General features: G+C 46.1%; 53 protein-coding genes. 34 read left to right on the plus strand and 19 right to left on the minus strand.

The features are described 5' to 3' along the window. Positions 1–216: 216 nt before the first annotated feature. The 3 genes from QUB44_RS16575 to QUB44_RS16585 all read left to right on the plus strand — a co-directional run bounded on the left by QUB44_RS16575 (position 217) and on the right by QUB44_RS16585 (position 2,504). A complete protein-coding gene (locus tag QUB44_RS16575) occupies positions 217–1,002 on the plus strand; it encodes a hypothetical protein (RefSeq protein WP_333369370.1) in 786 nt (261 codons plus the stop codon). Position 1,003: 1 nt separating this feature from the next. After that, complete coding sequence (locus QUB44_RS16580) at positions 1,004–1,486, plus strand: hypothetical protein (RefSeq protein ID WP_333369372.1); 483 nt, start codon at positions 1,004–1,006, stop codon at positions 1,484–1,486. Between the two features lie 262 nt (positions 1,487–1,748). Continuing rightward, entirely contained in the window at positions 1,749–2,504 is a 756-nt protein-coding gene (locus QUB44_RS16585) for a GerMN domain-containing protein (protein WP_333369373.1), read from the plus strand. 115 nt (positions 2,505–2,619) lie between these two features. Here the strand turns inward: QUB44_RS16585 and QUB44_RS16590 are convergent, their stop codons facing one another. The 3 genes from QUB44_RS16590 to efp form a co-directional block, all read right to left on the minus strand. Then, positions 2,620–3,012, minus strand: coding sequence for an ArsR/SmtB family transcription factor (locus QUB44_RS16590; RefSeq protein ID WP_006631662.1), 393 nt, complete (start codon positions 3,010–3,012; stop codon positions 2,620–2,622). Between the two features lie 30 nt (positions 3,013–3,042). Next, positions 3,043–3,600, minus strand: coding sequence for an acetyl-CoA carboxylase biotin carboxyl carrier protein (gene accB, locus QUB44_RS16595; protein ID WP_333369375.1), 558 nt, complete (start codon positions 3,598–3,600; stop codon positions 3,043–3,045). Between the two features lie 200 nt (positions 3,601–3,800). Next, positions 3,801–4,358 (minus strand): elongation factor P, encoded by a 558-nt coding sequence (efp, locus tag QUB44_RS16600; RefSeq protein ID WP_041622404.1) that lies wholly within the window; start codon positions 4,356–4,358, stop codon positions 3,801–3,803. Positions 4,359–4,924: 566 nt separating this feature from the next. Here efp and QUB44_RS16605 point away from each other — a divergent pair. The 3 genes from QUB44_RS16605 to thiL all read left to right on the plus strand — a co-directional run bounded on the left by QUB44_RS16605 (position 4,925) and on the right by thiL (position 7,630). After that, a complete protein-coding gene (locus QUB44_RS16605; protein ID WP_333369377.1) occupies positions 4,925–6,049 on the plus strand; it encodes a peptidylprolyl isomerase in 1,125 nt (374 codons plus the stop codon). Positions 6,050–6,287: 238 nt separating this feature from the next. Beyond that, a complete protein-coding gene (locus tag QUB44_RS16610) occupies positions 6,288–6,602 on the plus strand; it encodes a hypothetical protein (protein WP_333369379.1) in 315 nt (104 codons plus the stop codon). A gap of 32 nt (positions 6,603–6,634) precedes the next feature. Then, a complete protein-coding gene (gene thiL, locus QUB44_RS16615) occupies positions 6,635–7,630 on the plus strand; it encodes a thiamine-phosphate kinase (RefSeq protein WP_333369381.1) in 996 nt (331 codons plus the stop codon). A gap of 386 nt (positions 7,631–8,016) precedes the next feature. On the opposite strand, the gene QUB44_RS16620 is transcribed toward thiL, so the two are convergent. Then, positions 8,017–8,658, minus strand: a complete 642-nt coding sequence (locus QUB44_RS16620; protein WP_333369383.1) for a hypothetical protein — start codon at positions 8,656–8,658, stop codon at positions 8,017–8,019. A gap of 67 nt (positions 8,659–8,725) precedes the next feature. Here QUB44_RS16620 and QUB44_RS16625 point away from each other — a divergent pair, with 67 nt between their 5' ends. Beyond that, on the plus strand, positions 8,726–8,878 hold the full coding sequence (locus tag QUB44_RS16625) for a hypothetical protein (RefSeq protein ID WP_333369385.1): 153 nt from the start codon (positions 8,726–8,728) through the stop codon (positions 8,876–8,878). A 72-nt stretch (positions 8,879–8,950) separates the two neighbouring features. Here the strand turns inward: QUB44_RS16625 and QUB44_RS16630 are convergent, their stop codons facing one another. Continuing rightward, positions 8,951–10,141: a cysteine desulfurase family protein gene (locus QUB44_RS16630; RefSeq protein ID WP_333369387.1), complete on the minus strand. Its 1,191-nt coding sequence runs from the start codon at positions 10,139–10,141 to the stop codon at positions 8,951–8,953. A 113-nt stretch (positions 10,142–10,254) separates the two neighbouring features. Continuing rightward, on the minus strand, positions 10,255–10,656 hold the full coding sequence (locus QUB44_RS16635; protein WP_333369389.1) for a DUF7682 family zinc-binding protein: 402 nt from the start codon (positions 10,654–10,656) through the stop codon (positions 10,255–10,257). Positions 10,657–10,847: 191 nt separating this feature from the next. On the opposite strand from QUB44_RS16635, the gene QUB44_RS16640 reads away from it, so the two are divergent. Both QUB44_RS16640 and QUB44_RS16645 read left to right on the plus strand, forming a co-directional pair. After that, complete coding sequence (locus QUB44_RS16640) at positions 10,848–12,512, plus strand: DUF655 domain-containing protein (protein WP_333369391.1); 1,665 nt, start codon at positions 10,848–10,850, stop codon at positions 12,510–12,512. A 163-nt stretch (positions 12,513–12,675) separates the two neighbouring features. Further along, positions 12,676–13,320, plus strand: a complete 645-nt coding sequence (locus QUB44_RS16645) for a hypothetical protein (RefSeq protein WP_333369394.1) — start codon at positions 12,676–12,678, stop codon at positions 13,318–13,320. A 132-nt stretch (positions 13,321–13,452) separates the two neighbouring features. Here QUB44_RS16645 and cax read toward each other — a convergent pair whose 3' ends face one another. Continuing rightward, positions 13,453–14,553 (minus strand): calcium/proton exchanger, encoded by a 1,101-nt coding sequence (gene cax, locus QUB44_RS16650; RefSeq protein ID WP_333041818.1) that lies wholly within the window; start codon positions 14,551–14,553, stop codon positions 13,453–13,455. A gap of 194 nt (positions 14,554–14,747) precedes the next feature. Here cax and QUB44_RS16655 point away from each other — a divergent pair, with 194 nt between their 5' ends. Beyond that, positions 14,748–15,497 (plus strand): Uma2 family endonuclease, encoded by a 750-nt coding sequence (locus QUB44_RS16655; protein WP_333163457.1) that lies wholly within the window; start codon positions 14,748–14,750, stop codon positions 15,495–15,497. A gap of 225 nt (positions 15,498–15,722) precedes the next feature. Here the strand turns inward: QUB44_RS16655 and QUB44_RS16660 are convergent, their stop codons facing one another. The 4 genes from QUB44_RS16660 to QUB44_RS16675 all read right to left on the minus strand — a co-directional run bounded on the left by QUB44_RS16660 (position 15,723) and on the right by QUB44_RS16675 (position 19,709). Further along, positions 15,723–16,343 carry a DUF6391 domain-containing protein gene (locus tag QUB44_RS16660; RefSeq protein ID WP_333369396.1) on the minus strand — a complete coding sequence of 207 codons (621 nt, stop codon included), beginning with the start codon at positions 16,341–16,343 and terminating at the stop codon, positions 15,723–15,725. Between the two features lie 177 nt (positions 16,344–16,520). Next, on the minus strand, positions 16,521–17,234 hold the full coding sequence (locus tag QUB44_RS16665; RefSeq protein ID WP_333369398.1) for an MORN motif-containing protein: 714 nt from the start codon (positions 17,232–17,234) through the stop codon (positions 16,521–16,523). A gap of 102 nt (positions 17,235–17,336) precedes the next feature. After that, a complete protein-coding gene (locus QUB44_RS16670) occupies positions 17,337–18,089 on the minus strand; it encodes an MORN motif-containing protein (protein WP_333163452.1) in 753 nt (250 codons plus the stop codon). 183 nt (positions 18,090–18,272) lie between these two features. Next, positions 18,273–19,709: a hypothetical protein gene (locus QUB44_RS16675; RefSeq protein WP_333369400.1), complete on the minus strand. Its 1,437-nt coding sequence runs from the start codon at positions 19,707–19,709 to the stop codon at positions 18,273–18,275. A gap of 154 nt (positions 19,710–19,863) precedes the next feature. On the opposite strand from QUB44_RS16675, the gene QUB44_RS16680 reads away from it, so the two are divergent. The 5 genes from QUB44_RS16680 to QUB44_RS16700 all read left to right on the plus strand — a co-directional run bounded on the left by QUB44_RS16680 (position 19,864) and on the right by QUB44_RS16700 (position 24,475). Next, positions 19,864–20,559, plus strand: coding sequence for a retropepsin-like aspartic protease (locus QUB44_RS16680; protein WP_333369402.1), 696 nt, complete (start codon positions 19,864–19,866; stop codon positions 20,557–20,559). A 427-nt stretch (positions 20,560–20,986) separates the two neighbouring features. Further along, positions 20,987–22,585: a 2,3-bisphosphoglycerate-independent phosphoglycerate mutase gene (gpmI, locus tag QUB44_RS16685; RefSeq protein ID WP_333369404.1), complete on the plus strand. Its 1,599-nt coding sequence runs from the start codon at positions 20,987–20,989 to the stop codon at positions 22,583–22,585. A 329-nt stretch (positions 22,586–22,914) separates the two neighbouring features. Beyond that, complete coding sequence (secG, locus tag QUB44_RS16690) at positions 22,915–23,154, plus strand: preprotein translocase subunit SecG (protein WP_333030803.1); 240 nt, start codon at positions 22,915–22,917, stop codon at positions 23,152–23,154. Between the two features lie 90 nt (positions 23,155–23,244). Next, positions 23,245–23,970: a peptidase gene (locus tag QUB44_RS16695; RefSeq protein ID WP_333369406.1), complete on the plus strand. Its 726-nt coding sequence runs from the start codon at positions 23,245–23,247 to the stop codon at positions 23,968–23,970. A 37-nt stretch (positions 23,971–24,007) separates the two neighbouring features. Beyond that, positions 24,008–24,475: an NUDIX domain-containing protein gene (locus QUB44_RS16700; RefSeq protein ID WP_333369408.1), complete on the plus strand. Its 468-nt coding sequence runs from the start codon at positions 24,008–24,010 to the stop codon at positions 24,473–24,475. A 258-nt stretch (positions 24,476–24,733) separates the two neighbouring features. Here the strand turns inward: QUB44_RS16700 and QUB44_RS16705 are convergent, their stop codons facing one another. After that, positions 24,734–25,246 (minus strand): rhodanese-like domain-containing protein, encoded by a 513-nt coding sequence (locus QUB44_RS16705; RefSeq protein WP_333369410.1) that lies wholly within the window; start codon positions 25,244–25,246, stop codon positions 24,734–24,736. A gap of 380 nt (positions 25,247–25,626) precedes the next feature. Here QUB44_RS16705 and QUB44_RS16710 point away from each other — a divergent pair, with 380 nt between their 5' ends. Beyond that, a complete protein-coding gene (locus QUB44_RS16710; protein WP_333369412.1) occupies positions 25,627–26,076 on the plus strand; it encodes a hypothetical protein in 450 nt (149 codons plus the stop codon). Between the two features lie 107 nt (positions 26,077–26,183). Further along, positions 26,184–29,360 (plus strand): SNF2-related protein, encoded by a 3,177-nt coding sequence (locus QUB44_RS16715; protein ID WP_333369414.1) that lies wholly within the window; start codon positions 26,184–26,186, stop codon positions 29,358–29,360. A 159-nt stretch (positions 29,361–29,519) separates the two neighbouring features. On the opposite strand, the gene QUB44_RS16720 is transcribed toward QUB44_RS16715, so the two are convergent. The 3 genes from QUB44_RS16720 to QUB44_RS16730 form a co-directional block, all read right to left on the minus strand. Beyond that, a complete protein-coding gene (locus tag QUB44_RS16720) occupies positions 29,520–30,236 on the minus strand; it encodes a Uma2 family endonuclease (protein ID WP_333369416.1) in 717 nt (238 codons plus the stop codon). A 133-nt stretch (positions 30,237–30,369) separates the two neighbouring features. Then, complete coding sequence (locus QUB44_RS16725; RefSeq protein ID WP_333369418.1) at positions 30,370–33,381, minus strand: EAL domain-containing protein; 3,012 nt, start codon at positions 33,379–33,381, stop codon at positions 30,370–30,372. A gap of 277 nt (positions 33,382–33,658) precedes the next feature. Further along, positions 33,659–34,492 (minus strand): prohibitin family protein, encoded by an 834-nt coding sequence (locus QUB44_RS16730; RefSeq protein ID WP_333369420.1) that lies wholly within the window; start codon positions 34,490–34,492, stop codon positions 33,659–33,661. 653 nt (positions 34,493–35,145) lie between these two features. Between QUB44_RS16730 and nfi the strand changes: the two genes are divergently transcribed. The 11 genes from nfi (at position 35,146) to QUB44_RS16785 (ending at position 48,819) form a co-directional block, all read left to right on the plus strand. After that, entirely contained in the window at positions 35,146–35,793 is a 648-nt protein-coding gene (gene nfi, locus QUB44_RS16735) for a deoxyribonuclease V (protein ID WP_333369422.1), read from the plus strand. A 458-nt stretch (positions 35,794–36,251) separates the two neighbouring features. Further along, the gene (locus QUB44_RS16740; RefSeq protein WP_006631632.1) at positions 36,252–36,482 is read left to right on the plus strand and encodes a KGG domain-containing protein; all 231 of its coding nucleotides are present in this window, start codon (positions 36,252–36,254) and stop codon (positions 36,480–36,482) included. Positions 36,483–36,958: 476 nt separating this feature from the next. Further along, positions 36,959–37,489: an FHA domain-containing protein gene (locus QUB44_RS16745; RefSeq protein ID WP_333369425.1), complete on the plus strand. Its 531-nt coding sequence runs from the start codon at positions 36,959–36,961 to the stop codon at positions 37,487–37,489. A gap of 233 nt (positions 37,490–37,722) precedes the next feature. Next, entirely contained in the window at positions 37,723–39,726 is a 2,004-nt protein-coding gene (locus QUB44_RS16750) for an FHA domain-containing protein (RefSeq protein WP_333369427.1), read from the plus strand. Between the two features lie 59 nt (positions 39,727–39,785). Beyond that, complete coding sequence (locus tag QUB44_RS16755; RefSeq protein WP_333369428.1) at positions 39,786–40,214, plus strand: hypothetical protein; 429 nt, start codon at positions 39,786–39,788, stop codon at positions 40,212–40,214. A 111-nt stretch (positions 40,215–40,325) separates the two neighbouring features. Further along, positions 40,326–41,501 (plus strand): DNA cytosine methyltransferase, encoded by a 1,176-nt coding sequence (locus tag QUB44_RS16760; RefSeq protein ID WP_333369430.1) that lies wholly within the window; start codon positions 40,326–40,328, stop codon positions 41,499–41,501. Between the two features lie 256 nt (positions 41,502–41,757). Continuing rightward, positions 41,758–43,098: a tRNA (N6-isopentenyl adenosine(37)-C2)-methylthiotransferase MiaB gene (gene miaB, locus QUB44_RS16765; protein WP_333369432.1), complete on the plus strand. Its 1,341-nt coding sequence runs from the start codon at positions 41,758–41,760 to the stop codon at positions 43,096–43,098. Positions 43,099–43,296: 198 nt separating this feature from the next. Next, positions 43,297–44,367 (plus strand): D-alanine--D-alanine ligase family protein, encoded by a 1,071-nt coding sequence (locus tag QUB44_RS16770; RefSeq protein WP_333163411.1) that lies wholly within the window; start codon positions 43,297–43,299, stop codon positions 44,365–44,367. A 260-nt stretch (positions 44,368–44,627) separates the two neighbouring features. Continuing rightward, positions 44,628–45,710: an AI-2E family transporter gene (locus QUB44_RS16775; RefSeq protein WP_333369434.1), complete on the plus strand. Its 1,083-nt coding sequence runs from the start codon at positions 44,628–44,630 to the stop codon at positions 45,708–45,710. Between the two features lie 753 nt (positions 45,711–46,463). After that, positions 46,464–47,699 (plus strand): HhoA/HhoB/HtrA family serine endopeptidase, encoded by a 1,236-nt coding sequence (locus QUB44_RS16780; protein WP_333369436.1) that lies wholly within the window; start codon positions 46,464–46,466, stop codon positions 47,697–47,699. Between the two features lie 247 nt (positions 47,700–47,946). Next, a complete protein-coding gene (locus tag QUB44_RS16785) occupies positions 47,947–48,819 on the plus strand; it encodes an MBL fold metallo-hydrolase (protein WP_333369438.1) in 873 nt (290 codons plus the stop codon). A 419-nt stretch (positions 48,820–49,238) separates the two neighbouring features. Here QUB44_RS16785 and gcvP read toward each other — a convergent pair whose 3' ends face one another. Continuing rightward, positions 49,239–52,211 (minus strand): aminomethyl-transferring glycine dehydrogenase, encoded by a 2,973-nt coding sequence (gene gcvP, locus QUB44_RS16790; protein WP_333369440.1) that lies wholly within the window; start codon positions 52,209–52,211, stop codon positions 49,239–49,241. Between the two features lie 307 nt (positions 52,212–52,518). Beyond that, positions 52,519–52,908 (minus strand): glycine cleavage system protein GcvH, encoded by a 390-nt coding sequence (gcvH, locus tag QUB44_RS16795; RefSeq protein ID WP_333285105.1) that lies wholly within the window; start codon positions 52,906–52,908, stop codon positions 52,519–52,521. Positions 52,909–52,967: 59 nt separating this feature from the next. On the opposite strand from gcvH, the gene QUB44_RS16800 reads away from it, so the two are divergent. After that, positions 52,968–53,810, plus strand: coding sequence for an alpha/beta hydrolase (locus QUB44_RS16800; protein ID WP_333369443.1), 843 nt, complete (start codon positions 52,968–52,970; stop codon positions 53,808–53,810). 102 nt (positions 53,811–53,912) lie between these two features. Here QUB44_RS16800 and gcvT read toward each other — a convergent pair whose 3' ends face one another. Next, positions 53,913–55,064: a glycine cleavage system aminomethyltransferase GcvT gene (gcvT, locus tag QUB44_RS16805; protein WP_333369445.1), complete on the minus strand. Its 1,152-nt coding sequence runs from the start codon at positions 55,062–55,064 to the stop codon at positions 53,913–53,915. Here gcvT and QUB44_RS16810 point away from each other — a divergent pair. Further along, entirely contained in the window at positions 54,989–55,177 is a 189-nt protein-coding gene (locus QUB44_RS16810) for a hypothetical protein (RefSeq protein ID WP_333369464.1), read from the plus strand. The genes gcvT and QUB44_RS16810 overlap by 76 nt on opposite strands. 190 nt (positions 55,178–55,367) lie before the next feature. Here the strand turns inward: QUB44_RS16810 and QUB44_RS16815 are convergent, their stop codons facing one another. After that, on the minus strand, positions 55,368–55,628 hold the full coding sequence (locus QUB44_RS16815) for a hypothetical protein (protein WP_333369446.1): 261 nt from the start codon (positions 55,626–55,628) through the stop codon (positions 55,368–55,370). Positions 55,629–55,798: 170 nt separating this feature from the next. Between QUB44_RS16815 and QUB44_RS16820 the strand changes: the two genes are divergently transcribed. From QUB44_RS16820 to QUB44_RS16835, 4 genes are all read left to right on the plus strand, one after another. Further along, positions 55,799–56,059 carry a hypothetical protein gene (locus QUB44_RS16820; RefSeq protein WP_333369448.1) on the plus strand — a complete coding sequence of 87 codons (261 nt, stop codon included), beginning with the start codon at positions 55,799–55,801 and terminating at the stop codon, positions 56,057–56,059. Positions 56,060–56,125: 66 nt separating this feature from the next. Continuing rightward, positions 56,126–56,479 (plus strand): hypothetical protein, encoded by a 354-nt coding sequence (locus QUB44_RS16825; RefSeq protein ID WP_333369450.1) that lies wholly within the window; start codon positions 56,126–56,128, stop codon positions 56,477–56,479. Continuing rightward, complete coding sequence (locus tag QUB44_RS16830) at positions 56,463–57,032, plus strand: hypothetical protein (protein ID WP_333369452.1); 570 nt, start codon at positions 56,463–56,465, stop codon at positions 57,030–57,032. Before QUB44_RS16825 ends, QUB44_RS16830 begins: the two co-directional genes overlap by 17 nt. A gap of 173 nt (positions 57,033–57,205) precedes the next feature. Then, on the plus strand, positions 57,206–57,538 hold the full coding sequence (locus tag QUB44_RS16835) for a hypothetical protein (RefSeq protein ID WP_333369454.1): 333 nt from the start codon (positions 57,206–57,208) through the stop codon (positions 57,536–57,538). Positions 57,539–57,671: the final 133 nt, after the last annotated feature.

Genomic DNA, 57,671 nt, shown 5'->3' on the forward strand with positions numbered 1-57,671 from the left:
AGACAACTCCTGTAGCTTTGGTTGCTCCTTCTATCAATGGCTAAGTTTTAGTCTTTGATTGACAAAAAGCGCTCCTATTAATAGGGGCGCTTTTTGTTTGGGGAAAAAATTATAGTCTCAACGAGATTGTCATGTATCATAATAGAAGGAATACGCTGCTTGTAGTTCTTTTGCTCCCATAGAGCATAAAAGCCTTCTTTATGGAGTTGCATTCTTATGACAGTCACTACAGAAAATTCAATTAGAGCATTGCTGTCAAACACTGAGGAGGTGATGTGGGGTGAGCTGAGTTTAATCAAACATTCCTTAGAAAAGCTGTTTGAATCTGATGAAGCGCGGATTTCTAAAGAAGAATCATTTAACGATCTGTTGAAAATTGTTGAATTGTTAGAACGGATTAGAGAAGCAAAACATCTAGGTCAAAAAATTGAGATTTATTATTCTGAATACAGACCGCTTTTAAACGTAATTAAAGCAAAATATAGTGAGTTTTTAGCACGTGATACCTTCAAAGAAATTGAAGCTCATGAAAAATTCCTGGATGGCTTGAGGGAATTAATCATAGCTCAGAGTGTTATGCTGAGTGGATTTGAAGAAAAAATAGATCTAGAACGCCGATATGGATGGCTCTACACGGGTATGGTGGAACTATCAGAGCGTTTAGAAGAATATCTTCTCTACTTCCCACAAGACTTAATAGAGTACGTTAAGAATATAGCATTGGCATTTTTGAATGATTCTAGCCTAAAACCGGATAAAGCCAATCATAACAAATCTGTTTTTTCATCTTTAGTTGGATTAAAAAACACTGCTAGAGCAGTATTATGGCAAATCGAAGAAAACCGAACAAGAAGTGAAAAACAACCTTCGATAGACTCTCATTCAAATCAAATCTTTACTCGTGAATTACAAATTCAGAAGAACCAAGCTGCAATCGATTGGGCAAATTCACGACTTGAACAAATAGAAACTATTAGCGCAGCAAAAGGATGGAAATTGTAGAGTGATTGTAATTCTCGACTCTAATATTCTTACTTTGTTGGTTACACCTCTTGATGAAAAATTGTCGGAAGATGAGAAGCTAGCCAAGGAGATTCATCAATGCACACAATGGTTTGAACGCCTATTATCGAAAGGTGCGTCTATAATTTTTTCTGATATCTGTGATTATGAAGTTAGACGCGAATTCATTCGTATTAAAAGCAAAAGTGTTCAAGAGTTAGACAACCTGAGAGACTTAATTGAATTTAAACCAGTAACTTTTGCTGTGCTAGAAAAGGCTGCCGAACTATGGGCTGAAGCAAGATATATTAGTCAATCTAATAAAATCAAGGAGAACATTGATGTAGACTGCATTCTGGTTGCTCAATGGTGTCTACTCAAAGAGCAATATCCTGGTCGTGAAGTCATTATTGCAACTAAAAATATTAAAGATTTTCAACGTGTTACCGATTGTGATGTTTGGCAAAACATTACTTATTTATAGTAATTTACGAGTTAGATAAAATGTCAGGTAAACTTCAGATATGCCAGAGCATAAGTGCCTTCCACATTTTACCTTCAGACTTTTAGCTGATTTCTCAGCGGGAGAGTGTCAAAATTAAAGATAGCTCCTAAGCTGTTAAAGATGCCAGGATTGTTTCAGTTTAGCTGTTCCCAGTTCCTGAATCTCAGCAAAAACAAATGTAGCCGATCGGGAGTAGCTCCTCACCGTGTCAAGCGCTCTATCTCTAAAGAGGATTTGTATTATGAAAGATGGACAAGAAGTACGCCGCGCCTCCACAGCCGTCATTGCCGGTGTTTGCGGGTTGGCTTTACTGACGGGAGGGGGCATTGCCTGGTGGACCGCGAACCGTTCGCCAACCCCCGCAGATACGCCGTCTTCTGCTCAGACTACCGCTCCGCCGCTGTCCCCAAGTCCTGCGGAATCTCCTGCTGTAGTTATCCCCGTGCCCCCTCCAAATCCTGTACAAGTGCCACAGGTTCAGACGCCTACAGCTCAGACGCCGCAGGTTCAGACGCCTAACGCTCTAGTGCCAAAGTCGTCGCAGCCAAAACCTTTGCCGCAGACTGATGTCCAGACGGTGCAAGTCTACTGGGTTAAAGATGCGAGCGGCAAATTTGAGGGAGTTCCTACGAAAGTAGCTGTCAAACAAGCTGACAAGCCTGATGCAGCTTTACAAGCTGCTTTTAACAGTTTGTTGGCTGGGCCGAAGGATGGAACTGTTTCTAGCGAAATTCCTAATGGGACAAAACTCAGAGGTTTGAGTGTTAAGAATGACGGAGTTTATGTCGATTTGTCGGCAGAATTTACTTCGGGGGGAGGGAGCAATTCGATGACTGGCCGGTTAGGGCAAGTTATCTATACGGCTACGAGTTTACAACCGAATACCAAGGTTTGGATTTCTGTCGAAGGGAAACCTTTAGAACTTTTAGGGGGCGAAGGTTTGGAGGTGGCTCAGCCGAGTACCCGCCAAAGTTTTGACAAAAATTTTCCCCTTTAGTAATAATGAGTCATTAGTTACAAGTGATTAGTCATCGGTCTGAAGGCCGAGAATAGGAATTGATAACTGATGACTCATGACTGAGGATTGAGAATTGAGGACTGGCAACTAATTTTCAGTGCTTCGTAGTTAGGCTAAATGCCCGAAAGTGTAGGGCTTGCTGTTCGATCCGGCTGGCAAGCCGATCGCACACCATATTACACAGCTCAAAAATCAACTCGTCTTGCACCTTATAATAAGCTGAAGTTCCTTCACTCCGGCGAGTGAGGATACCAGCTTGGAGCATGAGTTTTAGGTGCTTAGAAACATTGGCTTGACTCGTTTGAGTAGCTTCCACCAATTCTTGCACGCATTTTTCGCCGTCGCGAAGCAAGTTCAAAATTCGTAAACGCATGGGTTCGCTCAAAATACTGAAATACTCAGCAACTTGTTGCACGACCTCTTGCGGGACAGGCTGGGATGACTTCATCAAACTCACCGGAGAGAAGTGATCGGGAAATATTAGCATTTATTCTGTCCATAACAATAAAGTAATCCTTTAATCCGGATTAATTCGCATCAACACTTGACCGTATTCGACAGGTTCGCCATTTTGAACTAAAATTTCCATCACTTGACCGGAGACTTCATCAGCATCGATCTCGTTCATCAGCTTCATCGCTTCGATAATACAGACTGTCTGGCCGACCTTGATGCGATCGCCCACATTGACAAAAGGTGGCTCGTCGGGAGCAGCAGCGCGATAAAAGGTTCCTACCATCGGCGAGATAATTGACACCCATTTGGTATCGACAGGGACAGACAGGGCAGTAGGCACGGCTGCAGGGGCGACCGGTACAGGGGCAGCCAGATCCGCTGCTAAATTTTGGTCAACAGCAGGAGGTGACGCTAAGGTGGGGCTAGTAACAGCGCCCAACGCGATCGGAGCGACAGTCGCCACGGCAGCAGGGAGCGCAGCAGAGGTGCCTGGTGAACTTGCCAGAATGCCTTTGCGTACTGTCAGTTCAATATCCCCACTTTTTAAGGTCAGTTCCGAAATGCCAGTTTTGTCTAATACAGTTAGCAGTTCGCAAAGCTGGTTTAAGTCTAGTTGCACAGCAGATTCAAGGGTAATTGAGAATTGAAAATTGAAAATTGAAAATTGAAAATTCAGAATCAGGCGAAGCTAGGAGAATTCACCGAGTTTGGAGGCAAAAGGGATAGTTTTTAAGCTGTGAGCGATGAGTATTGAATTTTAACTTCTTTAACTCATAACTCAGAACTAAAAACTAAAAACTCCCTTTTCCTCCCTCGTTTCTACTCTCGGCCGAGGTACTTGTCTTCACGAGTATCAATCCGAATCCGTTCTCCAATGGAAATAAATAGAGGCACCATAACCTGAGCTCCGGTGGAGACGATCGCGGGTTTGCTGCCACCAGTGGCAGTATCTCCTTTGACTCCGGGATCGGTTTGCAGCACTTCCAAGACAACAGAGTTGGGCAGTTCCACTTCCATGATTTGGTCGTTCCAGCGCAGGATGCTGACTTCCATCCCTTCACTGAGGTACTTGACACGATCGCCTATTTGCTTAGCATTGAGGCGACTTTCCTCGTAAGTTTCCATATCCATAAAGACGAAATCGTCGCCCTCTTTATAGGTATGCTGCATCACACTCTTTTCCAGGTTGGCTTGAGGCATAGTCTCGCCTGCCCGGAAGGTTTGTTCTACTACGTTTCCGGTTTGGACGTTTTTTAATTTTGTCCGCACGAAAGCCGAGCCTTTTCCTGGCTTGACGTGGAGGAATTCGATAACCCGCCACACGCCGTTATTCCATTCAATTGAAACACCTGGTCGAAAGTCGTTACTGGAGATCATATAAATTTTTGCGGGCAATCCCGTCGCCTTGGGGCACGGGGGAACTACAGTCAGTCGATTTTAGATTTTAGATTTTAGACTTTAGATTTACTCCACAGATGAATTTGGGAGATTGAACCTTGGTCTAAAATTTTGATCTCTCCACGACAGGAGTCTGGGGATTGTATCCGTTTTTGAGCGGGTCAGGTTAAAGCCGCAGTCTAGCTGACTGCATCAAAAAGCAATTGGCATTTTATTTTACCGTTCAAAGGGAGCAAGTGCTGTACTGAAATGTTAATGGCAGTGGGCAGTGGGCTGTTGTCAGTTGACAATCAAGCATCCAGGATACAAGCCCCCGGATTCATCCGTCCAGAAATAAAAAACCTGTATCCGATCAACAAGCCCCCGAATTTATCCGTGGGGTCGCCTCTAAAATCTAAAATCTAAAATCTAAAATCTAAAATCGATTGACTGTTGTTAGTGGGCAACTCCCTCCTCAGCCAAACCAACAGACACTTTAGATGGGTAGCAGCTTAGAGGGCGGGCAGCGCTGTGGGAAGATAAGAGAGGCAATAAAAGTTAAAGTTATGTTGCATTGGCCTAATTTCTCGATCGATACGTGCAAGCGCTGGGTCAAAACCGTCGCTTTAGCGCTCTTGCTGTTCACTCTGTCCCTGAGTTTCAGTGCAGTCTCCCATGCCAAACGCCCCAGCAGCAGTATGCCTGCAGGGAATGCGATTACGGACGGCCGGGCGCTGCTGCGCTTCGCTTTACCTATTGACAATCAGACTGTACGGGAGTTGCAAGTCAGTCTCGAAGACATTGGCAACCACATACGGTCTAAACGTTGGGGGCCTATTAGCAGCGATGTCAGTAAAGCTTCCAGGATTCTCAACCTTCGGGAATCTGACCTTTTAGAGAGTATTCCCGACGCCAAAAAGCTGGAAGCTGAGGCGTTAGTTGCAGGAGTCAAGGAGAAAGTTGCTCAACTGGAAAAGGCTGTTGAGGCTAAAGACAGGGACAAAGTGATTGATTTGAAAGCCACCATCCTAGGTTCGGTAGGCGAAATCGAAGAGTTGATGGTGACAAAGTTTCCGTTTGAAGTGCCGGCAAAGTATGCTAATCTGCCTCAACTGAAAGGGCGCGCTACTGTGGCTGTACAAACTGAAAAAGGGGAAATTACTGTTGTGCTTGACGGCTACAGCGCCCCGGTTACGGCTGGTAATTTTGTGGATTTAGTCGATCGAGGTTTTTATGACGGTTTGCCGTTTATTCGATCGGAAGAATCGTACGTTTTGCAAACGGGAGACCCCGAAGGCAAGGAAGAGGGTTTTATTGACCCAGCTACTGGCCAATACCGGAATATACCGCTAGAAGTGCTCGTCAGGGAGGAAAAAGAACCTATTTACGGGATTACTCTAGAAGATGCGGGGCGTTATCGTGACGAACCTGTTTTGCCTTTTTCTGCTTTCGGTACTGTGGCCATGGCCCGTACAGAAACTGACCCTGATAGCGCTTCTTCTCAGTTTTTCTTTTTCTTGTTTGAACCTGAACTCACGCCCGCCGGTCTGAATCTGTTGGACGGCCGCTATGCTGTTTTTGGTTACATGATTGAAGGAAAAGAAGTTTTGGAGCAACTGAAGCAGGGAGACAAGATTGTATCTGCTAAGGTAGTTAAAGGAATCGAAAATTTGGTGCGACCTCAAGTTTAATTAATGACGGCGATTGAAATCGCTTTTACACCAAAGTGACGGCGACTGAAATCGCTTTTACAGAAACAAAGCCCGCCTGCGCGGGCTGAAAAAATCAATAGTGACAGGCATTGAAATCGTTTCTAGATGGTGAAGGAGGTTGAAATCGCTTCTGCACAGATAAATCCCGCATCAGCGGGCTGGAAGAAGAGATAATTTTTATAGTTTCGTTATTTAAATTAGGAATTAAATCGAGAATATGGCTATTTTACAATTTTTATTGGTAATGGGTTTGGGCGGATTCGCAGGCTTGTTGATTGTAAAAAATGTGAATGAAAGCAAGCAAAAGCAGCGATTAGATGAGGCTTTTTATCAGTTGTTGGAAACTCAAAACAGTCAAATTTCGTTGATTCAACTGGCGGCTAATGCTAGGGTTGAGGCTGAAGTTGCTCAGCAGTATTTAACTCGGCAAGTTAAGATTTTTTCGGCGATTTTAGAGGTAGATGATGAAGGGGATACTTTTTATAGGTTTCCTAGGTTGCGCTTGCCACCGAGTTCGGGTAAGGAATGGTGAATTGAGAAAGTGCGATCGACTAATTCAAATTTATGCAAGTTAAAGATATCGGTGAACAAGGTCTTTTAAGAATATTACAAAAATTCTGCCCCGCAGAGATAGTTGGTGATGATTGCGCTGTCATGCCTACAACTCCCAACCAATCTCTTGCTATCACTACAGATATGTTGGTGGATGGAGTGCATTTTAGCGATCGCACTACGGGGCCTTATTACGCAGGATGGCGCGCCGCAGCGGCAAATTTGTCGGATCTGGCTGCGATGGGAGCAAAGCCTCTGGCGGTGACTGTAGCCCTCGCTGTGGCTGCGGATACGGCTGTGGAGTGGGTTGAAGAGTTTTATCGGGGGATGACGGCTTGCTTGCAAGAATATGATACGCCGATCGTCGGTGGGGATGTTGTGCGATCGCCCGTGGTGACGGTGGCGATTACGGCTTTTGGGGAGGTTGAGTGCGATCATACCATTAGTCGGTCAAATGCGCGATCGAATTGGGCGATTGTCGCTACCGGTGTTCACGGAGCCTCCCGCGCGGGATTAGAATTGCTGTTAAATCCAGAATTCGGGCAAAATCTGGAAAAGGTCGATCGGGCTTCCTTAATTCTCGCTCACCAGTGCCCTAAACCGAGGCTGGATGTTTTGCCGGTTGTTTGGGAGATTTTAGATTCTGCGGGTGAGTTTTCCATCGCCGGAATGGACAGCAGCGACGGTTTAGCTGATGCGATTATTCAAATTTGTCGGGCTAGCGGTGTTGGCGCAAAAGTCGATCGTACAAAAATACCCATTCCCCATGTTTTCAGCGAAATTGTATCAACCGAAAAAGCTTTAGATTGGGCATTATACGGCGGCGAAGACTTCGAGTTAGTGCTGTTTTTGCCAATAACAAGCGCTCAGTTATTGGTAGAAAAAATAGGAAACCGAGCCGCAATTGTGGGAACCGCTACTGAGAGCACCGATATCTGGTTGACTGATAGCAGCGGTATTTATTCTGATGCTATATTAAAGCTCGATCAAGGATTTCAACACTTCTGAATTATCTCCCTTGTTCACTGGGAGTGGATGAAAGTTTGTGTAGACGCGGTTTCAAGCGCCTAGTTTTTGCCCGTTATATCATTTCCGGTTACACTCATACATGATGTTGACTGTTGACGGTTGACTGTTGACGCCGTGAACCGTCAACAGTCAACGCCGTGAACAGTGAACTCGAATTTACTATTCCGATGTTAACGGATTTGATATTACAGATTTTCCGCCAGCGAACCGTTGACCGAAAGCATCCAGGATACAAGCCCCCGGATTCATTCCGAAAGCAGACTCAGGACCCAGAAATAAAAAACCTGTATCCGATAAAGGAACCCCCGAATTTATCCGTGAGGTCAATGCTTCAATTCTAAAATCTAAAATCTAAAATCTAAAATCTAAAATTGATTGATTCTGTTATTGTAGGCAATAGCCAAATTATTTTGAGTTTGCGTCCATTTTTCGCTTCCTGGTTCCCGATTATTTAAAACTATTTGATAACCTGTAATGGCAATTTCAATATTGTTAGCTCTATTACCGCTGGGAAAGTCACTAATATGAACACTCAAATTTTCAATCAGGCTGATAATTGAGCTAATTGTTTCTGAGTTTTCGCCGTCAATTAACTTCTGGGTTACTTCCTGTAAAATCTCGGCAAAACGGGCATTGAGGAGATGTTGCCGTTGTTCGAGCATGGGGTAAACTACTGCAATATCGCTATTAATATCTTGTTCTGCTCGCAATAATTCTAAGAAAAAGTTTGCATACTCTTGGAAATTTTCACTTTCAGAGTTATTGCTATCTTCGTCATCGTTCATATCGATGAATTGCCATAGCTGACTGGCCAGATTTCTGAGGAAATTAGCGCCATTCTCGCCTCCTTGTTCTGCCAAGGTTGATGCTACTAACTCGCAAGTTTCCAGAAATCCGCGATCAAGTAATTCGGAGTTATCCTGTAAAATCTGCGGTTCCTCTCCGTTGGGGCAATTCAGCAGGGTGTGAATTAATTGCAGATAGGCTTGGGCGCGGTTTTCGTCCATTGTGGGGAGTTGTGAATAACACCGGGATTTATTTTACCATGCTTGGGGGTGGGTCGAAACCAGGTTTTTGCGAGAATACTTTGTTACTGTCGGCAAAAATGCTAAAAAACCAGGTTTATTGGGAATTTTAACCGCAGATGTCGGCGGGTGTACGCTGATGGACGCAGATGAATTAGTTTATTCTTGGAGACATGGGTGCGTCGAAACCAGGTTTTTTTGAGAATACTTCGTTACTGTGCGAAGAGATGGAAAAAAACGCGGTTTATTTGATTTTTAACCGCAGGTTTTCCGGCTAACGCCTAGATAATGCTACCTTTGGCATTAATCTATCCAAAATTTGCTCGATCGCAATTACTGTCCAATCAATATCAGCTTCTGTGGTTTCTCGTCCTAGAGTCAAGCGAATTCCACCCACTGCGCCGATTTCGTCATATCCCATTGCTAATAATATCGGACTGGGAGTTAGTTTGCCGCTGCTACAAGCAGAACCGGAACTAATGCCAATTCCTGCTAAATTTAGCTGCCGCACGATAGTTTTGCCTGTGATACGCCCTGTATCTCTCTGTTGATAAGGGCGGGAAGAAGGGGATATTATGCAAAAACTGACGTGGTGCGGCAACCGACAATATCGATCGCCAGTTGGTACTAAACTGGGTACGTGGGATAATCGGTCAAAAAGTCGATCGCGCAATCCAATTAACCTCGGCGTTTCCACATCTATTTCCTGCAATGCTAACTCCGCCGCCACCCCAAAACCGACGATTGCCGGCAGCGCTTGTGTCCCGGAACGCATTTTCAATTCTTGGCCACCACCGCCCAACATTGGCACTAATTCTACTCCCGGACGCACGTAAAGCGCGCCTGCGCCTTGTGGCCCGTAAAGTTTGTGACTGGAAACCGAAAGCAAGTCTACGGGGAGTTTCTGCACGTCAACTTGCAGCTTGCCGGCAACTTGAACTGCATCGGTATGAAACATGATATTGCGATCGCGAGCAATTTGTCCTAATGCCTCAATTGGTTGCAGCGTCCCAACTTCGCTTTGTCCGTAAATGATTGAAATTAACACTGTATTCGATCGCAGCGACTCTTGCAAATCCAAAGGGTGAATGCGCCCAAATTTATCAACCGGTAGGCGCGTCACTTCCCATCCCAACTGTTCGAGTTGTCGCGCCGGTTCTGCTACTGCGGAGTGCTCTACGCTGGAGATAATAATATGCTGTGGCTTTGTATAAAGACGGGCAATTCCCATTATTGCCAAATTGTCCGCTTCAGTGCCACCACTGGTAAAAATCATCGATTCCGGTAGCGCGTTAATCAAGCTAGCAACCTGCATTCTTGCTAATTCTAAAGCTGTCGCCGCCCTTTGTCCCCACTCGTGCAAACTGGAAGGATTACCCCAATGCTGAGTCAGGGCTTTTTGCATGGCTTGAATCGCTTCTGGGCGTGCGGGCGTTGTGGCACTATAGTCGAGGTAAATTTGCATGATAAATAACTAATTAATGAAAGTTGACTGTTGACTGCTGACTGCTGACTGCTGACTGTTGACTGTGGACTGTTGACTGTTGTGAGTGGCTACCAATAACCAATAACTGATGACTAACTTCCTGGTTTACAGACGTTGTAGTCTTCGTGCGACAATACTTTTTGGGGAATTAAGAAAGTGCCGCAATCTTCACAAAGCATTCTGTAGTTGCGAGTTACAGGAATACTGATTATCAAACGGTTGTGACGCAGGCGTTTGCCGCCGAAATCTCTGTAATTCTTATTGTCGCCCAAAGCTGCTATAATTGACCGGGCTTTAGTAACTACGTGGTCGGGCAGGCCTCTGAGATCGATGATATCTCGAGCAAATGATGCTTCCCTCTCTTGCTTTTTGGTTTGTTTTTGTGTCAGCACTTCAACGTAATGCTGCTGCGCCACCAACTCTTGCGTGCAGCGATGGCACGCTTTACCATATCCTTTGTGACCGCACGGAAAAATTCTTTTTCTTTTAGCCATAAAGCAGCGGTATCGGGTTTGACCCACGCCCCTGAATGCTGCTACCCTACCAGTGATGCTTCCGGCATCGAGGCAGTTCTACAAGACGTAAAATCTGTTCCCTTGCATAAATTTAATAGGTTGTAACTTTACTTGATCCAATAGCTTTGAACTGTGGTTCGGCTAATAACCTCTATATTTTTTAAAATTTTGTGGCTGTAATTTATTATCATTTACTCGGTTTCTGCTGTGCTGGGCTGGTGGCGATCAATCTGGCGGGCTGCGGACAAACAAAGCAAGACGTGCAGAATTTACCTCTCAGTCTGGCTCCATTGCCTCAAGACCCCTTGTTGCAAGTATACTTCAATCAGTCGATCGCTTCGAGTTATACAGAGCCTTACCGCCAGCAAACTAGACCTGGAGATGATTTAGAAAACTTGATCGCTGTTGCGATCGCCAGTGCTGGATCGACGGTAGATGTAGCGGTTCAGGAGTTTCGCTTGCCCAGTATTGCGAGGGTTTTGGCCGATCAACAGCGATCAGGAATTAAAGTTAGATTAATTGTGGAACATATCTATAGTCGCCCTTGGAGCGATTTTACAGCTCAGGATTTAGCGAAATTACCGGAAAGAGAGCGCGATCGTTATACCGAATTTCTGCAACTTGCCGATCGCAATAAAGACGGTAAATTGAGTGCCGATGAAATCAAGCAAAACGATGCTTTGGTAATTGTCAAAGATGCGGGGATTCCTGTAATTGACGATACTGCTGACGGCAGTAAAGGCAGTGGTTTGATGCACCACAAATTTGTGGTAATTGATGGCCAAACGGTAATCGTCACTTCTGCTAATTTTACCACAAGCGATATACATGGCGATTTCAAGACAGCCGCAAGTCGCGGTAATGCGAACAATTTGGTGAAAATTGAAAATGCTCAAATAGCGCAACTATTTACTCAAGAATTTAACATCATGTGGGGCGACGGACCCGGAGGCAAACCGGACAGCAATTTTGGCATCAAAAAGCCGTTTCGTCAAGGGCAAAAAGTAAGAGTAGGGAATGCGACAGTGGCGGTGCAATTTTCGCCGACTTCCCAGACTTTGCCTTGGGAAAAAAGCGTTAACAGTTTGATAAACCGAAATTTGGGTAGTGCGAAAAAGTCGGTTGATTTGGCATTGTTTGTATTTTCGGCTCAGCGGTTGTCAAATACTTTGGAAATTGAAGCTGGGCGAGGAGTTGCGGTGCGAGCTTTAATTGACTCTAATTTTATTTATCGCTCTTACAGTGAAGGGTTGGATATGATGGGGGCGGCTTTGATGCAAGATTGTGGGTTAGAAACTGACAATCGCCCTTGGAGAAAGCCGCTGACTACGGTGGGAGTACCCCTGTTACCAATGGGCGATCGCCTGCACCACAAATTCGGCGTTGTGGACGGCAAAACGGTGCTTACAGGTTCTCACAACTGGAGTGAGGCGGCAAATCACGGGAATGACGAGACGCTGCTGGCGATCGAGAGTCCCGTAGTTGCAGCCCATTTTGAGCGGGAGTTTGATCGGCTTTACAAAGGTGCAACCTTGGGAATCCCCGCCCGAATCAAACAGAGAATTGATGCTAAGAAAAAAGAGTGCGATTCACTACAAGCAGCATCAAAAGCGACGAGTGCTAAACCTCAAATTGCTGGAGGTAAAAAGTTAGTTAATTTGAATGCCGCGACTCAGGAAGAATTAGAAACCTTGCCTGGGGTTGGCCCGAAGTTAGCCGAGAGAATTATTGCAGCGCGGCAACAGCAACCTTTCACCTCTTTGGAAGATGTGGCACGGGTACAGGGAATCGGGGACAAGATTTTAGATAGATGGCGCGATCGAGTAACTTGGTAATTAAGTTCGTACTCAGGACTTCAGTCCTTCCTTTCGCAACTCAGCATCAAAGAGTCAATTTCTCACTATAAACCTATTCGATCCACTTTGACAACACATCTGCTCTCAAGTTAAAATAACTCCTAAACAAAATGCTATCTATTCACATTAGAGGTATAGAGAGATGAAACACGCCAGATATTTTACGGGGAAAGCACCAATCAAATTCCTCGCTATTTTGGTGGGGGCATTTTTTTTGATTCTAGCAGCTTTCACAGTCAGCGCCCAGCCGACTAGCGAAGCACAATTTAGGGTCAAAAACGAAAACGCTTTTAATATTAATTTGATTCAATTTAAGCGCATTGAATATGTAGGCCCCTGTGCAGGTACTGTCTTCTCCCCTGATTCGCAAAGCGCTCGATTTGTCTCCAGCAAAACTCCTCCCGGCCCTAACAGAAGGGTGATGATTAAAAATGTGACTGACGGCATGGAAACTAACCCTTATCCCTACACAGACAGAGGTTACAACAAAGGTGAGTTTTCCGAGGATTTTGGATTTAAGTTGGGTAACAGTCACAAAACAAGAACTTTTTCGGTTTTAGAGGGAGAAAATAAGTTTCTCTATGAAATCAAAGAAAATGACCAAGTTATAGAACAGGGTGCGCTTACGGCTGAAGTTTCTATACAAAACTTAGGTACTTTTCCCCGTCAGCAAATTTGTCAAGATAAGGTAGAATGTCGGGATACTTCAGACTGTCGCGACAGTAAAGGTAAAAAAAGAAGTTGCAGACGAGAGTGTTTTCCTGTTCAACAATGTCGCTGTCCGTAATTACTTTCTGTCCTAAAATTATTGTTTTAATTAACGGCAGAAGACAAAGAGGAATAACAAACCAGAAAAAAGAGAAGTTATTTTCCGGGAGGGGCAATCACGGGAGATTGCCCCTCCCGGAAAATTATTTGTTTAAGTAATGGGGTGAAAGTAAAATGCTGCTCCTAACACGATGTATGTTGCTAAAAGCAGCACTCCTTCGAGCCAATTAGAACGCCCGTCGAGACTAATTAGATTAGCAATTGTCACTGCGATGGCAACTGCAACTACTTCAAATGGATTGAAATTTAAATCCATCGGCTGATGAATCACTAACCCGATAATCACCAACACCGGCGCTACCAGCAAAGCAACTAGCAAACTCGAACCCATTGCGACAGAAACTGACAAATCCATGTTGTTTTTCATCGCAACTCCCACCGCAGTTACATATTCAGCCGCGCCGCCAACAATTGGCAACAAAATTACCCCTGTAAACAGCGGCGTTAATCCCAATCCTTTGGTAGTTTCTTCGACAACACCTACGAAAATTTCTGATTCAAAAGCAACCGCAACAGTTGATGCAACTAGCACCCCTATCCACAGCCACAAATTCGGTTTGTGCGTAGTAGATTCCTCTTTGGTATTTTGAGGATTTTCTGACTCTAGTTCTAGTAGCCCAACATCGTAAAGATAGCTGTGCGTTTTTAATGAAAATAGGAGAGTTAGAGCGTAAACTGCAATTAGGACGATCGCAGTTATTAAGGAAAGGTTCTGAATGGCGGCGGGTTCGACTCCATTGGATGTGTAAATTACCATTGTCGGCAGCAGGATGGCAATCACTGCTAGAGTCATTGTGGAACCGTTCACCCGCGCGATTATTGGCTTGAATTCCTGTTCTTTGTAGCGAATTCCTCCTAACAGCATGGAAAATCCCATGACTAAGAGCAAGTTGCTGATAATTGTACCGGTTATGCTGGCTTTCACAATGTCAATTAAGCCAGCTTTTAAGGCAACTATGGCAATAATTAATTCCGTAGCATTGCCGAAGACTGCATTTAATAAGCCGCCTATGGAGGGGCCTGTAACGATCGCCACTTCTTCTGTTGCTGTGCTCAACCAAATAGCCAGAGGTATAATGCCTAAAGCGGATGTAATAAAAACTGCGAGGGAACCCCAGTGCAAATACTCAGCAGCGATGGAAATGGGGATAAAAATTAACAGCGCTATGGAAAGAATTTTTTTGATTGACATAGGAACTCGGATGGTGTATGGAAGGGTGAGGTCGAGTTGTCGGGGCGATCGTCAAGTTGATTTTACACTATTCAACTATTCTCTGGCTGTTCGGGTGGCGAGTGCGATCGATAAGTGGGAATTTTTAACCGCAACTGCACCCAGATCGAGGCAGATTGAATATAATAGAATTATATCGACATCGGTGAAAAGATATGTCTCAATCTGTAGTGCCAGTTGTTGAATCAAAGCAAATTGATACTTCACCCACCTTGACCTTTGAAGAATACCGATTTTATCAAACTGATTCCGATCTACAATATGAACTGTACAAAGGCAAATTAATTCCGATGCCAACCGCAACAGTTTTACATATCAAAATTTGCGAATACTTAGTTTACAAATTGCAGCGTTACCTAGCGGAACACAATCTTGACTTAGTAGCAAAAACAGGGCTGGGAGTAAGAACAGAAGAAGATATCTCTCGGATTCCTGATGTAGTTGTTTGCACTCAAAGTCTTTTGGAACAAGCTGCTGCTAGACCAGGTTCGGGTATCCTCGATTTTGAGGAAAAGCCCCTGTTAGTCATAGAAGTAGTGAGTCAAAATCGGCGTGCAGATTATGTGATTAAACGAGCTGAGTACGAACTAGCTAACGTACCTGAATATGTAATTGTTGACCCTACACCTAACAAGGAACTGGTGAGAGTTCTAGCCTTTCCTGAAGGTGAAGACATCTATACCCAGACAGATTTTGTGCCGGGGCAACAAATGGTGTCTGTAGTATTTCCAAATCTGACATTATCAGTGAATGAAATACTGTCTCCGCCATTAGTTGAAGGGTTGATTAAAGCAGAACAAGCTCGCTTCCAGGAACTTGAGCAGCAAGCTGCGGTGGATCGCCAACGGGCTGAAAGATTGGCGGTGAGGTTGCGAGAATTAGGAGTAGATCCCGATCGCATTTAGGATCTTCGATGACCCAGAATTCATGAGTTAATTATTATTAGTTATATCAAATCCGCGCTGCATCAGAATTATTCAGATATCTCTGATTTTCATCTGCGTGAATCCGCGTTCATCCATTGTCATCTGCGGTTGCAAAATTCTCTTTTTTTGACCGCAGATACAGGCAGATAAACACAGATCAACGCAGATGAGTTAGATATATCGATCGGGCTTGATACTGTGCAACTATTCAACCCAACGCACCCGAACAAAATGAGCTTCGCGTCCCCAGAAGTCGTGACTTACAGTAATATCAACCACACTCAAATTAAACGGAATAGCAGTTGTGACGTAACGCTGAGCCAGAGATCCCACATCAGGAGCTAACTGAGCCGCAGCCGCCGCCGCTGCACCCAAACCTAACAGTTGCAGAATGGGCCCGCGAGGTAGGGCTAAATTGATGCCGACAGCAAGTCCTGCCGTTAGCAGCATTGCCACCGACACATTTGTGCCACAGCGGGGATGTACAGCTAAATCCCACTCTCCGCTGGCAATCCGCTGCAAAGCCTCGCGCACTGCCTGACGCAACTGTGCAATGTTAACGTGGCCATAAAGATAAAACCCTTGGTCTGTGGACATCCCGCCCAATAACTCATTATCGGTTCTTGCTGTCGTCGCACCAAGCGATTGGCCCAGTACCCAAACAGTAGCGTGTTCCAAAGCATGAACTTGGCGCAGAGTCAAGACTTCCTTCAAACCGGGCAGAAAATTGAGTTGTCGCAACAAATCAGCATCTTGAGTCCGCTGCGGGGCAAAGTCGAAGGGAAACTCGCCGGTGCGGCCGGAAGCAGAAGCAGTAGTTGTCATATCAAAACGCCTCCATTAACTCCATTAAGTGGATATTTAACATTAGCAATTCGGTTGAGAAAAAGCAGGTCCTAAGTTATCAATAGTTTTGACTTTAACACCTAGCAATGGCAGGTTTTGTGCAAAAATTATTAGCCCTCAACCTGCCCTTACTAACCGATCGCACTTATTCCCAGTTTATTGCTCTACCCGCTGGCCCTCACGGAATACTCCCGGAATTCGCCGGCCTCTGGTATCGATAATTGTGCCTTTGCCGTGAGGCAATCCCTTGCGTAACTCTCCCTGATAGCGGATACCGTTGGAGAACGAACAGTTACCCCTGCCATCAAGTTCTTGAGTATAGAACTGTCCCGAACACCGACTGCCGTCAGCCCGGGTGAACGCTCCCGTACCTAAAGGCTTGCCCCCTAAAAATTGACCCACAAAGCGATCGCCATTAGCAAAAATGAATTGCCCTTGTCCAGTGGGCACGCCTACTTTTTGATCGAGAGAAAACGACCCTATATAGCGATCGCCATTAGTAAAAATAGCTGTCCCGGAACTAACTTTGCCATCTCGGAATATGCCCTCCACGCGGGCGTCGTCCTTAAATATAAATTGTCCTCGACCATTTGGTTTGCCCAGACGGAACTGCCCCTCATAGCGATCGCCGTTGGAATATATGTATACCCCAGTGCCACTGGGCAAACCGTTCACAAACTGTCCGATGTAGCTATCACCACTGTCATAATCGCACCTAACTCTACCTGTAGCGATAGCTGGCACGCAGCGACCGGTTTTAGCTTCTGTTCCTTGCGCCATTGAGGGCAAGGGATAAGTCGCGTAACTACCAATTCCCAAAACTGATGCAACTAATAAAGCGATTCCACTGATCCAAGAACGGGAAATCATCAATCAACTTTCTCCTATGCGGTGTTAGATATTATCTTCTTCTGCCCTTTGTCTTTTGACCCATTTGTTGTCAAAAGTTGGCTGAAAACCTCAATCTATCCTTTACGAAACTCCGGGCTTGCCGTTGCGAAATACCCCCGGAAAGCGCCTACCTCTAGCATCGATCATCGTTCCGACACCGTGGGGTACTCCCTTTCGCAGTTCTCCTACATAGCGGGTACCGTTCGGGAAAGTGCAGGTGACACTAGCGTCAAGTTCTTGATTGAAAAATCTGCCGGAACAGCGAGTGCCGTCTACCCGCACCAATACCCCAGGGCCAAAGGGCGAACCTGCAAAGAATTGTCCTTCGTAGCGATCGCCATTGGTATAAAAAAACTGACCCCGCCCTGATGGTTGACTGCTAATGGCATCAGTCTGAACGTTCCTGACGACTGCGAAGTTTCCGACATAGCGCTCGCCGTTAGGGAACACGACCGTCCCAGATCTCATTGTGCCGTCTTGGAACACGCCTGTGTAGCGGGCATCATCTTTAAAAATGAAAGTCCCTCTACCATTTGGCACTCCATTCCGAAAATTTCCTTCGTAGCGATCCCCATTAGCGTACACGTAGACTCCAGTGCCGTCGGGCAGGCCGTTGACGAAGTTTCCCTCGTAGTTATCGCCTCCCTCGTAATTGCATTTCACTCTCCCCGTCGGAGGGTTTCCTTGGCAGAAGGGAGAGCGTTTTCCTTCTTCGGGTTTTGGATCAGGTGTTGCTTGAGCCATTGATGGCTGGGGATTCAAGAGATTAGTGGCGCTGCCGATACAAGAAGCAACTAATATCACCATCCCTACTTTTTGAATTGAACCGAGCATGATCGATCTCCTTTAACTTTAATTACTAATAGAGATTTTCTAGAAGCTAATACTCGCTGAAAAGTCCTCTATTTTTTAATCCCTTTACTAATTTTACCTTCAGGTTCGAGATCTGCCCTAAATGCAAAAAGGCAAAAACTCTAAGTTTTGCCTTTAGCATTTTTCCTGCTTTACTGTCAATTTTCAGCGTCGCGCTGAGCTATTCGGATTTGGGAGACGGCTAATAACTGCATTGGCCGGTTGTGGTTGGGGACTTGCAGGTTTTTCGCCAACACCTTTGGCTACCTCAACGCCGTTTTCCTCCAGAATCACGATCGGATCGGCTCCTTGCTTGAGATCGACCCGCTTCACCAACACTTGCCCGTTAGACAGCCGCTGCCCGACTTTGACATATCGGCTGGTGGGTTCATTCGGTACTTTGACAATCACTTGCGTCTCGTTCCCGACTTTTACCACCCCGCTGACTTCAGTGCCTGTAGCGATGTCAGTAGAAGGCGGTGGCGGAACTACTGGGATGACGGGAGGAGGCGGCGGATTTGGGTCTACCCACTGGGGCGGGCGTTGGTCTACTGGCAGTTCCGGCAGATCCGGCACTCCTATAGGTCTCGCTGCTATTGGCTGGGGCGGGCGCGGGGGTGCTGGAGGACGGGGAGTCGGCCGATTCCGCGCATCTTGGGGTCTAACTGCTATTGGCCCAGTTCCAGGACGACCGGTGCCAGGACCTCTTGCTACCCTGGCATTGGGGTCTCTCCATTGGGGCGGGCGCTTGTCAACTGGCAGTTCCGGCAGATCCGGGACTCCTATGGGTCTCGCTGCAATGGGTTCGAGTCCAGGCGGGGAGGTACGAGTACGACCTAACTGAGGAGCATTTAGCCCCGGAACAAGGGGCGGCGAGCCAATTTGTCCCCCGGTGCCTCCGGGTAAGGAACCATTTCTGCCACCGCCACCTAACCGAGGAGCAGTTAGCCCTGGAACAAGGGGCGGCGAGCCAATTTGCCCCCCATCACCTCCGGGAAGTAAAGAGCCTCGCCCTCGACCTGGTACTTGCTGAGTGCCCGCTCGACCGCCGGGTGGGCTGGTGACAGCAACCGTCTGACCCGGCCTGTTAATTGGGGGGGGAGCCAATAACTCGGGAAGTTCGGGTAGCACGGCAACTTGTCGCTGTGGAAGTTTGGGGAGTTCTGAGGTAGTCCCACCCGCTCCGTTGGCTCCTGCAGGGATTTGTAATACGATCGGCGGCAGCGGCCCAAAGGGGTCTAACTGAGAAGGATTGGCTGTCACAGGGCCTTGGGGCACCGGCTGAAGCGGAAGCGTTGGATTCCTGTCCTTTTTGTCGCCGATATTTGTTTGAGCCTGTCTTGCTCGTTCGTCTGGGTTGGTCGATCGAATTAACCCAGGAGGCTGGGCGGCTACTATTGGGGACGGGAAAGCCTGAGCTGGTGGGGTGGGGCTGGCAGTGGCTGCCGGAGATGGAGAGGCTGCAATGGGGCTGGGGCTGGGGCTGACTATGTTGTTGGCCTCGTCGCCACCGCATCCTCCGATCGAGAAAGCTAGTAGTCCTATAGTCGCAAAATATAAAAGTTTGTGCATTGCCGATCGCCCCCAAATCCTTAATTTCAAGATTTCCAACAAGGCTCTGCAATTACAGCCTGTTGCCGTTTATAAGTTTATCTGTGTTTCGATGTTATGCGATCGCTTAAAAATTGCCAAGTTTTCTTCATGATCTGATCAGGCTCTTCGGGCGCTGGGTTTTCTGGAGCAAGTTAGGATATCAATGGCGGTCGTTGTTCGACATATTGAATTAATTAAGGTATTTAGATTAATGGCAAAAGTGATTCTCAAGCGGATTTGGCGATCGGGCTTGCTTTTTGCGACTGTTTTGGTGGGTGTGGGCTCGGTGGGGGGCGGCGAGGTGTATTCTCATTCACATCAGCCAGAAACCCAGGTGATGACATTGGTGCCTGATGTGAGTTCCCAGCAGATCGATCGCACGATCGCAGGATCGGGATTCACAACTGGCAAATTGTACTCTCAGTTTTGGAACCCATCCAATCCTGGTGCCAAACCCCCAGCCAATCAACGGGCGAAGCCACCGGGAAATCCACAGGTATTTCAAGCTAAAATCAAGCGCCGCGCAGGCGGGACGCCGGTGATTGATGTGGTATTTAACGGCAACAAGACTTTTGAGATGATTCTCGATACCGGGGCTAGCGGCACTTTGATTTCTCAGCGGATGGCTACTGCACTGGGAGTAAGGCCGGTGCGTACCGTGAGAGCGGGGATCGCTGACGGTAGCGTTGTCGAGTTCCCGATCGGTCTGGTGCGATCGATTCGGGTTGGGGGTGCTGTGATCCAAAATGTCGAAGTGGCGATCGCCAAACAAATGCCAATAGGTCTGCTCGGTCACGATTTCTTTGGCAATTACGATATCAAAATTAAAAAAGATGTTGTAGAATTTTATGTCCGCTGAAAGTGAGCTGATTCGGAAACGGATTTTTGCTCAACAGGTTTAAAGTTATTCCCAGCCCAGTCAAACCTGTTTAATCTATTCCTTAAGGCAGTAGTAAAAGTCGGCAATCTGTGGTAGTCTTCTCAGTGTTTAAATAGCAAGCTACCGTTGAACAATTCGTGAAAATGCGCCGGCAAAAGCAGGGTCGCTGTTGGTGAGATCGGTAACAGCCTCGGACTGTGCATTCACAGTACAGGGCAAGGCAATCAATTAAACAATTCCCAAAGCAGGTCGAGATTAGTTCCCAAAATACTGTGGCTAAGGGAATTTTGGTAGGCATGGTTCAGCCGGAGCCTAGAAAATATGTAAACTGATTAGCGGCAGATGTTCCGCAAGATCGGAAATACATGACGATCGAGAAATTAATTATTGTAAATAAGGTATTCGCATGGCACAAGCGTCTGTATCTCCTGTAGTGCTGATTATTCTAGACGGCTGGGGTTATCGTGAAGAAAAAGACGGAAATGCGATCGCCGCTGCAAAAACACCCGTGATGGACAGTCTCTGGGCCGCTTATCCCAGAACTCTGATTAAAACAGCGGGCCGGGCGGTAGGGCTGCCAGACGGGCAAATGGGTAACTCAGAGGTTGGTCACTTGAATCTGGGCGCGGGCCGCGTGGTTCCTCAAGAGTTGGTGCGGATCTCGGATGCAGTGGAAGATGGTTCTTTGCTCAACAACCGCGCGCTGGTTGAGCTTTGCGAGAAAGTCCGCGCCACGGGCGGTAAGTTGCACCTGACTGGTCTTTGTTCTGAAGGTGGGGTTCATTCCCATCTCAGTCATATTAAGGGTTTGCTGCTATTAGCAAAGGCACAGGGAATTTCTGAGGTTTGCATTCACGCGATTACAGACGGTCGTGATACTACTCCGAAAGAGGGTGTCGAAGCTTTAGGCAAGATTGAAAGTTATATCGCAGAGGTCGGGGTGGGTCGGATTGCGACCATTAGCGGCCGCTACTACGCGATGGACAGGGACAAGCGCTGGGATCGGGTGCAACGCGCTTACGAGGTGATGACGACTGAGGGTGCTCCTGACGGTCGATCGGCTGTGGATGTGTTGCAGGCCTCCTATGCTGAAGGAGTGACCGACGAGTTTGCAGTTCCGACTCGAATTGCCCGCGGAGCAGTGGCATCCGGCGATGGGGTAATTTTCTTCAATTTTCGCCCGGACAGGGCTAGAGAATTGACTCAGGCTTTTGTATCTCCCGATTTTAAGGGGTTTGAACGGCAGTTAATTGAACCCCTGGCGTTTGCGACTTTTACTCAGTACGACCCGAAACTGTCGGTAATGGTGGCTTTTGAACCGCAGAATTTGAACAATATTCTGGGCGAGGTGATTTCTAAGCACGGTTTGCAGCAGTTGCGGACGGCGGAAACTGAAAAGTACGCTCATGTGACTTATTTTTTTAATGGGGGTCTGGAAGAGCCTTTTATCGGGGAACACCGGGAGTTGGTGCAGAGCCCGATGGTGGGGACTTACGATGAGGCGCCCCAGATGTCGGCGGACTTGGTGACGGATGGGGTGGTGACGGCTTTGGAAAGAGGCATCTATTCGTTTATGGTGATTAATTACGCTAACCCGGATATGGTTGGTCATACGGGGATGATGGATGCGACGATAATTGCGATCGAAACTGTGGATAAATGTTTGGGGCGGCTGTTGAGCGCCATTAGTAAAGCTGGAGGTACGGCAATTATTATTGCTGACCACGGAAATGCTGAGCAGATGTTTGACGACGACGGGAATCCCTGGACGGCTCACACTACTAACCCGGTGCCGTTTATTCTGGTAGAAGGCGAAGGTCGGAAGATTCCGGGTCACGGAACGGATGTTCCTCTGAGGGCGGATGGTTGTTTGGCGGATATTGCGCCGACGATTCTGGAGCTGTTGAGGTTGCCTCAGCCCTCGGAGATGACGGGACGTTCTATGATTCGATCGGCTGAGTTTGAAGTTCGCGCCAATCGCACTCCTGTGCGAGTCCGATTGTAGTAGGGACGCAGCAGTAGGGACAAAGGCTTTCGCCCTTCTTCGTGTCAATTTAACGTCAAACCCAGTCACAGAATTGCTGTTTGACTATTAAGCCTAGATCCCCCCTAGCCCCCCTTAAGAAGGGGGGAACCGGAAATGGATCGAAGTCCCCCTTTTTAAGGGGGATTTAGGGGGATCGGGACTCAGGTAAAAACGAGATTTATCAAGGCTTTCAGGCTTAAGTTGACACGCCTTGGGCTCTTGGAGTGTCTCTGCATAAATTGTGTGCGATCGACCAAATTTGATATGATAATAAATTACCGATTACTAATTACCAATTACTCCAGATTATGAATATTGTTTCTGTGTTACAAGTTATCTGGTCTTTGTCTGCTTTAGGACTTGTGATTTTTGTGTTGCTGCACAGTCCTAAAGGCGATGGCATTGGAGGGATTGGTGGACAAGCTCAATTGTTTACCAGTGCCAAGAGTGCAGAAACGAGTCTGAACCGGATTACTTGGGGTCTGTCTATTGTTTTTATGGGTTTGACTGTGATTTTGAGTGCTGGTTGGTTGACGCCTAAGTTATAAGATTCGGATTTTTAACCGCAGATGAACGCAGATAGACGCAGATAATCTCAAGTTCATCTGCGTTTATTTGTGTCTATCTGCGGTTGCAAAATGCGGTTGTGGAAAGTTACGGTAAAATCTCGATTGCTGGCTGGTTTGGGATTGGCTTTATGTTGTTTTAGCCTGATAATTTTTACTCAGGTTAATACTCCGGCGGCGAGTCTTTCTCCTCTCCCGAATAGTTTGCCACATCCACAGGTTCACCCTTTGCCACCAATGCTAGCGAATTGGCAAGATTCCACGGATAGCGGTGATTATTTTGACCTGGTTAAGCCACCGACTTTCGGTCATTTGCTATGGTCTAAGTTTCCCATTCAGGTTTATGTTGAGCGTCCAGTTGATGCTAATAGGTCTGAAGAATGGGTGGCGGCTGTGTTGGATGTGGTGCGGGAATGGGGGGTTTATTTGCCTTTGGAAGTGGTGGATAGTTCGGAGGTGGCTGATATTAGGATTTTACGTCGGGCTCCGCCTTTGCGTCAAGGGGTTTTGCGATCGCGCTCTGGAGAGGCTACCTATGAATTGTACGCCCGTCGGGATGGGGATAAAACCGTGTTATCTCATCGGTTTTCGGTTTATTTGAATCCGAATCAAGTGGGTAAGTATATTCCGGCGACGGCGCGGCACGAGTTGGGTCATGCTTTGGGAATTTGGGGCCACAGTTTGATAGAAACTGATGTGCTTTATTTTTCTCAAGTGAGAAACCCTCCGCCTATTTCGGCTAGGGATGTTAATACTTTGAAGCGCGTTTACGAACAGCCGACTCGGTTGGGGTGGTAATATTAGTTTTGATATGTAAAATCGTGTCAGTAAAAAAATGAAAGATGAAGCTTTTGGCATTGTGCCAGTTTTTGCGACTGAAACTGATAGTTTGTTTTTGTTGATTCAACATCAAGCGGGACATTGGGCGTTTCCTAAAGGTCACGCGAATCAGGGAGAATCTGCGCTAGAAACGGCGAAGCGGGAGTTTGAGGAGGAAACTGGCATCCGTGATTGTGAAGTGCTTGAGGAGCCTAGTTTTGTGGAACGTTATTCCTTTGTTAAGGAAGGGAAGCCTAGTTCTGTGGAACATTATTCCATTGCCAAGGAAGGGGAATCAATTGAAAAGACTGTTACTTATTTTTTGGCTTTTGTAAATTCAAGGGAAGTTCAGTTGCAAGTAGAGGAAGTTCAAAATTCGGCCTGGAGTTCCTTTGAGGATGCAGTTAAGCTGATTACTTTTGATGGGAATCGGCAAGTTTTAAGGGAAGTCAAAGCATTTTTGGACGCGAGGAAAGAGTGTTAATCAGTCTTGGACACACACTTGTTTATGTAGGATGTGCATTGTTCACTTTACGTTATAAGTAGCCTGTCAAAGCACTTTTTGCGTCCGCGACTGTTAATATCTAGACCGGTTATATGATCGCAATTAAGTTTGTAGTAAGGACTTTAGTGCTTAGTGACTGCAAGCTTTAAGAGAGAGCTCGATTCCTTACTACAAACAAATTATTTGGTTAGATACCCAACTTCTTCAATAAGTCGGGGATCTAGGTATTCGGTGTGATTATTTGTTGATTTTCTGGGCTTCGGCGTGGTGTTGCAAGCGAGAGAAGACGTTATAGGCGTCGGGGCCGGGAGTATTGTGTTCGGCAGCGCCGTCGATGGGGCCGTCAATGGCTTTCCAAGCAGGAATTCCGCCTTTTAGTTCGGCTACTTTTCTAAAGCCTGCTGCGCGCAGAAGATTGGCAGCTTCGGCGGTTTGTTCGTCGTTTTCGCCGTAGATGTAGATATCGCGGATGGGTTCTAAACTCGATTGTGCTCGGGCGACTAATTCGTCCATTGGCATCATTACGGCGCCGGTAATGTGGCTTTTGGTGAAGCTTTCAAAATCACGAGCGTCGATGATTGTGAGTCCGGGTTCGCCCCAATCTAAACGGGCTTTGAGGTCGTGGCTAGATGCTTGAGCTTTTAAACCGGGAGGGGTGGGAGTCAAATCTGGAAGTTTTTCTTTGATGTCGGAAATTTGGTCGGGAATATTTTTCATGGGTAAAATGTTGTTCAATGTTTTGATTGCCATTGCAATGTAACAAGATGTTTAGGTTGAATTCGTCTTTCTAAAGGCAGAATCCGGCATTGAACTAAAGTCGCAGTTAAGCTGGTTTGCTGGATTGTTAGCTGCGGTTGGGATCGCTACATTTGTTGAGGTTGCTAGGAGGTAGCGGGCTGTGCTTCAGATGGTTTCTATCTTATTTGTGGCGGAGAATGGGACGTGCGATCGCTCATTAGATCCGATATTTTATCAAAAAGTCACATTTTAGTCAATGCCTATTATTTTTAAATGAAATTTGCATAAGTTGTGCGTAGCCTCGCGCGGATTTTGGCGGAAAAGTTTAAATGTTTGCAAGCAAGGTTTCTGGTAAAATTCAAGAGTAAAAACAAGTATTTAAAGGTATGAATATGTCTGAAAAAGATGAAATTTCGGTGTCTAACACTTTGACAGCCGAAGAGCAAGCGGTGTGGGATGCGAAGGCGAAAGTTAGGGTACTGCTGAATTTGTGGGATTTGGGCGGCGGGAAGATGAAGGTGAAAAAGGGGGATTTGACTAAGCGGATTGTGCGGACTAATGAGACGAGTCAGAGATATGTGGAAGTGCTCGGCGAGTTGCAGGCGACTGGGGCGATCGAGTATTCGCTGGTAAATCGGGTGACGCTGGTGGAATTGAGCGCGAAAGGGAAAGAAGTTTTAGCGGAAGGCTTGAAAAGTAAGGATTCTCTGTTTGAGTTTGATGGTTCTCAAATTGGTACTCGGCTGGGAAATTCTTTGTTGAAGTGGATTCGGCATCAGGATGGTGCGGCGAGTGTTGGGGTTGAGAAAGGGAAGGAGGATGTAGGGACGATCGGAGTTTGACACATCATCTCAATTAATTAACAAGGAACATGAACCATTCCAATTGCGAAACCGATAGCGGCTGGCCCGATCGCGAGAGATTTCCGTATAACTACGCAAAATCTAGCGTGGGATCGATTATCGAGAAGGATCTGCGCCGCTCAAAAAACCCACTAATTATTACGGGCTACGCTTCACTGGAAAAAATTATCGATTTTCTGGCGGATTGTTATAGTAGTTGGCAAAGTAATCCAGATGCTTTTGAGCAAATCCGCATCTTGCTCGGTAATGAACCATATCCAACAAAAGCTCAGGAGTTTCCCTCCTCCCACAAGTTTTCTCAGGAAATAGAAGATTACTGGATGGAGCAAGGTATCTCTATCCGTAAATGTGGGAAAGTTATTGCTGCGATCCAGTTACTCAAAACAGAAATAGTAGAAACCAGGATTGCTAAGGAAAAACCCATCCACGCCAAAATTTTTCACGGAGATAGTGCTATTACCCTTGGTTCTAGTAATTACAGCACTTCAGGTTTAAGCTACCAAATTGAAGCAAATGTTAGGTTTCAAAATTCAAAAAAAGAGAAACCACGATTCGATGAAGCTTGTCAGTTGGCCGAAAAGATTTGGAATTTAGGAAGATGCTACAATGACGAATTAATCGATTTATTAACAAGGCTTCTCAGCAAGGAAACATGGGACGTGACTTTAGCAAGAGCTTGTGCAGAATTGCTAGAAGGTGAGTGGGCAAAAAAATACAAACCAACCAATTATTGGAATGATGAACCTCTGCTTTGGCCGTCTCAAGAACAGGGAATAGCTCAGGCAATTTGGGTCATTGAAAATGTTGGCAGCGTGCTCGTAGCCGATGCAACGGGTTCAGGTAAAACTCGAATGGGCGTCCACCTAATCAAAAATGTAATCAATCACATTTGGGGAACTGGGCGGGTGCGGAAAGGCGATTCAGTGTTAATTTGTCCGCCTAAAGTCCTAAACTCTTGGGAGAAAGAGATTGGGAATTGCGAGGGCGCCCATCTCCTTGCTTACTCTCACGGCTCATTGAGTAGTGCCAAATCTAAGAAGCACCAGCATCTTATTGATGTTATCCGTCGTGGTCAAGTCCTTGCTGTCGATGAAGCGCATAACTTTTTCAACGACAGTTCTAATCGGACGCAGGCACTCTTTAGCAACATTGCTGACTATGTATTGCTGTTTACAGCTACTCCGATCAACAAAGGAGTTAAGGATTTGCTTTCCATCGTGGAATTGTTAGGAGCTGACAACTTTGATGATGAATTGGTGGAATCTCTTAAATCGCTATGGAGCCAGCACGAGAAACAGAATGAAAGGATGCCAAAAGAGCTTAGCAATAACCTGCGGAGAGCGATTCAGCAATTTACTGTTCGGCGAACAAAAGGTCTGTTTAATAGTATGATAGCTCTCGAACCCGAACGTTATAAGAATACGTTGGGTGCTCTATGTCGCTATCCGAAAGAGATATCAAAAGAGTATGATTGCGGTGAAACTGATCGCGATCGCAACTTAGCCCAACAGATTCGTCAAGCCACTGACAGACTGCGCGGTTTAGTATACCTGAAGGAAATTTCCGAACTACCAAAATTTCTTCGTAAGCAAGGCTGGAGCGAAGAAAAGTATCTTGAAGCACGCCTGAAAAGTGCTAAGGTACTGCCTGCTTATCAGGTTATGGCTTGCTTGCGATCTTCTCGTGCGGCACTGATAGAACATATTTATGGAACTGATCGTGCACAGAACCACTTCTACATTGATCCTAATACCAGAATCAAGAAAGACACAGGTAATTTAATCAAAACATTGGAGAAAATATCAGGCGAAACAGCAAAAAATAAGCTGGGCATTAAACTGCCTGAATGGCTGAGCGATCCTGCCAGACATAAAGAAGCTTGTGAGGAAGAAATAGAGGTTTACACAGATATTGCTAATCTATGTGAAAAGATTTCGGACTCGCGAGAAAACACTAAAGCAGCGCATCTGGTCAACCTATTAAAGCATCACAAACTGATGATAGTTTTCGATAGTCGTTTGATTACTCTTCATCAGATTAAACATTTCCTGGAAAGAGAAGGGGTTAAGACGCTGATCGCAACTGGAGATACAACAACAGACTACGATCGGGTTAATGAGTCATTTAAACTTGGTTCCGAGGAATCTAGAGTCATTGGGTTATGTTCAGATGCAATGTCGGAGGGGGTCAACCTCCAGCAAGCTTCCGCCGTTGTTCAATTGACGATGCCCAGTGTAATTCGCTTGGCAGAACAGCGGATAGGTCGGATCGCTCGCATGGACAGTCCTCACCCTGCGATTGAAGTATGGTGGCCAAAAGATAGCAACGAGTTTGCCCTGCGGTCTTCGGAGAGCAAATTTGTAGCTCGCCACAATCTGGTGTCTGATTTGCTGGGGTCAAATATATCACTACCCGATCACTTATCACCAGAGGAAGACACAGAATCATCAGATGAAGTGATTGCATCGATGGCAGAACTTGCTAATAATGAAGAGCAAAAAGCAAGTGAAATCTGGACATTAAACGATGTTTTTGACCCGGTGCGATCGCTCGTAGATGACGAGCAGAGCCTAGTTTCATGCCAAGTCTACGATCGTGTACGAGCAGCAAATAAAGTACGGACTTCTTTGAGTCTTGTTTTCTCTAAAAACGGCTACCCTTGGGCTTTCTTTGCCATTGCCGGAACAGAATGGGGTTCACCCCGCTGGGTCTATTTCGATTTTTTGGAAGGCAAGCCGATAACGGAGTTGGATTACATTAGTAAAAAACTCAAAGAAAATCTGGGTGCAGAGGTTAATAATTTTCCGCTAGGAGAAGAAGCTTCTTGGTGCCTAGAAGATTTCTTAGGTAAGCTTATGAAGGCAGAAAAAGAGATGCTACCAAAGAAGAAGCAGCGTGCTCTTGAGCTGATGAATAAAGTTCTTGAAGAATACAAGAATAAATCTGTTCAAGACCAAGACAGAGAGCGTGAAAAATCTGTCAACGATTTGCTTTCTCTGTTTAATAAAGTACCATCGATGAGAGAAGTCCCAAGCAGGGAAGTAGATTTAAACATTTTAGCCGAGTGTTGGCTCGATTTAATTCAGCCTAGATGGTTCGAGCGCCTGCAAGAACCCCGTTCTGAACCTCTGCGACTTAAAGACCTATATCAAAATTTAATTGAGCATCCGATTCTTACAGAAAAACTAAAAGATGCGCTTAAAGTTGATACAGTCAAACCCCTTGAGGAGCGGATTGTTGCTGCAATTATTGGCGTGCCTTGAAATTGTTTTACTTTTGACGGGTTACTTAGGGCGAATTAAAGGAGATAATGGGCAAAGCGATCGCTTTTATTTCCTGCGCGACTTGCCACTAGATGATTGAGATACCTTAAGGGCGATTCCCTGCGGGATATCTTCGCTTCACGTACTTCATCCAATTTCCTACACAGCATCAGGATCTACGCCCAACTCCCGCAACCTCGCCGCCAACCTTTCAGCTTTCTGCAATTGAGCTTGTTCTGCCTTAATTAACCCTTCTACCAATGGCGGATCTAAAATTTCATTGACTGATAATCTCAGATTGGGAAATACTACAGATACCATTTCCTCACCCGGCAAGTAATCTACCTGTGTATAAACGTCATCACCTTCGGGAAATGCCATAACTCGCACCCGCTGCCTGTTTTGTGTCGGATCAACAATCACATATTCCGGCACGTTAGCCTGTTCGTATTCTGTTCGTTTAAGTACATAATCTGCTCGCCGATCTTGGCTCACTACTTCTACTACAAATAAAGGTGTTTCGCTCAAGTCTAAGATGCCAGAACCGGGTCTGGCAAGAACTTGTTGCCACAAACTTTCTGTGCAAACAACTACATCGGGAATGCGGGATGTAGCATCTTCTGTTCTGACTCCCACAGAAGTTTTTACGACTAAATCCAGATTATGTTCAGCTAGGTAACGCTGCAATTTATAAACCCAAAATTCGCAGATGCTTGTATGTAATGCGCTAGCCGTTGCCATCGGTATTAATTTGCCTTTGTACAATTCATATTGTACATCGTCATTGCTTTGATAAACTCTGTACTCTTCAAAAGTTAATGTCGGCGAAGTATCGAGCTGTTTTTCTTCGACTGCTGGCACAACAGATTGAGACATATATTTTTACCTATCTCGATAGTTTTCTATTATACTCAATTTTAATTTTAACACTCAAGGCATTGAGTACGAAAAGATCGATCGCCCTTATTGACAATCAAGCAATTTGATCCGGTTAAATATTTAGTTCAGTTCACCATTTGGGCGATCGGCTTAACAAGGCTGTAGCTGCCTCACTGTCGAGAGGTTTAGAGAAAAAGTATCCCTGACCGTACTCGCAGCCGATCGCCCGCATTTGAGCCAATTGGACAGCGGTTTCGACACCTTCTGCCACTACCTCCATCCCCAAACTGCGGGCCAGCATGACGATCGCCCGCACGATTTCCAAATTTTCGCCCATTTCCCCAATGCGACTGACAAAAGAGCGATCGACCTTCAAAATATTAATCGGGAACTTGTGCAAATAACTCAGAGACGAATAACCAGTGCCGAAATCATCAATACACAGCCCGATCCCCAAATCTCTCAACTGCGAAAGCATCGCCGCCGCCGCTTCCCCATCTTCCATCACCACAGTCTCAGTAATCTCCAACTTCAAACAGCGAGCGTCAACACCCGTTTCCTGCAAAACTTGCTTAATTTGCTCGATCGATTCCGGTTCCGCAAACTGCCTCCCCGAAAGATTTACTGCGACTGTCAGCGGCGAATTTCCCACAGGTAAATTCAAACTCTGCCACTTAATAATTTGGCGGCAGCTTTCGTTCAAAACCCACAAACCCAAAGGCGTAATTAACCCTGTTTCCTCCGCCATTGCAATAAATTCCATCGGGGAAACTAAACCCCTTTCCGGGTGCAGCCAGCGCACCAGCGCCTCAAATCCGATAACTAATCCGCTTTTCAAACAAACGATCGGCTGATAATAAACAGTAAAAGGACATTCCAATTTTAAAGTAGTCAATTGCGACTTCGGACGCTCCAATCTCCGATCAATTTCACTCATCTGCGAGTTGTCTACCGCCGTCCCACAGGCGAAATCCACTATCGAAGATTTCAAATTTAGTTCTTCAACCGACTCCCGCAAATCGTGTTCCAAGTGCATCAAAGCCACAGCCTGAGTGTGCATCGCACTGGTAAAAACTTCGTAGCGAGCTTTACCGAGAGCTTTTGCCCGGTACATCGCAATATCAGCATCGCGCAAAATATCTCCCGGCCACTGATATTTGTTGGTACTTAAGGCAATGCCGATGCTAGCAGTAATTAAAACTTTATTACCTTCCAAATAAAGCGGTCGTTCGATCGTTTTGAGAATTTCCTTTGCTTGGGCGATCGCCTCATCAACACCGTGAATTTCTTCCAGCAAAATCACAAACTCATCTCCCCCCAGACGAGCCACCGTATCGCCTGGCCGCAAACAAGTCAAGAGACGGCGAGCCACAGCCACCAACAGCCGATCGCCCGTGCGGTGTCCCTGACTGTCATTAATCACCTTAAACCTGTCCAAATCCAGAAACAGCACCGCAAACTGCTCGCTCGGATGCCGTTGCGCGCGGGCAAAAGCTTGCCCCAACCTGTCAGTCAACAAAGCACGGTTGGGCAACTCTGTCAGCGCATCGTGCAAAGCATCGTGCAACAGTTGTTCTTCAGCCATCTTGCGCTCAGTCACATCGTGACAGTTGACCACAATTCCCCGCACCGAAGGTTCGTTGAGCAAATTCGTCGCCACCGCTTCCAACACGCACCAGGAACCGTCCTTGTGCTGCACTCGGTATTCCGCCATTCCCAGGCTAACTCTCGGCGTTTGCATGACACCTTTGAACACTTGATCCACAATCAGCAATTCGTCAGGGTGAATCAAGTCAAATATAGATCTGCCGAGGATTTCCGCCGTCGGGTAGCCCAAAATCCGCTCTAGGGAAGGAGATACATAGCGGCAAAAGCCTTTCTCGTCGAGAATCACAATAATGTCTCTAGCATTTTCAATCAGTGATCGAAAGCGCTTCTCGCTTTGCCGCAGCTCTTGTTCCGTGCGCTTTTGGTCGGTAATATCGGTATTCATGTAAATCAGACCGACAATTTTCCCTGTGCGGTCTTTAATAGCATCTGCCCGCAGCAACACCTGCAAAGTTTCACCGCTTTTAGTACGGTTGGTAATTTCACCAAACCAAGAATAACCTTGGGCGATCGTGTCGAGTACCTCCCTGGCGACTGCGGGGTCAGCAAAAACTGCCGATATGCCTCCGGCTAGTTTAAATTCCTCTGCGGTGTCCCATTCAAATAGCTGAGAGAACGCTTGATTTTGATAGATGTGAGTGCCGTTCGCATCGCTGATGCCGATCGCGTCACTCGAACTTTCCACCGCCTTGCGAGTCAGCACCAGAGCTTCTTCTGCCCGCTTGCGCTCGGTAATGTCAATCCCTACCAGACAAGCTGCTTTGCCCCGATCGTACTTTTGAGCCACAATCAAATAGTATCCCTCCGACTCTCCCCCGTCGGTTTGTACCTTAACGTTGAGTTCTTTAACCGCTTCCGTAGCGTCGTCGGCAAAAAACTCCACCACAAAAGAGTTAAAATCCGAGCTAGCGCCCAAAAAACCAATATCTTGACCGACAAAAGCCGACGGCCGCAAACCATGCAGTTTGGCTAAGTGCTGGTTAACCCCCAAATAGCGCAAATCCGAGCTAATCCAAGATACTGTTCCCGGAACTGCTTCCAAAATCGTTTGCAGTTGGTCGTTAGCTTGCTGCAATGCTTGCTGCACTTCACATATTGGTTCCGACAAGTCCGACTGAATCCCTACAAAGTGAGTCAAATTAGCGTTGTCGTCTCGCACGGGAGATAGCGACAATTTGCTCCAAAAAGGACTGCCGTCTTTGCGGTAATTTTTGATTGTTGTCTGGAGTTCTAGACCTTGGCGCAAGGCGTCGCGGATTTTAGCTACAGTAGTTCGATCTGTATCCGGGCCTTGCAAAAATCTGCAATTACGCCCCAAGATGTCACTGGCGCAGTAGCCTGTCATCCGTTCAAAGGCCGGATTGCAATAAATTATGGGACAATCGGGTGCATTGGCGTCAGCAATGACAATGCCGCAGCTAGTAGCTGCCAAGGCTCGATCGCTTAGCCACAGGGCTTCTGACGCAGTAGGGCGATCGCCGGCACTCCCCACTTCACCTAAATTAGAAATTGACTGGTTCTCCCGATCTCCCATCAGCCGAACTTTCAAGCAAACCTTTACAATTTCCGAGTTGCTTCTTACTTTAACGTTTTTCAGGACTCGCGCAACGTAAATTGTATCTCCGCATTTTAGTAAGCGGGATTTTACCTTAGTTGTTAGTTGTAATTTCTACACTTGCAGTTGGGCATTTAAAAAAGCACATCTTCACATCCGCAGTGCAAAACCCTCTATTCTTCCCCCCCTGAGACTCTCTCCCCCTCTCCCCTTCTCCCCTTCTCCCCGCGCCCTGGCAATCATGATCTGCAGCAGCTTATTTAGCAGGAGTTGCAGCTTGAGAAGTCGGCGGCGCAATATTAATTAATGGCAAAGTTCCGCCTCCTCCCATTACTGTCGGAAACTGGCCGTTCCATTTTTCAATCGCTTGCTGCTGCAAAATTTCGGCTGTTAATGTTTGCCGCTGCAAGCGTTGAGCTTCAGCTTTACCTTTAGCGCGGTTAATTTCAGCTTGAGCATCTTGGGTGGCTTTTTTAACTGTAAATTCTGCTTGTTTAGCTTCTTGTTCGGCTATTTGTTTGGATTCGATGGCTTTGCTAAATTCTGGAGAAAAGCCAAAATTTATTAAAGAAACATCTCTGACAATGACACCGTAAGGTTCCAAACGCTTTTTGAGACTGTTGTCGATTTCTGTTTTGAGTTCCGTGCGCTTAGTGATAATTTCTTCTGCGGTTTTTTTAGAAGTTGCTGCTTTGAGAACTTCCGAAATTGCCGGACTCAGAATGCTGGTAACAATTTGTTCTTCGTCTCCCACTTGTTGGAAAACTTGATTAACTTTGGCAGGGTCAACATTCCAGTTGACTGCCAAATCTGTAGTAATGCTTTGCAAATCTTTGGAGGCTGCATCTGCTTTCAAATCAGTTTTTTGTACCCGCACGCTGAGAGTTTTTACAGAGGTGACGAGCGGTAAAATCGGGTGGATGCCTTCATCTAAGATCGCGTCTTGAACTTTCCCGAAGCGCATCATAACGCCCCGTTCCCCTGGGCCGACGAGGGCAAAAGGTCTTAAAATTAAGGCGGCGATGATGAAGACGATGCCACCGACGATGTAGAGAGCTAGGTTGTACTTAACACTTTGCACGGTTTTCATAGGTTATTCAGCTAGGTTGTTTTACTGGATATTAGTTGTCTATTCGCTCTTATCTAAGATTATAACTTCCGGTTAATGGTGCAACAACTCATAAATTTCTTTATTTTTTTCATAAAAGTCATAGGATTTTGAGCGTCGGAAAGCTTTTTAAATCAAAAAGATATGAGATTGCCGTTACATTGAGGCTCTGGTATGAACAATGGCATTTGTACCTAGCTGAAATTATTGATGAATAAATGTTTCAATCATCTTGACAAAGAGGTTTTTTTTAGATAAAGCAGAAGTAAATAGATAGCTCGATCGCTCTTTGAGAAGCGATAAAATGGCGATCGCAAAGAGAAAGCTTTCTAGAGAGCGAAAAGCTCAAAATTGAACAGCTAATTTTTGGGTAAATTTTAATGTAAATGGCAGGTGCGTGCAGGTAAAACCTTTAGGGGTTGGTGCAAGCACAAGCGAAAGAGAAAATTTCAGTCTACGGCGTACAGACTTTATATGTAGAATTGGCATCGGCCCGTCTTGCTCAACCCTCCTGAGTAGAAAAAAAGACTCCTTGGGCAAGCTAGGAATTTATAGTTACAAACGATAAAAATCCGAGTTTAAAAATGCCCGAAAATAAGTTAAGCTTAGATGAGAACGGTTGAAGAAAAATCAAAATGTTGCAGCGACACCCTTGGCCGCAGACAATTGAAGAGGCGATCGCCATTCAAGAACAGCTTCGGTCAGAGGTAATTACCGAAAATCAACTGGAGACAGTTCGTTACGTCGCAGGCGTAGATGTCGGCTACGACAGTGCAAACGAGGTATCGCGGGCCGCTGTAACAATTCTGAGCTTTCCAGACTTGCAGTTGCAGCAGCAAGCTGTAGTTCGCAGTCCTACAACTTTTCCTTATATTCCGGGTTTCCTGTCTTTTCGAGAAGTGCCGGCAGTTCTCGAAGCTTTAGAAAATATCAGTTTGACGCCAGACTTGATATTGTGCGACGGTCAAGGACTAGCCCATCCCCGCAGATTCGGTCTTGCGTGCCATTTGGGGGTTTTGACCGGGATTGCGACGATCGGAGTTGCCAAAAATCGATTTATTGGAGAACATTCAGAAGTCGGACTCGATCGGGGCAGTTGGCAACCCTTGCTGCTGGAAGGATCAACGATAGGCGCAGCGCTAAGGACGCAAACAGGGGTAAAACCGATTTATGTTTCCATAGGTCATAAGGTAAACTTGATCAGTGCGATCGAGTACGTCCTGCGCTGCGCCCCAAAATATCGCTTACCAGAAACAACTCGATCGGCAGACCAACTAACATAGGGATAACTGGCCAGCCCCGAAGGCATCAAAAAAAAAGTAAAAAGACCAAAAAAGCATCCGTCTTTGGACTTTTAATTTTTGAGGTGTCGCGGTTAAGTCAAAAAATCCTCTGAGTCTACCGCCAATCAGCTTTCGGTTCCATCCTTCCAGCGAACTAAAGAATGACTATACCTGAGAAAGAGGTATAAAAGTTGGGGGGGTTTATAGAATGATTGAAAGACAGTAACCAGCTTAAAACATTGGTGGCTCTAACTACAGTGCCGGGCGTGAACTATTTTTAGTTCACATTTGTAAATTATGAAAAATTCATTCTGCGAGTTAAACCAAAAGCTGAGATTCGTCTGATAAGGTTTCATAATTTACCGTCGGATATCTCACCACTGACTGGAAGTAACCTCGACAGTGGGAGGCGAAGGCGCGATCGAGCTAAAAAATCAGAAACAAACAAGGAGACAGTCATGGCTGAGAAAAGCAAACGCGGATTCGCTTCTATGGATGCAGAAAAACAGCGCGCAATTGCTAGCAAAGGCGGAAAAGCTGCACACGAGAAAGGAACTGCACACGAATTCACCCCTGAAGAAGCCAGACAAGCTGGCCAAAAAGGTGGCGAAGCTGTCAGCAGAAATCGCGAACACATGGCTCAAATTGGTCGCGAAGGCGGTCGGAAAAGCCGCAAAAGCGAAGCTTAAGTCTCTCCAGGCTGGCCCTGTAATGAAAGATTGCACAGTTGCAGCGTGAGAGATAGCACTAGGACATTGAGCGTTTGAGGAGGTGGGGCGATCGAAGTTACCGAGGTAGTTCGATCGCCCCCCTCCAAAATTCTTGACTAGCGCACAACAGCCTCGCCAAGGTGAAAACCCCACAGGAATTAGTTTTTAGCAATCGCTGGCAAATCTTGAACAGCAATTTTTTAACGAAGCTGCACTGCGGTCAATAATTTTGCGGGAAACAAAAGCTGACAAGCGCGATTCAGTCTCTCAAAAAAAGCCAATACGAGCACTAAAAGCCCCGAAGTCAGGGCTTTTTTGTATAGCTGTACATAATATTTTTAGAAGTGCGATCGAGTCGGCATCAATAATTATAATTAAGTTTTTTGGTGAGGAACTCCGTCCTCAAAATAAATCAGTTAATATTTTTTTATATTTTTGAGCCAACCGATACAATCATGACAAACCAGCTCACTTTAGCATGGACAGAAGCTGGGGTGCGTCAAACTCGAACAATTGAAAACGGACAGCCGAGCAAAAATCCGGGAACCGTGAGGCTAGGGCGCGATCCGGCGAAGTGCGATATAGTATTCTCGCATCCCACCGTATCGGGGCTGCACGTTGAAATATTTTTTAATCAGGAATTACAGGAGTATGCAGTGCGGAATTTGCGCGAAAGCAATCCGCCACTGGTAGACGGAAAAATTCTCGCCCGAGGCGAAGCAAAATTGAACTCGGGAAGTCACATCCATTTAGGCCAAGTGCAAATCGAGGTGGTGAATGTGACGGAGGTGCAGGTAGCCGCGCCCCAAACAGTTTTGCTGTCAGGGCCTCCCGCACCTGGTAACTTTCAGCCGACGGGGCCTTCAAAATATGGTTTGCAGTGTCCCAAATGCAGCCGAATTTCGCCTTACGCACAGTTGAATGCGGGGTGTCCGTGGTGCGGTACTTCTTTGGCGGCGGCGGCGAGTGTGGTGATTTCTCCGTGAAAATTTGAAAAACTGAGATGTTGCACCATTCTCAATTACTTGTTTAGGAACAGGCTTTTCGGCCTGTTCCACAAGAAAATTCATCTATTGTGAATGGGCATCTTGCCCGTTCTTGACAATGGTGCAAGATTTAAGAAAAACGGAAAATCAGGCTATCCGCTAAACACTCTCAAATTCAAAAATCTTTTTTTGCAGGAAGCTCAAAGCCGACGGCTGATGTTTAAAAAATAATCATGAATTCTCAACCCTTGCGCCTGCGACTGACTTGGACAGATACAGCTACGGGGGATTGTCGATCCCCGATACTCGACTTACCCATCGCTTTGGGACGAATTTTTGAAGCTATGCCCGCCACAATCAACGGGAAACGAGTTTCTCGAATTGCCCTCAGCAGCAGTCAAGTTTCTCGCTTTCACGCAGTGATTGGCACCGAAGGTAACAGTATTTTAGTTACTGACACTGGTAGCCGCAATGGTACTTTTGTTAACGGCATTCGCCAAACCCGTTGCGTGCTGGCAAACGGGGATATGCTGCAAGTGGGGCCCTACGCGATCGGCATTTCTTTTGCTGTTAATTCCCCTGAAACGCCGTCGGTCAATTTTCACATTTTCTTTAATCCGCAGACCAATGGGCCAGATCCCGCGTTGGGCCAGCCAATAATGTTGCAGCTTCCTCAAACAAGTAGTAGGGGAGAATTTCCGCCGATCGCATTTTTGCACGCTTCTCAAGTGTCAATGCGATCGCTCCAATCTATGGGACTCCCTGTGACAGAAGTTGATTGGGCTGCCGTTGGCGGTGGTTTGGGCAGCTTTATTTGGGTGGATTTGCTGAGAATTTGCGGCGTGAAAATCGATCGAATTGCGGTTTTGGGCATGGAAAACCAGCCTTACGCCCGCTATCTGCGTCTGTGCCTGAATTCTCAAATTCCGCTGCGGGAACGCCTACGATCGAATTCTGACTCTTGTCCAGACAACATTTGGGGGTGGCCTCCCTATGCTTTGCGGGAAGCTTGGCACGAATTGCTCAAAGGGCGTTTGGGGATGTCGTTGAAGTTGATGTGGCAGGTGTTTACTGAACCGACTTTTGCCGAAACTTATACGCCTCGTGCGGAGAATGTGTTTGATTCTATTGACAGGGAAGTCGATCGAATTGGGTGGAATCAGATGTTTCGCTACGGTAGAGTGCGGGGAATTCGCAAAACAGATGACGGCAGGTACGCGATCGCTTATTCTCGATCGAATGCGGATCACCGCGACCACGCTTTTTTAATCGCCAAATACGTACACTTAGCCACCGGCTATCCCGCCATTCAATTTCTGCCCGATTTGCAAGCTTACCGCGAAAAAACCCAGGATTTTGAGTCGGTTGTCAACGCTTACGAAAGCCACGACGGCGTTTACGAAAAATTGGAGGCCAGCGGCGGCAGCGTGTTAATTAGAGGCCGGGGAATTGTAGCTTCGCGGGTGGTGCAGCGAATTTACGAAGCACGACAGCGGAACCGCAACATTCAAGTATTGCATTTGATGCGATCGCCCAAACCTCAAGGTAACAAATTTAAGCTCGCTCAGCGTAGCGTCGAAAATCACTACGAATTTCAACCTTTCAACTGGCCGAAAGCTTGCTGGGGCGGGGAACTCCGCGTACTTTTGGAAAAAGCCGCCCCGGAATTGCGGCCGCAGTTGCTCACCGACTGGGGCGGAACTACCACAGCCCAGCGCAGCGACTGGCGGCGGATTGTCAAAGAAGGTTTAAGTCAAGGATGGTATCAAATTACCTTCGGCGAAGTCGAGCGAGTCGAACGCGACAGTCAAAACCGCACGGTGACGTACATTCAGGAGAAGGAACTCAAAGGGCAAATTAAGTTAGAGGCTGATTTTATTATTGATGCTACGGGTTTGGACGCTAAGGTAAAAACCAGTCCCCTGTTAAACGATTTGGTAGCTCAATACAATCTTCCCCTCAACGGTTTGGGCCGGCTGAGTGTTAACAACGATTTTGAAGTGCCCGAATTGCGGAATTCTTCTGCTAGCAACACAGAAGGCCGAGTATACGCAGCCGGCGCGATTACTTTGGGGGGCCCTTACGCGCCCGTAGACAGTTTTTTGGGCTTGCAATACGCCGCCTTGCGATCGGTTGAAAGTCTGGCTGCCAACCGAGCTGCGGGTGTGCGGAAATTGAGCGTTTGGCGATCGTTCGTGCAGTGGTTGAAGTGGATTTTCAATAAATCTCCAGATTGATTAGAAACAAAACCGTTTCGCATGTAATCTAAAATCCAAAATCTAAAATCTAAAATCGAATGACTCCCACCTTATTTGGTCGATGGCAAACTCGAATTTTATTATTTGCAACAGTCGGCGTTTTAGTAACACTGCCATTTTTTCTCGGTTTAATCACTGGTAAATCAGGCTCGATATTTTTCGGTATTTTAGGGTATATAGCGATTTTTGGCATCGGTTGGGATGCCTTATATATCTACATCCAGCAGTACCGCTGGGATCGAGATTGGCCCGGCACATTTCAATTGCTCGCTGGGATTTGGGAAGCACTTTTTGTCTTGCTATTAATCAAAACTATCGGTTTACCGGGGATACCGCTGCTAGACTTTGATTTAGGAGCTTTTGCTCTACATTATAGTTTTGTATGGCTGGCTATTTATCTGGCATCCCAAACACTGATGCGGATTTTGTTTCCCCACTGGCGTTTCCGAGGCGGTCAATGGTTGTAATAATATTGTGTGATTTTTGTGATGCCTGTAGGGGCGGGTTTTACAAATAATAATCGCCTCAAATTAATAATTTCATAAACCCGCCCCGCCCCGGTCAATTACCAATTCCCCATGCCCAATTCCCAATTCCCCATGCCCAATTCCCAATTCTCCATCCCCTGTATTTTCTCATTTTTTTCAGGTTCAGGCTTCCTCGATTTGGGCTTTGAGTCGATCGGCTTTAATGTAGCGTATGTCAATGAAATTTTCCCACCTTTCATGCAAGCATACCGCTATTCTCGGCAGTGTCTGAATTTGCCACTACCAGAATACGGATATTGCGAAGGAGAGGAAGCAGATGTAACTCGACTTGTAGGGGGAGAACCAGCTTTTCGGCTGCGGGAATTGATGCAGGATGCCCGCAAGCATCACGATATTGTAGGATTTATCGCGGGGCCGCCTTGTCCTGACTTTTCGATGGGTGGCAAAAACCGAGGTGGGGAAGGAGATAAAGGTCAACTTTCAGCTTCATACATTGAATTGATTTGTGAGCAGCAGCCAGATTTCTTTTTATTTGAAAATGTCAAAGGTTTGTGGAGGACAAAAAAACATAAATCTTTTTACGACCAACTAAAACATCAGTTGGCGGATTCGGGATACGTTTTTACCGAACGTTTAATTAATGCGATAGAATACGGTGTCCCGCAAGATAGGGATAGAATTATTTTGATTGGATTTAGAAAAAACCTTGTCAAAAATCTGGGCATTTCCCTAGAGGAAAAAAGCCCAATGTTAGCCGAAAGTTTATTTCCTTGGCAAAGTCAGGTATTATATCCCAAATCAGAAATTTTTTCTCATCCTTGGCCTGATAGAACGGCGTTTGTAGATGATGGTTTCGTGCCTTGTCCTGATGGCATTCCCCAAGATTTAACGGTAGAATTTTGGTTCCAAAAAAATGACGTTCTCAACCATCCCAATGCCAAACACTATTTTCAACCCAAAGCAGGCCTTAAACGGTTTGCTTCCGTTGATGAAGGAGATGATTCAAAAAAATCTTTCAAGCGATTGCACCGGTGGCGTTATTCACCAACAGCTTGTTATGGCAATAACGAAGTTCACTTGCACCCTTACAAACTTCGCAGACTTTCTGTTGCAGAAGCACTGGCTATTCAGTCACTGCCAAAAGATTTTGCACTGCCAGCCAAAATGACGTTGACTAATATGTTTAAAACTGTTGGCAATGGGGTTCCTTATTTGGCTGCACAAGGTATTGCCAAAACAATTTTACAGTTTTTGCAGACAAAATAAATAGATAAATAAGCGCAAGAGTATTGCAGAAACCCGGTTTATTGCTAGATTTGTCGTGACTAATCCCAAAACTCGTAGAAACCGGCTTTCTAGCCCCCTGTAACAGTTAATCGTTGCGCCTCACACACGCTAGAGATTGGTGAACGCCGTTGTTTAAATGAACTAATAAAAAGAAAAACTCACAAATGGTTTACACTTGTTATATAATAGTTGGTTAAGGTTGAAAACCTATATTTTTTATTGCCTGCAATTCGCCATGACCGTTAAACCCCGCCGCTATCACATCACTACTTTCGGATGCCAGATGAATAAAGCCGACTCGGAACGGATGGCCGGCATTCTGGAAAATATGGGCTTTGAGTTCTCGGAAGACCCGAACGAAGCTAGCTTGATTCTCTACAATACTTGCACGATTCGCGATAATGCCGAACAAAGAGTTTATTCTAACCTCGGAAGGCAAGCTCATCGCAAGCGCCAAGAACCGGGTTTAACTTTAGTTGTAGCTGGATGCGTCGCGCAGCAGGAAGGTGAAGCGCTGCTGCGGAGAGTGCCGGAATTAGACTTAGTAATGGGGCCACAACACGCTAACCGACTTGAAGATTTACTCGAACAAGTTTTTGAGGGCAATCAAGTCGTGGCGACTGAAGCTGTTGAGATTATGGAGGATATTACTAAGCCGCGCCGCGACAGCAAGGTGACTGCTTGGGTGAATGTAATTTACGGCTGCAATGAACGCTGCACTTATTGTGTTGTCCCGAATGTTCGGGGGGTTGAACAGTCGCGAATGCCGGAGGCAATTCGCGCGGAAATGGAGGATTTGGGCCGTCAAGGTTACAAGGAAGTAACTTTGTTGGGGCAAAATATTGATGCTTACGGACGCGATTTGCCGGGTACAAAACCGGATGGCAGCAACCAGCATACTTTGACGGATTTGCTTTATTTTGTGCAGGATGTGCCTGGTGTCGATCGCCTCAGATTTGCTACTAGCCACCCGCGCTATTTTACAGAAAGATTGATTAAGGCTTGTGCTGAATTACCGCAGGTTTGCGAACATTTTCACATTCCTTTTCAGTCGGGAGATAATGATATTTTGAAGGCGATGTCGCGGGGTTATACTCAGGAAAAATACCGCCGGATTATTGATACAATTCGCCGCTATATGCCGGATGCTTCGATTACTGCGGATGCGATTGTCGGTTTTCCCGGTGAGACGGAAGCGCAGTTTGAGAAGACTTTGAAGTTGATCGAAGATGTTGGTTTCGATTTGGTGAATACTGCGGCTTATTCCCCTCGCCCTGGGACGCCGGCGGCTTTGTGGGAAAATCAGTTGACTGAGGAGGTGAAAGCCGATCGCCTGCAACGAATCAATCATGTAGTGACAACAACGGCGATGGAACGATCGCAGCGCTATTTCGGACGCACTGAAGAGGTTTTGGTAGAAGTTCAAAATCTTAAAGATTCAACTCAGGTGATGGGACGCACTCGCGGCAATCGTCTCACATTTTTTAAGGGCGATATTGCTGAATTGGCGGGTAAAATTGTGCGAGTTAAAATTACAGATATTCGCGCTTTTAGTTTGACGGGGGAAATGCTTTAAATAGCACCGGAATGAGATTAGGGGACGGCTTACTTGTGAACTTTTCTAAGAAGATGTAATTTTTTTTACCGCAGAGAGCGCAGAGGACACAGAGGAAGAGTGGAAGGGAGGAGATAAGTAGTCTTAAAGCGGTTCGTATGTGCCTTAGTTGCGCTCTCTGCGTGTATATTTGTCGAAAAGTCCTAGGAGTAGTGAAAAATGACAACGATGCGGATCGGGCTATTGTTCGGGGGGCGATCGGGCGAACACGAAGTCTCAATTAGTTCGGCGCGGGCGATCGCACGTGCCCTCGCTGCGGAGGAAAATGCCTCTAAATACGAAGTTCTGCCCTTTTACATCCAAAAAAACGGCCGCTGGCTGTCGGGAACATTACCTCAACAAGTCTTAGCCACCGGAAAACCTCTGGAAATAGAGGAACAAACAGCACAAAACGACTCTCCCGCTGGACAGTTTCCTAATTTTAATGCTGTAGATGTTTGGTTCCCTGTTTTGCACGGGCCAAACGGTGAAGACGGTACGGTGCAAGGGTTACTAAAATTATTGCAAGTTCCTTTTGTCGGCTCCGGGGTTTTAGGTTCAGCGCTGGGAATGGATAAAATTGCCATGAAAATGGCTTTTGCTCAGGCTGGTTTGCCGCAGGTAAAATACGTCGCTGTCAACCGTTCCGAAATCTGGTCTAATCCTTGCGTTTTCCCCAAACTGTGCGACAAAATTGAAGCAAGTTTGGGCTATCCTTGCTTTGTCAAACCGGCGAATTTGGGCTCGTCTGTGGGAATTTCTAAAGCTCGATCGCGCGCTGAATTAGAAGCAGCTCTCGACAGCGCCGCCAGCTACGACAGGCGGATAATTGTCGAAGCGGGTGTGGTTGCTAGAGAATTAGAATGTGCAGTTTTGGGTAACGATAATCCCCAAGCTTCAACGGTGGGAGAAATTACTTTTCAAAGCGATTTCTACGACTACGAAACTAAATATACCCAGGGACAAGCCGACTGCTCAATCCCGGCAAAAGTCAGCGGTGCGATCGTCTCGCAAATCCAAGAAATGGCAGTGCAAGCATTTTTGGCTATAGACGCGGCAGGTTTAGCGCGAGTAGACTTTTTCTACATTGAATCAACCGGAGAAGTTTTGATTAACGAAATCAACACTTTCCCCGGCTTTACAGCTACCAGTATGTATCCGCAAATGTGGGCAGCGGACGGCATTTCTTTCCCTGAATTAGTAGACCGTTTAATTCAATTATCTCTCGAACGGCACGGGGAAAAAGGTTGAATGGCGAGTTGTAAACCGCTGCCGTGCCAACCGAAAATAAAATATTTTCGCAGGTAATATATCCATACCAGCGGAAACGATATAACATAGTTGTGGCAGGCACTGCCTGCCAGCAACCCGATTTCCGCTGCTAGTCGAGCAACTGGGAATTTTAAGCAGTCGGGTGTAAATAAATGCACTATAAGATGGTTAACGGAGAAGGGCGAATAGCAGTGTCAATCTCACACCTTGAATCTCAAATTTTAACTCGGTTAACTTAGATGAGACGTTTCACTCAACTGCCGCAGTGGTGGACTTACGGACTGGTATTTCCCCTAGCGGTACTCAACTGCTGGTTAGCCCTCCTAGTCTTTGAATATTTTCGCGCCCTGATTACAGTTTTGGTAGTGGCTACAGTGCTGTCTTTTTTGCTAGATTATCCAGTGCGCTTTCTGCACAGATACGGCTTGAAGCGCGATCGAGCAGTTTTGTCGGTATTGTTTTTGACTTTACTGCTATTGGTGGTTTTAGGTCTCACTCTGGCCCCGATTCTCCTAAACCAAATCACTGATCTCGCCACCCGACTGCCGACTTGGATAGTTTCTGGCACAGAACAGATTGAAGCATTCCACAATTGGGCGGAAAATCGCAATCTCCGCATTGATGTTAGCGGTTTGACTACCCAATTGAGCGATCGACTTTCATTTCAATTGCAGTCTCTCACTGGCGAAATTCTCAGATTTGGTTTGGGTGCTGCAGACAGTCTGTTGAATTTCCTCCTCACAATAGTCGTGACATTCTACTTGCTCTTGCACGGCGATCGCGTATGGGAAGGATTGTTTAAATGGTTTCCTTCCAAGCTGAGCCTTCAATTGCGAGAGTTGCTGGCGCGAAGCTTCCACAACTACTTCGTCGGGCAAGCAACTTTGGCGGGTTTGATGGGACTGTCTATCACTGTTGCTTTTTTAATTATGCGAGTTCCCTTCGGACTTCTGTTCGGTTTGGGTGTGGGTGTAATGACTATGATTCCCTTCGGGGCACCTTTCAGTATTTGCATTGTCAGTTTGCTGATCACATTAAACAACTTTTGGCTCGGCGTCACAGTTTTAGCTGTCGCTACAGTAATTGAGCAAATAATTGAAAGCGGGGTTGCTCCTCGGTTATTAGGCAGTTTTATCGGTCTCAATCCTGTGTGGATTTTAGTGGCGCTGCTGGTGGGGGTTAAGGTGGCGGGAGTAGCAGGTTTGTTAGTGGCTGTGCCGATGGCTGGTTTTATTAAGAATACTGTTGATGTTTTGGAAAGTTCGAGGAAAAAGTCGAGGGAAATCGATTCGGTTAGTTCCATTGAACCTGTGGAGAAATAAAATTCTTCCAGAGGTTCAAATTTTAGATTTGAAGAGAGTTTGTGCAGGCTATTTTGACCGAAAGCATCCAGGATACAAGCCCCAGGATTCATCCGTCCAGAAATAAAAAATCTGTATCCGATGAAACTTGCCCCCCGAATTGATCCGTGGGATCAAATCTAAAATCTAAAATCTAAAATCTAAAATCTAAAATCTAAAATCTAAAATCTAAAATCTAAAATCGATTGATTTAGGTTTAGCTGGTACTTTAGCTTGAGGCTTTATAGGTTTTTTACTTCCTGCTTTCGGGTGAGGCTTTCCGGTGCTTTAGCTGCTATCCTTCCTGGATGCAGGCGGGGTCAAAAACCACGTTTATAGGTTAACGTCGATCGCTCACAACGAATATTTTGCGTAGAAACCTGGTTGTTTTGAGTGCAGGATTGTTGTTGACTTCGGATATCAATCCTGTGAAAAGTTCGCGGGAAATGCGGAATATGCGAGCTGGCTACCGTAGTTTGTATTATCGCACTCAGACAGCAATTCGCCAGTGCCGACCCAGTTCTATCCGACTCAAAAGCTCGAATCCACAGACAATTTGCTTGCGACTGTCCGGTTTCTACCCCAGCTTGTAGGGTAAACCCCACCAGTCAAGAAGATATCATAAATGCTTGAATTAAAATTAAAGAGCCTTTAGTTCTAAGTTAATTACAGTAGGTGCTAAAAATGCAAAACCATAATTATAACTCTCGCTCTAACTCCCACCAAATCAATACTATGTCAACCCAAAATATGCCTGCATCTCAGAGTTCTAGCAGTTTTGCTTTCCCGAAAAAACTTGCTTTTTTATCTCTCCTTTTACTCGGTTCCACTGCAACTGTTGGGTGCAATGCCCTAACTTCTCAAGTTCCTGGAAGTTCTAACGCGATTCAAGCTCAACCTTCACCTGCAGCGCCAATCTCAGCATTGCCTGCGAATATACTGCCCTCTCAAGACTCTAATTTTGTTACTAAAGTTGTGCAGGAAGTCGGCCCGGCAGTGGTGCGGATCAATTCGTCTCGCACGGTGACGAACCAAGTTCCAGATGAGATACCCGAGCAATTCCGCCGCTTCTTCGGTTCAGAATCTCCCATTCAACCGGGAAATCGGGTAGAACGGGGTTCCGGTTCGGGTTTTGTTTTTGGTTCTGATGGCCGCATTTTGACTAACGCTCACGTCGTTGACCGCGCGGATACGGTGACGGTAAAACTGAAGGATGGCCGCGAATTTGTTGGCAAAGTTTTAGGCGTAGATACAGTTACTGATGTGGCTGTTGTTAAAATTGAAGCTAACAATTTGCCTGTGGTGAATTTGGGCAAAGCTGAAGAGTTACAGCCGGGTGAATGGGCGATCGCGATCGGCAATCCCCTCGGTTTGGACAATACTGTAACTGTGGGAATTATTAGCGCTACAGGCCGTTCTAGCGCCGATGTCGGTGTTCCCGACAAGCGCGTCAACTTTATTCAAACCGATGCTGCGATCAATCCCGGCAATTCTGGCGGCCCGCTGCTGAACCAGCGCGGTCAAGTTATCGGCATGAATACGGCGATTATTCAAGGCGCTCAAGGATTGGGTTTTGCTATTCCGATCGATCGAGCACAACAAATTGCCGACCAATTAGTAACAACAGGAAAAGCCGAACATCCTTATCTCGGCGTTCGGATGTTGAGCATTACTCCCGAAATCAAGAGAGAATTTAATCAAAATCCCAATACCAAATTGAGGCTGACTGAAGATAAAGGCGTGTTAGTTTTGGGAGTTGCGAGAAATTCTCCGGCGGCACAAGCTGGAGTTCGCGTTGCCGATGTGATCAAGAAAATCAACGGTGCAGAAGTGAGTGATGCTGGCAGCGTACAGCAAATTGTCGAGAAAAGTACAGTGGGCAGCGATCTGCAGCTTGAATTGAGCCGCGGCGGACAACCTGTTACTGTGGCGGTGAAAGCGGGTGCTTTTCCAGCGGATCAGGAGCGGTAGAATTATTGATTGAAACTTATATCTTGCACGCAGAAGCAAGAGTCTGGCAGGGCTTTAAACCCCTGCCTCAAAGTATCAGTCCTATGAAAGAGGACTGATACTAAGCTACTGTCAATAAATAGGGAGTAATTATTAGTCGGTTTTAACCGGATTGTGCTGTGAGACAGTTGCAACCGCCGTCGGGATGTCGGGGGTACTTGTTATAGTAAGTTACTATAATTTATATGGGTTATTAAGAGGTAGAAAAATGGCTAACATTAATCGGAGGCGTACGGAAAATATTAACGGTAACTTTTATGTAGACAGTACCTGCATTGACTGTGATACTTGTCGGTGGATGGCACCTGAAGTATTTGGTCAAGCGGGAGAACAGTCTGCGGTTTACCACCAGCCAACTAATGAAACTGAAGAAATGCGATCGCTCGCGGCTCTTTTGTCTTGTCCCACAAGTTCGATCGGCACTGTAGAAAAACCCAAAAGCATCAAACAAGCCCAGCAACTGTTACCCGCACTCGTAGCAGAAAATGTCTATCACTGTGGCTACCACTCAGAGAAATCCTACGCCGCAGCCAGCTATTTAATTGTCCGCCCTGAAGGAAACATTTTAGTTGATTCTCCCCGTTTTGTGCCGCCGCTAGTCAAAAACATAGAAGCAATGGGCGGCATTCGCTATCTGTACTTGACTCACCGCGACGATGTGGCAGATCATCAACAATACCGCGATCATTTTGGGTGCGATCGCATTCTCCATGCTGACGAAATTAACGCGGGTACTCGCAGTGTAGAAATTCAATTGTCGGGCAGTGAACCGCATCAAATGGCAGATGATTTGTTGATTATTTCTGTACCTGGTCACACGAAAGGTCACACAGTTTTGCTTTACAATAACAAGTTTTTGTTCACTGGCGATCATCTTGCTTGGTCGGAAAGCTTGCAGCAGCTAGTTGGCTTTCGCGAAGTCTGTTGGTATTCTTGGCCAGAACAAATCAAATCTATGCAGAATTTGGCTAATTATGATTTTGAATGGGTGTTGCCGGGACACGGCCGCAGGTATTATGCCGATCGAGAAACAATGCGCGAGCAAATGCGGAAATGTATTGCTTGGATGGTTTATTGTTAATAGATACTCGGCGGTTGAAACCGCTACTAAATACACAAAGTCTGGATGGTGCGCGGACTAAGAATAAGAGGGATTTTGTATTACGCTTTGGGAATCGCGACCAAAGTCATGGAATTAGCTGGGTAAGTTGCCTGAAATCCAGCGGCGCTGAGACCTAAACGAGTGCCAAAGCGGCCATGAGACCTAACAAAAATATGACAAGCCAACGAGGTTTTTTTTCCGGTGACTGCCATAAAAATCGTGTATTCATTTGATATTTAACCTGTGGATTTTTGAAGTTTTTTATTAAATCGTTTTCGGCGCGTTTATCTAGGTTAATAAGCTGTTCTAGATTTAGATTTAACTTTTTGGGCGGGCTAGAAGCCCACCCCACAAAAGTATGTGTGTAAGGTGCGCCTTCCGCACCAGGATAGAGTGATTTAACCTTGACTGTAAGCTTCCATTGGCAAACAAGAACAGACAAAATTGCGATCGCCAAACGCATTATCTATCCGGCCCACCGCCGGCCAAAACTTATGTTCGCGAGTCCAAGAGGTCGGATAAGCCGCTTGCGCGCGAGTATAAGGACGATTCCACTCATCAACCATCAGAGATTCTGCGGTGTGGGGCGCATTTTTCAAGACGTTATTTTGCGCGTCAACATTACCTTTTTCAATCTCCGCAATTTCGCCTCGAATCGCAATCATCGCATCGCAAAAACGGTCTAATTCCTGCTTCGATTCGCTTTCCGTCGGTTCCACCATTACCGTACCAGCAACCGGCCAAGAAACCGTCGGCGCGTGATAGCCGTAATCCATCAACCGTTTAGCGATATCTTCGACTTCAATAGCCGCAGATTTTTTGAGCGATCGCAAATCTAGAATACACTCGTGCGCCACTAAACCGGCTTTCCCTTTGTACAAGACCGGATAATAAGATTGTAACCGTTTTGCCATGTAATTAGCATTAAGAATTGCTACTTTTGTTGCCTCAGTTAAACCCACTCCTCCCATCATCCGAATGTACATCCAAGAAATAGTCAAAATGCTAGCACTTCCCCAAGGCGCTGCGGAAACAGCACCAACTGATATTTGTTGACTGTTAACTGTTGACTGTTGACTGTTGACTGTTGACTGTTGACTGTTAAGAATAGAATGACTGGGCAAAAATTCTACCAAATGAGACATTACCCCAATCGGTCCCATTCCCGGCCCGCCGCCGCCGTGGGGAATACAGAAAGTTTTGTGCAAATTCAAGTGACAAACATCAGCACCAAAATCACCGGGGCGGCACAAACCAACTTGAGCATTCATATTTGCGCCGTCCATATAAACTTGTCCGCCGCAGTTGTGAACAATCTCACAAATCTCTTTAATTTCTTCCTCAAAAACGCCGTGGGTTGATGGATATGTCACCATCAAAGCCGCCAGTTCATTTTTGTGCTTCTCGGCTTTTTTATGTAAATCTGCGACATCAATATTACCCTGGGAATCGCACTCGACAGCCACTACCTTCATCCCCGCCATCACCGCGCTAGCCGGATTTGTACCGTGGGCTGACTGGGGAATCAAACAGATATTTCGGTGAGATTCGCCTCGGTGTTCGTGGTATTGGCGAATAACTAACAAACCCGCGTATTCGCCTTGGGAACCAGCGTTTGGCTGCAAAGAAATTCCCGCGAAACCGGTGATTTCTGCCAGCCACTGTTCTAGTTGCACGAACATCATTTGATAGCCGCGACTTTGATCGCGGGGTGCAAAAGGATGTATCTTGCCAAATTCCGCCCAAGTCACCGGCATCATCTCTGCTGTGGCATTCAATTTCATTGTGCAAGAACCCAAGGGAATCATCGATGTATTTAGCGATAAATCCTTGGCTTCTAAACGGTGCAAATAGCGCAAAAGTTCAGTTTCTGAATGGTAGCTGTTGAAAACTGGATGGGCGAGATAGCTGCTGGTGCGATCGCAAAAATCTGGTAAGGTCAAATAGGAACTCAATGCGTCTGCATCCAGCGGAATGTTGAGAGCATTCTGCCCGTGGGCCCTGATATAATCTTTATTCTGTGCAAAAAATTCCCACAACTCTTGCACATCTTCAACGGTGACAGTTTCATCTAAAGTGATTCCTACTGTCGAATCATCGAAAACTCGGAGATTAATTTTGCGAACTTTAACAGCTTCTAGAAGTTCTGACAGGGGTTTGTCCCCCAATTCTACCCGCAAAGTATCGAAGAAAGGTTGAGAACCAATTTTGTATCCGAAACTTCTTAAACCGGATGCCAAAAGTGCTGTTAAACTCCATACTTTCTCAGCAATGTCTTTCAGTCCAGACGGGCCGTGATAAACAGCATACATACTCGCCATCACTGCCAGCAAAACTTGAGCAGTACAAATATTGCTGGTTGCTTTTTCGCGGCGGATGTGCTGTTCGCGAGTTTGCAAGGCCAAACGTAAAGCAGATTTGCCGTTGGCATCTTTAGAAACGCCGACGATTCTCCCGGGAACTTGCCGTTTAAACTCTTCTCGCGTGGCGAAATAGGCGGCGTGGGGCCCTCCGAATCCCATCGGCACTCCGAAGCGCTGAGTGCTTCCTACGGCTATATCCGCGCCGAATTCGCCGGGGGGTGTGAGCAAGCAAAGGCTCAAAATGTCGGCGGCTACTGTGACTAATGCGCCGACTTCGTGAGCCGATCGAATAAAATCGCTATAGTCATAAATTGCGCCGTCTGTGGCGGGGTATTGCAGGAGAGCGCCGAAGATTGTACGATCGAACTCAAAGCTTTGATGGTCGCCGACAATTACCTCAATTCCCAACGGCTTAGCGCGAGTTTGCACCACTTCCACAGTTTGAGGGTGGCAATCTTGGGAAACAAAAAACGCTTTTGCCTTATTTTTGCTGGCGCCGTAACTCACCGCCATCGCTTCCGCCGCCGCAGTCCCTTCATCCAGCAAAGAAGCGTTGGCAATTTCCAAACCCGTGAGGTCAATTATCATGGTTTGGAAGTTCAGTAAAGCTTCCAATCGCCCTTGAGCAATTTCAGCTTGGTAGGGAGTGTAAGCTGTATACCAGCCGGGATTTTCTAGGATATTCCGCTGGATGACGGGGGGAGTTATGCAGTCGTGATATCCAGTGCCGATGTACGATCGAAATACCTGATTTTTTGCAGCAATTTCTTTCAATTCTGCCAAAGCGCTGTACTCGCTTTGCGCTGCGGGAAGTTGTAATGGTTGAGAAATGCGAATCGCCGCTGGAACCGTTTTGTCAATCAACTCATCGAGGCTGGAAATGCCCAAAACATTGAGCATTTGCTGGATTTCGCTGGGTGTCGGGCCAATGTGCCGGCCAGCAAAACCATTGATGCAGGAAAGGTTTTGCTGCTGACTGGGTTCAAGTTGAGGGCTGTAGAGTACCAAGGCGGATTCTCCTGAATAGACTTTTGCTTCTTTGTTTGTAACATTTTGCTAAGAAAACCAGGAAGATTTTCTGCGTCTATCCAAGTCCGACAGGGGTTGAAACCCCTGTCTCATAGCTAAAGTCGTCGGTCGGCGACTGTAGATTAAGCTGCACTTATCGCAACTCCCCCCGCAACAGCTTGGTATTTCAGTCGTCTAAAGACGACTTGTGCTAAAAGCCCCGTGGGTTTCAACCCCTGGCGGATTGTGGAATTATCAACGAACCCTATGCCCTATGCCCCATGCCCTATGCCCTATGCCCTATGCCCTATTCCCCTTCCACCATTTTGCGATACTCCGGGGCCGAGAAAGCCTCGTCTGCGTCGCTGGTGTTGTCAACGCGCACTTTCAGCAGCCACCCAGCGCCATAGGGGTCTTCCGCCAAATTTTCGGGAGACTCTATAATGTCATCATTGCGTTCTACGACTGTACCGGTAACTGGCGCTTTCAAGTCTTCAACCGCTTTCACTGACTCGACTGTACCGAAAGCTTCGCCCTTTTCCAACCCTGCACCGACTTCTGGCAAATCTAGAAACACGATATCGCCGAGTTGGTCAACTGCAAAGGCACTAATGCCGATGGTGGCAATTTCGCCTTCGAGTCGGATGTATTCGTGGGTGTCTAGGTATTTCAAGTCATCGGGGTATGTTAGTGCCATGTCTTTTCTCGCAATAAAAAAGTATTAGTTAAATCTTATTCAACTATGAGCCTTTAGTAATGACTAAATGGAACAGAAAAAATATTAAACGCTTGCTTTTTGGAGAATTTTCTGTCAAACGACTGATGCGCTCTATAATTTTTATTTACGCATTTTTATGTTTTTACGGTTTCTTTTTTTCAGAACGGCTAATTTTTCAACCTCCCCCATCTAGTCAGAGTGATAGCAGGGAAGTTATCAAAGTTAGCTCAGCTAATGGCGTGAAAATTTCTACTGTTCATTTTCCTAACCCGCAAGCTAAATATACCATACTTTACAGTCACGGAAATGCGGAAGACTTGGACGGCATTTTGTGGCTACTCAGAGAGATTCGAGATAGCGGGTTTTCTGTGTTTGCCTATGATTATCAAGGTTACGGCACGAGTCAGGGAAAGCCTTCTGAGTATAATACTTATCGTGATATTGAGGCTGCTTACAATTATTTAACGCAACAGTTGGGAGTACCTGCAAACCAAGTTATTCTTTACGGGCGTTCTGTGGGGGGTGGGCCGGCAATTGATTTGGCTTCGCGGCAAAAAGTCGGCGGTTTGGTGGTTGAAAATTCCTTTGTTTCGGCTTTTCGGGTGTTGACGCGGATTCCGCTTTTACCCTTTGACAAGTTTGTGAATATTGATAAGATTGGCAAAGTTCGATCGCCTGTTTTGGTGATTCATGGTAAGGCTGATGAGGTTGTGCATTTTTGGCATGGAGAGCAGTTGTTTGCCACCGCCAACGAGCCGAAAGTGAATTTTTGGGTTGATGGAGCCGGTCATAATGATTTGATGGATGTGGCGGGCGATCGCTATGCTGCAACTTTGCGAAAATTTGCTAAGCTAGTAGATGAATCTTCTCGACCAATATGAGCAACGGGCTAGAAGCCCGTTCCACAACAATACATACACTTACACTTTATTGTGAACCTTTGCTATGAGCAACCTCCCTAAATTAATGCTCACCTACTTAATTTAATTAGGGCGGTTTGGCGATCGATAAAATGGTTTTTTCACCACACTAGCCGGATAGTTTTTCCCGCGAATCTCGATTTCTAATTCCTGACCAATTTTCGCTAATTTTGCCGGAACAAATGCGAGGGCTACTGGCCGATTCAATGTAGGCGATAATGTACCGCTAGTAACTTCTCCTACTGTTTCGCCTTCAAATATTGCCGGATAGCCGTGGCGTGCAATGTGCCGCCCCTGCATTTCTAACCCTACCAACCGCTTCGATACTCCACTCGCTTTCTGCTGTTCCAAAACCTCGCGACCAATAAAATCGCCTTTGGTGTCGAGGTGAACAACCCAACCCAATCCAGCCTCTAAAGGCGTGATATTGTCGTCGATATCTTGACCGTAAAGAGCCATTGCTGCTTCTAAACGCAAGGTATCTCTCGCACCCAAACCGCAGGGTACAACGCCAGCATCTAACAATTTTTGCCATAGTTCTTTTCCTACTTCGGCATCCACCATGATTTCAAACCCATCTTCGCCGGTGTAACCAGTTCTCGCGATAAAACTCGGCTGTCCCAACAGATTTGTTTCTAAGTGACCGAATGCCTTAATTGGTGCGAGGTTGTCTTCCACAAAAGGCTGGAGATAATTAACAGCCTCTGGCCCTTGAATAGCAATTAAAACTTTATCTTCGGAGATGTCTGTAAAACAGAGTTCGCTCAATTCTAAGTGAGTGGTGATCCATGCTTTGTCTGTGATGCGAGTGGCGGCATTGACAATAATTACTGCACGTTCTTCGCTAGTGATAGGATCTGGTTCTTGGCAGTAGAAAATAATGTCGTCTAAGATGCAGCCTTTGGCATTTAGCAAGACTGTATATTGAGCTTGACCGGGTTGCAAGCGGCTCAAGTCTGAGGGTACTAAGGGTTGAAGTTTTTCTATTACTTGTTTCCCTCTCAAACCAAATTTTCCCATGTGGGAAATGTCGAACATTCCTGCTTGCTGGCGTACTGCTTGGTGTTCGCTGCTGATGCCTCCATACTGCACCGCCATCTCCCACCCGGAAAAGGGCACCATTCGGCCTTTGAGTTCTAATGATAGGTCGTACAGAGGCGTGCGGGCAAGTTGGCTCGGACTCTCTGGATTGCTGGGTTCAGTTGACTTTGCCACAGGTAGCGCTTTGGTTGCGGGTAGACTGTTTTTATTTTACGGGAAAATTGGTTTTCGCGGTGTGTGGCGCGATCGAATTTAACGACACGGCAATGCTGTTTCCCTACGACTAAGTACACGCCGATGAGGAAACGGCAGTGTCGTTTCCCTAGTAAAGATACACGAGTAATTTATCCCTAATCTTGATTTATGGAGAATAGCGGGCTCGAACCGCTGACCCCTACAATGCCATTGTGTGTCGAATATGGTTGAAATCCTTAATATATATAGGGTTGAGGCATAGTCAATAATTGGTATATTAATTTAATCGTTATTTTCAGCATCGTTAGACATGGTTTCCTGTTGCTGAGATTCCTGCTGTTCGAGCCATTGAATTACAGCCATGCGGACGATCGATGCCAAAGACTGATTCGGTTCGCTTGCCTGAACCAAAAGCCGTTCCCGCAAGCCCCCAATATCAAAAGTCACAGTGAATCGATCGCGTGTGTCCCGACTCATTCCCCGACTCATTCCCTGACTCCTTCCCCTACTGTTACCCTTACTGTCACTGTTTCCTGTACTCATAAAACCAGCATATTCTATGAGCGTCAAAAACCTTAGATTTTATAGTCAAGCTTTCTGCTTGACATAACATTAAAACGATGTTACATTGCAAAAACGCCCAGAAAAAGTGTTGGTAGCACTTTCCCTGGACTTTCAACCAATGCCGACACACGGCACTAGGAGACAGAATTATGTTACTACAAGTGACGCAATTGACGATGCGGAACGAATATCCGATCGTAGTAGAGCGCCAATTCAATCCAAATTCCCAGGTCAGAGGGTTCGGGGAAACAGCAGCAGCAGCAACCCAAAAAATCTGGGATCAAAGACGGGATTTAGGATACTGGGACGCAAGAAAAGCTTACCCGCAGGGACAAGAAAATCACTCAGTACCACAAACTCAGTCTGCTCAGACTGAAGAAGCGCCGAAACGTGGTGTTGGCAGGCAATAGATTCATTTTTTTTACTCTATCGTGAGCTACTTGAAGGGCTCAAAGAAAGGGTACTAAAAGTAGCTCATGAGATACGAGAAAAAGTGTCGAAAGCCTTACACAGTCCAGTATCAAGATGAAGCAGGAAGAGCAAATTACTGGACTCGATCGCAAATAAAGCAAATTCTGGGAAGCGTCGGTCGTAAAAGTAGACGCAAACCAGTACCAATGTCGGAAGCGACATTTAAACGCCGACTGACACTTCTAGAAGAAGAATGCCCAGAATGCGATCGAGTGCTTCATTCCCGTAAATTTTCAGATTTTCAGAAACGATGTCTGGTTCAGGTCGAAGAAATTTTCGTTGCCTGCGATCGAGATATCGACAAAACACGCAAATACTTACAAAACGTAGGACTTAACATCAATGACTACACTATCTAGAGTTGAGCTGAAGTTTGAACTCGGACTAGGCAAAGTGTCCGACATTACCACAGTCCGCAAAGCGCTCGGTCATCGTAAATGGCAAAATGCTCAGGTCGAAGGAGTCGATATCGACGAAGTACGGGAATATTACCGTCTGATTCGTGAAGAAATGAAGAGTCCGACTGACGCATTACTCGACATTGCTTCCAAGCGCACCGGATACGCTGAGCACTGCGATGATATCAACGACAGTGAAATTAACCACTCTGAAAACCGAGACGGGCAGGAAGAAACCAGTCAGCTAGTGGTTGCAGTTCGAGGCGCAACATCTGAAGCAGCCCTGGCGATGACTGATGTGGGTGCTGCTGCTGCTGCTTCGGTTGTTGATGCCTTCTACATCTCCCTTGGAGAGAATGTAGTTGATCAGCTCAAATCTCGATCGACAAATACTCGCGCAAACTTCCGAGAAATTGTTGGCTCAGTCCAAAATGCTCCCCTCGATCTTCGTAACGGTAGCTTGCCAGGAAAAAAAACCCACCCGCCGAAACAGATCACTGGTGCTTGGGGTTAATTGAATCTTGCATAGAATTAGCTACAGCTTATAGCGAGCGGCTAATTCTAGAAGAGCAAGCTCGTTCAGCTAACCGAGAAAAGTTACTTATGGCTTTGGTTATTTATGCGAGTTTGCTCTCATCAGGTTCATCAGATTGCGATTCTTCTGACAAAGATTCAAAGAGAAAGACAATGATTCCTATAACCTCAGACGAAGTTTATGATTGGAATCCAAACCAAAAAGTTTACGTTTATAGTGCTGATAAAAAATGTTTGGAACTGTGCCGAGTAATTGACCTGGATTTGTCAGAGTTAGGCGATCGGACTCGACTTCTGGAACCAGTAGACGATAACCTGCAACTCTGCAAACCAAAAGAACGAGAAATACCTCCTAACTGCGTCGGAGGTAGGCATTGTCCCTATCCTGGAGTTTGTTACCGTTTCGAGACTGAACAACAAGATTATGAATGCACATTCCCATCGGACGACGACAATTATCTCACTGCTGATTGTTGGGAACCATAACCAAATCGAGTTAATACTCCTGACAACCGTAATTCTAATCAGTCTCCTGATTCTTCTACTCAATATCGTCAATGTGTGGCGAAATATTCAGCAAGGCAAGAAAGCTCAAAACATTCAATTCCGATACAAAAAG

This window comes from Microcoleus sp. AT3-D2, from assembly GCF_036705715.1.
Lineage (GTDB): Bacteria > Cyanobacteriota > Cyanobacteriia > Cyanobacteriales > Microcoleaceae > Microcoleus.

Excerpts from the sequence above, each read along its gene's own strand:
- QUB44_RS16800 (WP_333369443.1), top strand. The coding sequence starts at position 52,968 with ATGACTAAATGGAACAGAAAAAATATTAAACGCTTGCTTTTTGGAGAA.
- QUB44_RS16825 (WP_333369450.1), top strand. The coding sequence starts at position 56,126 with ATGAGATACGAGAAAAAGTGTCGAAAGCCTTACACAGTCCAGTATCAA.
- QUB44_RS16755 (WP_333369428.1), top strand. The coding sequence starts at position 39,786 with ATGACTCCCACCTTATTTGGTCGATGGCAAACTCGAATTTTATTATTT.
- QUB44_RS16770 (WP_333163411.1), top strand. The coding sequence starts at position 43,297 with ATGACAACGATGCGGATCGGGCTATTGTTCGGGGGGCGATCGGGCGAA.
- thiL (WP_333369381.1), top strand. The coding sequence starts at position 6,635 with ATGCAAGTTAAAGATATCGGTGAACAAGGTCTTTTAAGAATATTACAA.
- efp (WP_041622404.1), bottom strand. The coding sequence starts at position 4,358 with ATGATCTCCAGTAACGACTTTCGACCAGGTGTTTCAATTGAATGGAAT.
- QUB44_RS16605 (WP_333369377.1), top strand. The coding sequence starts at position 4,925 with ATGTTGCATTGGCCTAATTTCTCGATCGATACGTGCAAGCGCTGGGTC.
- QUB44_RS16630 (WP_333369387.1), bottom strand. The coding sequence starts at position 10,141 with ATGCAAATTTACCTCGACTATAGTGCCACAACGCCCGCACGCCCAGAA.
- QUB44_RS16750 (WP_333369427.1), top strand. The coding sequence starts at position 37,723 with ATGAATTCTCAACCCTTGCGCCTGCGACTGACTTGGACAGATACAGCT.
- QUB44_RS16610 (WP_333369379.1), top strand. The coding sequence starts at position 6,288 with ATGGCTATTTTACAATTTTTATTGGTAATGGGTTTGGGCGGATTCGCA.
- QUB44_RS16665 (WP_333369398.1), bottom strand. The coding sequence starts at position 17,234 with ATGATTTCCCGTTCTTGGATCAGTGGAATCGCTTTATTAGTTGCATCA.
- QUB44_RS16775 (WP_333369434.1), top strand. The coding sequence starts at position 44,628 with ATGAGACGTTTCACTCAACTGCCGCAGTGGTGGACTTACGGACTGGTA.
- gpmI (WP_333369404.1), top strand. The coding sequence starts at position 20,987 with ATGGCACAAGCGTCTGTATCTCCTGTAGTGCTGATTATTCTAGACGGC.
- QUB44_RS16720 (WP_333369416.1), bottom strand. The coding sequence starts at position 30,236 with ATGTCTCAATCTGTTGTGCCAGCAGTCGAAGAAAAACAGCTCGATACT.
- QUB44_RS16740 (WP_006631632.1), top strand. The coding sequence starts at position 36,252 with ATGGCTGAGAAAAGCAAACGCGGATTCGCTTCTATGGATGCAGAAAAA.
- QUB44_RS16575 (WP_333369370.1), top strand. The coding sequence starts at position 217 with ATGACAGTCACTACAGAAAATTCAATTAGAGCATTGCTGTCAAACACT.
- QUB44_RS16655 (WP_333163457.1), top strand. The coding sequence starts at position 14,748 with ATGTCTCAATCTGTAGTGCCAGTTGTTGAATCAAAGCAAATTGATACT.
- cax (WP_333041818.1), bottom strand. The coding sequence starts at position 14,553 with ATGTCAATCAAAAAAATTCTTTCCATAGCGCTGTTAATTTTTATCCCC.
- QUB44_RS16835 (WP_333369454.1), top strand. The coding sequence starts at position 57,206 with ATGATTCCTATAACCTCAGACGAAGTTTATGATTGGAATCCAAACCAA.
- QUB44_RS16760 (WP_333369430.1), top strand. The coding sequence starts at position 40,326 with ATGCCCAATTCCCAATTCCCCATGCCCAATTCCCAATTCTCCATCCCC.
- nfi (WP_333369422.1), top strand. The coding sequence starts at position 35,146 with ATGTTGCAGCGACACCCTTGGCCGCAGACAATTGAAGAGGCGATCGCC.
- QUB44_RS16695 (WP_333369406.1), top strand. The coding sequence starts at position 23,245 with ATGCGGTTGTGGAAAGTTACGGTAAAATCTCGATTGCTGGCTGGTTTG.
- QUB44_RS16815 (WP_333369446.1), bottom strand. The coding sequence starts at position 55,628 with ATGAGTACAGGAAACAGTGACAGTAAGGGTAACAGTAGGGGAAGGAGT.
- QUB44_RS16785 (WP_333369438.1), top strand. The coding sequence starts at position 47,947 with ATGGCTAACATTAATCGGAGGCGTACGGAAAATATTAACGGTAACTTT.
- QUB44_RS16700 (WP_333369408.1), top strand. The coding sequence starts at position 24,008 with ATGAAAGATGAAGCTTTTGGCATTGTGCCAGTTTTTGCGACTGAAACT.
- QUB44_RS16710 (WP_333369412.1), top strand. The coding sequence starts at position 25,627 with ATGTCTGAAAAAGATGAAATTTCGGTGTCTAACACTTTGACAGCCGAA.
- miaB (WP_333369432.1), top strand. The coding sequence starts at position 41,758 with ATGACCGTTAAACCCCGCCGCTATCACATCACTACTTTCGGATGCCAG.
- QUB44_RS16680 (WP_333369402.1), top strand. The coding sequence starts at position 19,864 with ATGGCGGTCGTTGTTCGACATATTGAATTAATTAAGGTATTTAGATTA.
- QUB44_RS16620 (WP_333369383.1), bottom strand. The coding sequence starts at position 8,658 with ATGGACGAAAACCGCGCCCAAGCCTATCTGCAATTAATTCACACCCTG.
- QUB44_RS16830 (WP_333369452.1), top strand. The coding sequence starts at position 56,463 with ATGACTACACTATCTAGAGTTGAGCTGAAGTTTGAACTCGGACTAGGC.
- QUB44_RS16635 (WP_333369389.1), bottom strand. The coding sequence starts at position 10,656 with ATGGCTAAAAGAAAAAGAATTTTTCCGTGCGGTCACAAAGGATATGGT.
- secG (WP_333030803.1), top strand. The coding sequence starts at position 22,915 with ATGAATATTGTTTCTGTGTTACAAGTTATCTGGTCTTTGTCTGCTTTA.
- QUB44_RS16820 (WP_333369448.1), top strand. The coding sequence starts at position 55,799 with ATGTTACTACAAGTGACGCAATTGACGATGCGGAACGAATATCCGATC.
- QUB44_RS16585 (WP_333369373.1), top strand. The coding sequence starts at position 1,749 with ATGAAAGATGGACAAGAAGTACGCCGCGCCTCCACAGCCGTCATTGCC.
- QUB44_RS16810 (WP_333369464.1), top strand. The coding sequence starts at position 54,989 with ATGATAGGTCGTACAGAGGCGTGCGGGCAAGTTGGCTCGGACTCTCTG.
- QUB44_RS16745 (WP_333369425.1), top strand. The coding sequence starts at position 36,959 with ATGACAAACCAGCTCACTTTAGCATGGACAGAAGCTGGGGTGCGTCAA.
- QUB44_RS16590 (WP_006631662.1), bottom strand. The coding sequence starts at position 3,012 with ATGCTAATATTTCCCGATCACTTCTCTCCGGTGAGTTTGATGAAGTCA.
- QUB44_RS16660 (WP_333369396.1), bottom strand. The coding sequence starts at position 16,343 with ATGACAACTACTGCTTCTGCTTCCGGCCGCACCGGCGAGTTTCCCTTC.
- QUB44_RS16725 (WP_333369418.1), bottom strand. The coding sequence starts at position 33,381 with ATGGGAGATCGGGAGAACCAGTCAATTTCTAATTTAGGTGAAGTGGGG.
- QUB44_RS16705 (WP_333369410.1), bottom strand. The coding sequence starts at position 25,246 with ATGGCAATCAAAACATTGAACAACATTTTACCCATGAAAAATATTCCC.
- QUB44_RS16670 (WP_333163452.1), bottom strand. The coding sequence starts at position 18,089 with ATGCTCGGTTCAATTCAAAAAGTAGGGATGGTGATATTAGTTGCTTCT.
- QUB44_RS16645 (WP_333369394.1), top strand. The coding sequence starts at position 12,676 with ATGAAACACGCCAGATATTTTACGGGGAAAGCACCAATCAAATTCCTC.
- QUB44_RS16780 (WP_333369436.1), top strand. The coding sequence starts at position 46,464 with ATGTCAACCCAAAATATGCCTGCATCTCAGAGTTCTAGCAGTTTTGCT.
- QUB44_RS16730 (WP_333369420.1), bottom strand. The coding sequence starts at position 34,492 with ATGAAAACCGTGCAAAGTGTTAAGTACAACCTAGCTCTCTACATCGTC.
- gcvH (WP_333285105.1), bottom strand. The coding sequence starts at position 52,908 with ATGGCACTAACATACCCCGATGACTTGAAATACCTAGACACCCACGAA.